Source organism: Pseudomonas sp. B21-019, assembly GCF_024749225.1.
GTDB lineage: Bacteria > Pseudomonadota > Gammaproteobacteria > Pseudomonadales > Pseudomonadaceae > Aquipseudomonas.
This window is the reverse complement of the sequence record NZ_CP087193.1, coordinates 3610023-3665867: the sequence shown is the minus strand read 5'-3', so window position 1 is coordinate 3665867 and position 55845 is coordinate 3610023. Positions and strand designations below refer to the sequence as shown.

Genomic DNA, 55845 nt, shown 5'->3' with positions numbered 1-55845 from the left:
GCGACGCCGCTGTGGGATCTTGATGATCTGGCGAAGCAGCTTAATGTCGGGCAAATCTGCGTGAAAGATGAGTCGGTTCGCTCACCGCTGGGTAGCTTCAAGGCATTGGGCGCGCCGATTGCCCTGGTGCGGTTGATTTTGCGATTGTTCCCGCAAAAGAACTTTAATTCTCAAGCGTTGCTCGTGGGTGAGTACCGGGACCAGCTCGGCATCTTTACGGCGATCAGTGCAACCGACGGTAACCACGGACGAGCACTGGCGGCTGCGGCACAAAGTGTTGGCTGTCGGTGCGTTATCGTCCTTCATGCCAACGTGAGTGTTGAGCGCGAGCAAGCCATTGCCGCTTATGGTGCAGAGATTGTCCGCATTACTGGCAACTACGACGAGTCGGTCGAGCGTGCCGCGACGTTGGCCAGAGAGAACCAGTGGCAGGTTGTCTCCGACACCTCGTATGAAGGCTACGAAGTGATTCCGCGCGATGTCATGCAAGGCTATGGCACGATCGCCGCCGAAGTCATCGAGGCGTCAGAACCGTTCACGCATATCTTTGTGCAAGGCGGAGTAGGGGGCCTGGCGGCAGGTTTGGTCAGTTACTTCTGGGAGCGCTATGGCGCCGATCGCCCGACCCTGGTGATGGTTGAGCCGGTTCAGGCCGATTGCCTTTATCAAAGCGCGCTGAAGGGGCGGGCTGCCCATGCGACCGGCTCCGTGGATTCCGTCATGGCAGGTTTGGCCTGTGGCGAAACGTCACCGCTTGCATGGAAATTCCTGAGTGAGAGCGTTGACCATTTCATGCTCATCAATGACAGCGATGCGGTAGGCGCAATGCGGCTGCTCGCTGCAGGCTCAGGTAATGATGTTCCTGTTGTCGGAGGAGAATCCGGTGTCGCCGGGCTCGCTGGTTTGATCAATCTCGTGGGTGTTCCTGCCGATGCCGAAAAAGTCGGCCTGAACAAGAATTCGAGAGTGCTCATCATCAACACCGAGGGGGCTACCGCGCCAGCTGTCTATGAGGCGCTGGTCGGCGAGTCGGCTGAGTCAGTGCAACAGCGCCAGCAGGCCTGGTTGCGAATCCACGAGTATTGCTAGCTTTTGGTACGGATAAAAAACTCTGCGCTGTTTAGAACGATTATTTCTTTCGGTTCTTTATATAGCGCTGAGTCGAATATCCATAACCGATAAAACCACGCCTTCGCTTTGATTCTGTATGCAATGAAATCCATAGGGGCGCTCTAGCAGACAGCGGCGTCCCCGCCACGGCACTAAAGCGGTTTCAACATCAAATCCTGCTGCTCGGCCATCATCTTGTCGTCCCTTCACCAGTCCTTAGAATCCGCCTCCATCAGCTTCGTCCAACTATCGAATCGCTTAGGGAGTTACACCATGATGAACGCCATGCAGATGCCAATGCCGATGATGAACGCCAACATGCCGATGATGCCAATGATGGGCATGCCGATGATGATGGCGACCATGAGCTGCGAAATGATGGACGACGGCATGATGTGCAAAATGATGCCGGCCGCTGGCATGGACATGGCGATGTTCAAGAACAGCGCTGAAATGATGCAGATGATGATGAACTGCGGCATGCCGATGATGATGCATTGCGGCAACATGAGCATGATGTGCATGTCTCAGGCGAGCATGGCCATGCCAATGATGAACATGATGATGCCAATGATGGGCATGCCGATGCCGTCGATGAAGTGCGTGATGGAATGCACGATGATGGCCGACGGCATGATGTGCAAAATCATGCCGATGGCCGGCATGAACATGGACATGATGAAAAGCTGCTGCGCCCTGATGATGAAAATGATGAACGATTGCAGCATGCCGATGATGATGAGCTGCAACGGCATGCCAATGATGTGCTGCACCTGCTGATCCCTGGCAGCAGACATTAAAAAGCCCCCGCGACCTGACGGTTGCGGGGGCTTTTTCATTCTGGCGACACCACAGATCCCACAAGGGATCTCGGTTCGGCGCGATGGAATTCAGTCCAGGCGTTCCGGGTAGGTCACCACCAGATAAGCCACCGCCTCACTGTCGGCGGGGTTGCGATAGCGGTGGGGCTGGTCGGCGTAGAACAGGATCGAGTCGCCGGTGGACAGCAGGTAGCGTTCATCGTTGACGCTGATTTCCAGTACGCCCTGCGACACCACCAGGTTCTCCTGCACACCCGGGCCATGCCCCTCGGAGTGGTCTTCGCCCAACGGGCTCAAACGCAGTTCGTAGAATTCCGATTGGCGTGCCACGTCGAACGGAAACAACGCGCGGCTGACGAAGGCGCCACTGGCGCTGACCAGGCGCTTGCTCTGGTTCGCCGACAGCACGGCCACACCTTCGAAAGCCCGATGCTCGAGAAACGCCGCCACCGAAACCTTCAAGCCCTTGGCAATTTTGCACAGCACTTTGATCGACGGCACGCTGCGTCCGGATTCGATCTGCGCCAGCATCGCCCGACTCACGCCGCACTGCCGGGCCAGGGCGTCGAGGGATAGATGACGCTTGCCCCGCAGCCGTTGCAGGTTCTGCGCGACCCGCTCGCAGATCGGGTCTTCTTCCAGTTGTTCGAGGTTATTCAAGTCCGTCACGGGTTCGCCTGCGCTCACCAGAAAGCGCGAGGGTTGCTGCGCGTTCATGCGTGACGGGTCTCGGTCGACTGGGCGGCCTGGATCCACTGAAAGGCCTGTAGACCCGCGTTGCGTGCGTACATTTCCCACATGGCCCGTGCCCGTTGCTGAGCCTGTTTGCGTTTGCGGTAGCTGGCGAAGTCGATGAGGTTGTCAGTCGGATTCATGGGGCACTTCACTGTGGTGATGAATGACGGGATGAGCTGAGAGTACGTGGATATTTTTATAACTATAAATATTGATTTTGTATTTATTAATTCTATTTGGTTCTTATGAGTGGCCGCGTCAAAGCCCCCGACTGCTCCTGATCAACTCATAGGCCCGACGCACCAGCGGGTTCACGGTGTTGGGCCGAATCCACAAGTGGTAGGTCACGTCCGGCAGCCGTGGCAGGCCATCGTTTTCGCCGAGCACGCGCATGTCCGGGCCGAGCATTTCCATGCTTCTGGGCGTGACGCCCAACCCGGCACGCGTTGCGGCCTTGATCCCGATCAGGTTCGACGCCAGGTACGCCTGGCGCCATGGAATATTGGCGCGTTCCAGCGCCTCCAGGGCGTAGCGACGATAGATACTCGGCTCATCCACCAGAATCAGCGGCAAGGGCTCTTCCGGCGTATGAATGTACTGCGCCGAGCAAATCCACCACACCGGCGAGGTGCGCAAGGCGAAGCCTTCGAGGCTCGGGTCTTCGCGGGTGGAGATCACCATGTCGACCTTGCCCCGATGCAGGTCATCCATCAGAAACGGGCTGCGGCCGACATCGATCTCCAGGCGCAAGCGCGGGGCCGAGCGGGCGATGTGGCTGAGGATCGGCGGCAGGATGGTGTCGGCGATGTCATGCGGCGAGCCGATCCGCAGCACACCGCTCAAGTTGCTTTCGCGCAGGGAATTCAGCGCATCGTCGTTGAGCGAGAGCATCTGCCGCGCATGACGCAACAACTGCAAACCGGCTTCGGTCAGTTGCTTCTGACGCCCGCGCTTCTCGAACAGATTCACCCCCACTTGTTGTTCCAGGCGTTGCATGTGCTGGGTGACCGACGATTGTGTGCGCGCCAGTTGCGCGCCGGCCTCGGCAAAACTGTGGTGATCGACCACGGCAATGAAGGTGCGCAGCAATTCGAGATCGAGGGTAGGTGAGGTCGACATGGCCATTTCCGGGCTGTTTTTATATCAGGGCTGCAAACATAAACATTACATTTGTTTATGTATTTTTGGCGATATTTTAGTGCTAATGCGGTAACTACGGGCACTGTGAGGATTTTCGCTTAGCAGCAATACGGCAAGTTATAACGATATTAGATATTTGAATTTCCGTTACTTCAGGACTGTACCTAGGATGCCGCCTCATCAGGTCGGGGAACGCCGATCATCCATGAGGGGAAATCCATGTTGCTTGAGCGCTCACCTGTAAAACGATGGTTGCCTGTGATGCTGGGCGCCTTGATCTCATTGGCCGCCAGTGCCGGGGCTCAGGCTGATGCCACCCTGGACAAGATCCAGCAACGGCATGTGCTGACGGTGGGGGTCGTACTGTCCGGCGGCCCTTTCGGCAGTATCGATCCGGGTACTCAGAAACCGCGGGGCTTGAACGTCGACCTCGCTCAGGAACTGGGCCGGCAGTTGGGCGCCGAGGTGCAACTGGTGCCGGTATTGCCCGCCAACCGCGTGCAGTTTTTGCAGCAGGGCAAAGTGGATTTGTTGATTGCCAACATGGAATGGACCGCCGAGCGCGGTGAGATCCTCGGTTTTGTGCCGACGCCGTTCTACCGTGTCGGCGGTACCGCGGCGCTGCTCAAGGACAGCAAGATCAGCCGTTGGGAAGACCTCAAGGGCCAGCCCGTCTGCACCTCCCAGGGCAGCAGCTACATCAAGCCGCTCACCGAATTGGGCGTCGAGATCAAGGCCTTCAAGAGCTCGTCCGAATCCTTGCTTGCGCTGCGTGGCAACAACTGCGTCGCGGCAGTGCATGACGCCACGCTGATCAACCCGTTGATCGCCGACAACGCCGAATGGCAGGGCTATCGCGCGCTGAGTCCGGAGCTCAACCCGGCCCCTTCGGTGATCTGGACCCGACCTGGCGAACGCGATACCCAGGCTCGGCTCGACCCCATCGTCAAGGAACTGCACCGCAGCGGCTGGCTGATCGACGCCCAGACCCGCAACCGCATCACCCCCGCGTCACCGGCCTTGGTGGAATTGCAGAAACAGTTCCAGGCCAACGGCGCCTGAGCGGTTCACCTCATCGTTTTCAATAGACCGCCGACGGATTCGGCGGTCGTTCAAGGTAGTCGTGCATGAACCGATATTTTTCCGCTAGAAGCCTGGCCACGCTGTGCCTGGCAGGATGCGCCGTGCTCGGCGCCAGCCTCGCTCAGGCCGATGCCACGCTGGACAAGATCGAACAACGCCACGCGATCAGCGTCGGGGTGATGCTCAGTGGTCCGCCGTTCGGCACCCTCGACCCCAAGACCGGCGAACACCTGGGGTACAACGTCGAACTGGCCAGGGGCATCGCCAAGGCGCTGGGTGTCGAGGCCCAGACTGTTTCGGTGCTGGCACCCAACCGGGTGCAGTTCCTGCAGCAGGGCAAGGTCGACATCCTGATCGCCAATATGCAGTTCACCGAAGAACGCGCCGAGATTCTCGATTACGTGCCCACGCCCTATGAAGAAGTCGGTGGCGCCGCGTTGATTCGCAAGGGTGCGGGTATCACCCAGTGGAGCGACTTGAAGGACAAACCGGTGTGCGTGTCCCAGGGCAGCAACTTCATCAAGCCATTACAGGAAACCTACGGCGCGCAGATCAAGGCGTTTCGCAGCCAGTCCGAATCGCTGTTGTCGTTGCGCGGCAATGGCTGCGTGGCGGCGGTGCATGTCAGCCCGACCATGCATACCTTATTGAGCGATGCCGAGTGGGCCGGGTATGAAATTCCGCTGCCGGGTGACTTGATCCCGTCGAACTCGGTGATCTGGATACGCAAGGGCGAGCACGATACCCAGGCGAAGCTGGATGCCATCGTGCGCGACTGGCACCGCAGCGGCTGGCTGATCGAATTGGGCGAACGCACGGGCATGGCACCGTCGCAAGCCTTGCGTGACCTGCACGAGCAATACCGCAACGCGGCACCGCTGGCAGTGCGGTCATGAGTCGACCGTTGTTCGTGGCCTTGCAGCAACTGCTCGGCGCCCGTCATGTGCAGACCAGCGAAGAGGCCGCGCCGTACCTGACCGACAAACAGGGCCGTTACGTGGGGCAGGTGATTGCCGCCGTGCACCCGGCAAGCACCGAAGAAGTTGCGGCGGTGGTGCGCGCGTGCGTGGCCTGCGATACGCCGGTGGTGGTGCAGGGCGGCAACACCGGGCTGATGGGCGGCGCGACTCCGGACGCCAGTGGCCGCGCGGTGTTGTTGCTGCTCGACCGGATGAATCGCGTTCGGGCAGTGGACACCGACAACGACACCCTGACCGTCGAGGCGGGCTGCATTCTGCACACCATTCAGGGCGTCGCCCGCGATGCCGGGCGCCTGTTCCCGCTGAGTCTGGGCGCCGAAGGCAGCTGCACCATTGGCGGCAATCTGGGCACCAATGCCGGTGGCACGGCGGTGCTGCGCTATGGCAATACCCGCGAATTGACCCTTGGTCTGGAAGTGGTCACCGCCCAGGGCGACATCTGGAATGGCCTGCGCGGTTTGCGCAAGGACAACACCGGCTACGACTTGCGCGACCTGTTCATCGGCAGCGAAGGCACCCTCGGCATCATCACCGCCGCCACCCTGAAACTGTTCCCGTTGCCCAAGGCCCAGGCCACAGCGCTGTTGGCCTTCGACTCGCTGGCCCAGACGGTGACGTTCCTGTCCCATGCCCGCGCCGGTTTCGGTGCCAGCCTGACCGCGTTCGAACTGCTCAGTGCCGGGTGCCTTGCGTTGCTGCGCGAGCAATTTCCCGAAGGCCCACAACCCTTTTCCGGTGCGCGTCAGCCTTGGTTCGCGTTGTTGGAATTGTCCGATAACCACAGCGAAAGCCATGCCCGCGAAGCGTTTGAACAGGTACTGGGCGAGGCCTACGAGCAGAGCCTGCTGGCCGATGCGCTGATCGCCGAAAGCCTCGCCCAGAGCCAGGCGTTTTGGCTGTTACGCGAGAACATGAGCGAGGCGCAGAAGCGTGCCGGTCGCAACATGAAGCACGACATCTCGGTGCCGATTTCCCAGGTCGTGGCATTTGTCGCCCATACCGATGCGCTGTTGCAGCGCCATTTCCCTGGTGTGCGGCATTACACCTTCGGCCATCTGGGCGACGGTAACCTGCATTACAACGTCGCCCATCCGCACAACTCAACGGTCGAGGCGCACATGGCCCATTACGCAGCACTCAGCCAACTGGTGCACGACAGCGCCCACGCTCACGGCGGCTCCATTAGCGCCGAGCACGGTGTCGGCCAGCGCAAACGGGACATGCTCGGGCGCTACAAAAGCCCGGTGGAACTCGACCTGATGCGCCGGATCAAGCAAGCGCTGGACCCGAACAATCTGCTGAACCCCGGCAAGGTTTTGAAGGGGAGTCAGTCATGACGCTTCGTCTGTCCAAACGCGTACAGCACGTCTCGCTGTCGGCCAATGCCGCCGCGAAATCTCAAGCCACGGCATTGCGCGAGGCTGGTCGCGACATCCTCGACCTGACCACCGGCGAGCCGGATTTTGACACCCCGGAGCACATCAAGCAGGCCGCTTATGCCGCCATCGCCGCCGGTGCCACCAAGTACACGCCGACACCGGGCGTGAAGGCCTTGCGCATCGCGGTGCAACGCAAACTCCAGCAGGAAAACCAGCTGGACTATCCGCTGGAATCGATCGTGATTGCCAACGGTGCCAAACAGATCATCTTCAATGCCTTTGCCGCCACCCTCGACGACGGCGATCAGGTGCTGGTGCCAACGCCGTACTGGCCGTCGTTCCCGGACAGCGTGCGCTTCAACGGCGGCGAACCGGTGTTTATCGAATGTGGACTGGCGCAGGGCTGCAAACTGACGGCCGAACAATTGGAGCAACGGATTGGCGAACGGACTCGCTGGCTGATCCTCAACGGCCCCGGCAACCCCAGCGGCGCGGTGTATAGCGCGGCCGAACTGCGCGCCCTGGCCGAGGTGCTGCGGCGCCATCCCCACGTGCTGATTCTGCTGGATGAACTCTACGAACATATCCGTTTCGACGGTTTGCCTGCCCAGAGCCTGCTCAACGTTGCGCCGGATTTGCAGGCGCGCTGCCTGCTGGTGGGCGGCGTGTCCAAGACCTATGCCATGACCGGTTGGCGCATCGGTTTCGGCGCCGGGCCGCAAGCGCTGACTCTTGCGATGACGGTGGTGCAATCGCAATCCACCTCGGGTGCTTCCTCGGTCGGACAAGCCGCCGCTTTGGCCGCATTCGAAGGTGGACTGGATTTCTTGCGGTCGCAAGTCGCGGCCTATCAACAACGCCGGGATTCACTGGTCAGCGCCTTACGCGAAGTGGACGGTCTTGAAGTGCTCGAACCTCAAGGTGGTTTCTTTGTGTTTGTGCGCTGCGCCGGGTTGTTGGGGCGCTATCGCCCGGACGGTCAACGTCTGCAAAGCGATGCCGACGTCGTCGCGTATTTGCTGGAAGAGGGCGTGGCCGGCGTGGCGGGCAGCGCTTATGGCTTGTCGCCGTGGTTTCGCCTGTCCATTGCCACGGCGACCGACACCGTAGTCGAAGCCGGATGCCGCATCGCTCAAGCCTGCAGGCAATTGCGGGGCGAACCATGAGTCATTTGTTGGAGCTATTCGTCCACTGGGCCGCCGGATTCGGCCTGAACTACGGCTTTCTGCTGGACGCTTATCAACGCGGAACCCTGGAGCAGGGCGCGCTGACCACGGTGTTGCTGTGCCTCTTCACTATCGTCGGCAGCCTGTTGGCGGGCGTCGGTTTGGCGGCGATGTTGACCTCGGGCAAACCCTGGCTGGCAAAACCTGCGCGGGTGTTTGTCGAAGTCACCCGCAACACGCCGACCCTGGTGCAGCTGTATTGCGCATTTCTGGTCCTGAACATGCTGCTGACCCAGGCCGTCGGCGCGGCCAACCCGCTGACGCCGTTCGCCTGGGTGGTGATCGTGATTTCGCTGCACAAAGGCGCGTTTCATGCCGAAGCCTTGCGCGCCGGGATCGAAGCGGTGCCGGCGGTAACAATCGAGGCGGCCAGTTCACTGGCATTCAGTAGCCGCCAGTTGCTGTGGAATGTGCAACTGCCGCTGGCCTTGCGCTTCGCCTTGCCGTCGCTGATCAACAACCTGATCGACCTGGTAAAAATGACCGCTGTCGCCTCGGCCATTGCCGTCGGCGACATCACCTACGCGGCGATCATGATCTGGACCCAGAGCGATAACGTGTTGGAGCTGATGATTCTGATCCTGACGTTTTTCGGCCTGCTGAGTTTTACCGTCAATTGTGTGGGTCGCCTGCTCGAAGCGCGCCTGAGGATGCCCGGCTATGGCCATTGAATCGTCCGTCACCGCGCCGTTGGCCTGGCCGCGTCGGCATGGAGGCAAGTTGCTGCTGTTGGTGGGTAGCATGCTCTGGTTGGTGTATTTCGTGCCGCACAGTCCGGTACTCAAGGCTTTGTTGCAGTGGTCGCCGGCCTTGGTCGCCGGGTTTGGCCAGAACATTCTGATCAGTCTGGTGGCAATCGGGCTGGGCTCGTTGCTGGGGTTGTTGGTCGGTGCCCTGACGTTGTCGCCGTTGTGGCTGTTGCGCTTGCCGGCGCGGATCTGGGTGCAGATTTTTCGCAATGCGCCGTGGCTGGTGCTGATCTATTTCACCACCTATGTGTTCCCGTTCGAGATCCACATCGGCAGCACTTATGTCTCGTTCCCGGATTGGGTCAAGGTCACGATTGGCCTGGCGTTGCCGGCGAGCGCCAACGTTGCGGAGATCTTCCGTGGCGCCGTCGCCTCGATCCCCAGTACCCAATGGGAAGCGGCGCGATCCCTGGCCTTCACTCGCGGGCAGATTTTTCGTTCGATCATCCTGCCGCAGTGCTTCAAGCGCATGTTGCCGCCGTGGATGAACCTCTACGCGGTGATCACCATGGGCACTGCACTGGCGTCGCTGGTGGGCGTGCATGATGTGATCGACACCGCGCAAATCGCCAGCAACACGGTGAACCTCACCGGCTTCACCGTGGTGATTTACCTGAGCCTGCTGGTGCTGTTCTTTGCTTATTGCTACCCGATTTCCCGACTCACCCAACGCCTGGAGCGACGTTATGCCTTCTACTGAAACCGTCGCCGAGCCTCTGGTCAGCCTGCGCGACCTGCACCTGTCGTTTGGCAGTAACCCGGTGCTCAAGGGCATCGACCTTGACGTGCATCGCGGCCAGGCCGTGTCGATCATCGGCCCGTCCGGCTCCGGCAAGTCGACGATCCTGCGCTGCATCACCGGTTTGTTGCAGCCCCAACGCGGCACCATCCGCGTCGGCAGCACTGAGGTTCACACCCTGGCCCAGGAAACCCAGCGCATCGAGTTACGCAAGCGTGTGGGGTTTGTGTTCCAGCAGTACAACCTGTTCCCGCATTTGTCGGTGCTGGAGAACCTGATGATCGCCCCGCGCAAAGTGCTGGGGCGCAATCGCGCCGAGGCCGAGAAAGACGCCCGCGCCTTGCTGGCCAAGGTGCGCATGGAGCACAAGGCCGATGCTTATCCGGGGCAACTCTCCGGCGGTCAGCAACAGCGGGTGGCGATTGCCCGGGCGTTGGCCATGCGTCCGGAATTGATCCTGTTCGATGAGGTGACTTCTGCCCTCGATCCGGAAACTGTTGGCGAGGTGCTGACGGTGATTCGCGAGCTGACCGAAGAGGGCATGACCTGTGTGTTGGTGACCCATGAAATGCGTTTCGCCGAAGAGATCAGCGACATCGTCTACTTCACCGAAAACGGCGTGATTGTCGAATGCGGCAGTGCCGAGCAGATCTTCCAGTACCCCACCAGTGAGCGGACCCAGGAGTTTCTGCGTCACGCCCTGGTCGATCCGGGACGCCGTCCCCGTGTCGCCAACGATCCGTATCTGTTGAGTAACCTGAGCCGCTACAGCCTGTCCGTCTAATACCGAGGAGTCTGTTCATGAGTACCGATAACCGTGCCGCCGTCATCGAGGATTTCCTCAAGAAAATCCGCGTCATCCATCAGCGTGGCGTCGACCGTGCCGCGTTGACGGAGATCGTCGCCTTGCTCGAAACCCTGGCCGAGCGCCGCGATCTGTTCAATTTCGACGTGTTCCCGGCGCCAGTGCCGGGGCAGGGCAGCACCGCGTTTCGCTACCGTCTGAACGACGATGGCGACACGCCGACGTTGTACCTCAACTCATTGTTGCCGGGTAAAAGTACGATCCCGCACAACCACGAAACCTGGGCAATCATCAGCGCCGTCGAAGGCCAGGAAATCAACTACGTCTACACCCGTGATGACGAGGGCCGCGAGCCCGGGTTCACCACGTTGCACCTGGAAAAAGAAGTGATCGTGCAACCCGGCACGTCGATCTCGTTTCTCGGTGAAGACCTGCATGGCATCCGTGTCGAAGGCGAGCAGCCGACCCTGCATTTCCACCTGTATGGCTTGCCGCTGGAATCGCTCAACGGCCGCTACGGGGTCGAGGCCGACGGGCGCATTCTCAATTACAACGCCTCGCAAATGGCGCCGTCGATCAAGGCCTACACATGAATCGGACCGTAACCCCAGGGCAACTGCAGCAATGGCTGTTCGACGGGCAGGAAATTGCCCTGTTTGATGTGCGTGAGCATGGCCAATATGGCGAAGCCCACCTGTTTCACGGGGTGAACCTGCCCTACAGTCGCCTGGAGCTGGAGGTCCGACGCCTGGCGCCGAATCCTCAGGTGCGGCTGGTGATTTATGACCAGAACGGCGGGGACATCGCGGTGCGCTCTGCTCGGCGTTTGCAGGCGCTGGGGTACAGCCGCGTGCATGTTCTCGACGGCGGTGCCGATGCCTGGCAGGCGGCAGGCCTGCAACTGTTCGCGGGTGTGCATGTGCCGTCCAAAGCCTTTGGCGAGTTGGTGGAAGAGGCCAGTGATACGCCGCATGTCACCGCCAGGCAGCTGGCCGAATGGCAAGCCCGGGGCGAGCCGCTGGTGGTGCTGGACGGTCGGCCGTTCGACGAGTACCGCAAGATGACCATTCCCGGTTCTGTCTGCTGCCCGAATGGCGAACTGGGCTATCGCGTACAGGATCTGGTGCCGGACGACAGCACGCCGATCGTGGTCAATTGCGCCGGTCGAACCCGCAGCATTATCGGCGCCCAGACCTTGATCAATCTGGGGTTGAAGAACCCGGTCTACGCCTTGGAAAACGGTACGCAGGGCTGGTACCTGGAAGATTTCCGGCTGGAGCATGGCAGCACTCGCCGCTATGCCGATGAGGTGTCATCGAAGACCTTGCCGCAACAACGCCTCGCCGCGGCACAACTGGCCGAGCGGGCCGGGGTAAAAACCGTTGCGGCGGCGCAGGTCGAGCAGTGGGCAGGGGAGGCCGCACGCAGTTTGTTTCTGTGCGATGTGCGCACTGCCGAGGAGTTTGTCGCCGGCAGTCTGTCGGGTGCGCAACACACGCCGGGTGGGCAGTTGATTCAGTCTACCGACCTGTACATCGGCGTGCGTCAGGCGCGGTTGGTGCTGATCGACAGCGATGGTATACGGGCACCGATCGTTGCCAGTTGGCTTCGGCAGTTGGGGCATGAAGCTTATGTGCTGGAAGGTGGGGTGAGTAGCGGTCTGGCGTTGCCGACGCATGAGACGCCCGCACACGAAGCGTTGCCGGTCATCACGGCGCAAGCCCTGGCCGATGCGTTGAAGGACAGAGCGGTGGCATTGATTGACCTGCGTCCGAGCATGACCTTCCGCAAAGGTCATATCGCCGGCTCACGCTGGTCGATCCGTTCGTTGCTGGCAAGTGAAGTGGCCGGTGAACAGCGACCTCTGGTGTTGCTGGCCGATGACCCGCAACTGGCCGCTTTCGCGGTGCTGGAATTGCCCGATGTTCAACGTGCGCAAACCCGGTTGTTGAGCGGCGGTGTCGACGCCTGGCGCGCGGCGGGTTTTGCGTTGCAAGAGGATGCCAACACGCCGCCCGATCTGCAGTGCATCGATTTTCTGTTCTTTACCCATGATCGCCACGCCGGCAACAAAGACGCGGCGCGTCAGTATTTGGCTTGGGAAATCGGCCTGTTGGCGCAAATGAGCGCAGACGAAATCGCCAGCCTGAAACCGCTGCGTGCGCCGTCTCAAGCGACTCGTGATGCGCGGGTGCGTACCCGTCTGGTGCAGGCGGCGCGTACCGAAAAGGGCAGTGGCAGTCGAGGTGTCAACGTGCCCGTCACTCGTTTGAGCACGGTGCTGTTCGACAACCTGGCGCAGATGCGCGATGCCCGTGCTCGCCGTGACCGGGAGCGGGTGCTGAGCTATGGCGCTCGGGGCAATCCGACCGCTTTTGCCTTGGAAGACCTGGTGACGGAACTGGAGGGCGGTTACCGCACCCGCCTGTTCGGCACCGGACTGGCGGCGGTGGCGCAGACGTTCCTGGCCTACCTGCGGCCCGGCGATCATGTACTGATCACCGACGCGGTGTATGCGCCCGTGCGGCGTCTGGCCCGCGAACTGCTTGAGCCGTTCGGTATCCAGGTCAGCTACTTCGCGCCTGACGGCAACGGCCTGCAAGCGCAACTGCAAGCCAACACCAAAATGGTCTACACCGAAGTGCCCGGCTCGCTGCTGTATGAACTCAGCGACCTGCCGGCCATCGCCGCGCTGTGCAAACCACGAGGCATTCTGCTGGCCGTCGATAACACCTGGGGCTCGGGCTACCTGTACCGGCCGCTGACGCTGGGCGCGGACATCTCGATCATGGCGTTGACCAAGTACCTGTGCGGCCACAGCGATGTGGTCATGGGCAGCGTCTGTACCCGGCAAGAAGTCTGGCAGCCGCTGGCGTCCATGAGCGACACCTTTGGCATCGCCGTCAGCCCCGACGACGCCTGGCTGGTGCTGCGCGGCGCCCGAACCCTGGCGCCACGCCTGGAGGTGCACGAACGCCAGGCCCTGGAAATCGCTCATTGGCTACAGGCGCAACCGCAGGTGAAACGGGTGTTCCATCCGGCGTTGCCCGATCATCCCCATCATGCACTGTGGCGGCGGGACTACACGGGCAGTAACGGACTGCTGTCCTTCGAACTGCGCGATGCCGACGCCACGTACGTAGAGCGCTTCATCGATGCGTTGCAGGTGTTTGGTCTGGGCGCGTCCTGGGGCGGCTATGAAAGCCTGATCACCGTCGCCGACACCCAGGATCGCAACAGTGCGGCAGATCGCGCATTGAACCCGGTGCTGCGGTTGCACATTGGCCTGGAAGATGTCGATGCGTTGACCGAGGATTTGCAACGCGGGTTCGCCGCTATCGCGGACTAGGGCTTGCGCAGCGATCCGTAGCAGCTGTCGAGCTTGCGAGGCTGCGTTCGGCTGCGCAGCAGTCGTGAATCCGGCTAACGCGACTCGCCTGACACACCGCAAGCTCTGGTTTGACGACTGCTTCGCAGCCGAACGCAGCCTCGCAAGCTCGACAGCTGCTACAAAGAGTGCGCTGCGGCTTAATTTGCCGGCATTAGGACTTGCGCAACAGGAGCAACGCCAGCGCCGCAGCCGCCAGCACCGCACCGGCAATGAAGGTGCTGGCGGAACCCGAGGTTTCCCACAGTGCGCCGGCCAGTACGCTGGCGATCAACAGGCACACGCCGCTGATCAGATTGAACAGGCCGAACGCAGTGCCCCTGAGATGTTCGGGGGCGGTGTCGGCGATCAGCGTCGCGAGAATGCCCTGGCTGAACCCCATGTGCAGGCCCCACAGGGCCACGCCTGCCAGCATGGTCATGATTGAGTCCGCTTGCGCCAGCAGCAGGTCCGCCAGGATCAGTAATCCCATGCCGACACACAGCAACTTGGTGCGGCTGATCCGGTCGGACAACCAGCCGGCAGGGTAGGCCGACACCGCATACAGCAGCGACATGACCACCATCACCATCGGCACCCAAGTGGCCGTCAGGCCTGTTTGCTGGGCTTTCAAGACCAGAAAGGCCTCGCTGAAACGGGCCAGCGTGAAGAGCCCGCCGACGATCACCACCCACCAATAGCCGCGGGAAAACTCCCGTAAAACTTTCCAGTGGATAGGCGAGCGAAAGGTGTGCTTCCCGGTGACATCGGTAGGTTCTTTGACGCCACCGACAATCAGCGCCACCGATATCACCGCAGGGATCACCGCAAACCACAACACCAGATGGATCTGCCCGAGCCAGAGCATCAGCATGATCGCCAGAACCGGACCCAGAATCGCCCCCACGGTGTCCATCGACTGGCGCAAGCCAAAGCAGGCGCCACGGATTTCGGCGGGGGCGACATCGGCGACCAGCGCATCGCGCGGCGCGCCACGAATGCCTTTGCCGATGCGGTCCAGAAAACGCGCGGTGAACACCAGGTCTACCGACTGCGCGAGAGGGAAGAGCGGTTTCGACAACGCCGCCAGACCGTAGCCCATCAACAGCAGGCCTTTACGCCGGCCGATAAAGTCGCTGATGGCGCCGGAGAATATCTTGACCACCATCGCCGTCGCCTCGGCAATGCCTTCGATCACCCCGACGGTCAGTGCGCTGGCGCCCAAGGTGGTGACCAGAAACACCGGCAGCAGGCTGTGCACCAGCTCGGAAGACAGGTCCATGAACAGGCTGACAAAGCCCAGGGCCCAGACTGTTCGTGGGATGCGCAGTGGCGTGGATTGGGCGTTGGCGAGGTTTTTGTTCACATCGAGTCCTCATCTGAACACCGGTCGTTGGTGGGCTGTCGCAGCCTGCGTGTGTTTGATTGTGGGCCAAAAGTCTGTCGATGTATCGCGAGGCCGTGCTTGCACCGTGCGATATGTTTTTCACCCAGCTGTCATTGTAAGCAACGATTCCTCTGGCTAGACTTCGGCCCATGAAACGTTATTTGCGGTGTTGCCTCATTTTCCTGATGTGCTTCGCGCTTCCGCTGAGTGGAATGGCGGGCATTCAGGCGCCCACGGAGCCTTGCCCGATGAAAACCACGGGCATGGCGATGATGGGCGACATGGACCAAGACTGCTGCCAGGACATGAGCACCCCGGCCGAGCACGGCAAAGCCTGTAAGCCCGGCCAGGAGTGCAAGACCGGCGGCATGCTGCAAGTCAGCATCGCCAAACCTCCAGTCACCTTGTTCAACCCCGTCGTAACCACGTTTTTTGTAGACGCACTGCCTGTCCAGACCCCGTCCGGGGTATGGCGACCCCCTCGCGCCTGATTCCTGTTCCACGCTGAGCCCCATTCCGCCTTCACGGGATGGCGTTGCTGTGCGCCTTTGAAAGCGCGCAGTGGATCATCACAGGAATTGTGAACATGAACTCCATGTGCTTTCGCACAGGGTGGCCGCTGGCGGCTGCCCTGGCGGCAAGCGTGCTGGCCTTGCCGTGCGCTGCTGCCCCATTGACTCTCGACGAAGCCCTGCGGCTGGCTGACGACAACGCGCCGTCCCTCACAGCCCAGGCCGAAAAACTCCAGGCGGCCAGAAGCGCTGCCATTCCTGCCGGCGAGTTGCCCGACCCCAAGCTGGTGCTGGGGGTGCAGAACTTTCCGGTGGGCGGTCCCGATCGCGGGACGCTGGATCACGATTTCATGACCATGCAAACGGTCGGTGTGATGCAGGAAGTGCCCAATGGTGACAAGCGTCGGGCGCGTACTGAAGTTGCCGAGGCCGCGGTTGAGCTGGCCGCTGCGCAAGGGCGTGTCGAACGCCTGAATGTACGGCAGGCCACGGCGCTGGCCTGGATCGGCAGTTATTCGGTGGAGCTGAAACAGACGCTGTTCCAGGCGTTTTACCGCGAGAATCGGTTGTTGGCCGACACCGTTCGTGCACAGATCGCCAGCGGTCGGGCTCAGCCTGCCGATGCGGTGACACCGAAACAGGAAGCGGCGCAACTGGAAGAGCAACAAGACCAATTACTGCTGCAACGTGCGCAAGCCCGCGCGGCACTCAAGCGCTGGATTGGTTCTGCCGCCAACGAACAACCGGTCGGAAACTGGCCGCAATGGCCCATCGATACGTCGGGTTACGTCCACAAGCTTGAGCATCACCCCTCATTGGCGGCGTTTGCGCCAATGACCCGTGAGGCGCAGGCCAAAGTTCGTGAGGCCGAGGCTGACAAACGGTCCGACTGGAGTTGGGAGGTCGATTATCAGCGGCGCGGTCGGGAATTTGGCGACATGGTCAGCGTGCAATTCACCTTCGATCTGCCGCTGTTCCCCGACACCCGGCAGAACCCGAAGATCGCGGCAAAGCGTGCTGAGCTGAATCAACTGGAGGCCGAACGCGAAGCCCTGACCCGTGAGCACACCCAGCAACTGGAAGAACAACTGGCCGACTATCAACGGCTCGACCGTGCTGTGCGGCGTTATCAGGAAAGCCTGTTGCCGCTGGCCAAAGAAAAGGTCGAGTTGCTCATGGCCAGTTACCGAGCGGGTAAAGCTGATTTGTCGGCCGTCGTCGCCGCCCGGCGTGAATTGATCGACGCCCGCCTGAAACAGATCGATGTCAACGAACAGAAAGCGCTGACCAGTGCTCGGCTGTATTTTGCGTATGGGGAGGCGGGTCAATGAGCATTCAGCGTTTCAAAGGTGTTCTGTGGGTTGGTGGCGCACTGGCGCTGGGCGGTGTCTGCGGTTACTGGCTTGCCCATAAAGCTGAGCCCGTCGTTCAAGGCACCATGACCCAGGACGAGCGCAAGGCCTTGTACTGGTACGACCCGATGTACCCGCAGCAAAAGTTCGACAAGCCCGGCAAGTCGCCTTTCATGGACATGGAACTGGTGCCGCGCTACGCCGACGGCGCCCGGGACACAGCCGCGGTGCAGATCGACGCGAGCGTGACGCAGAACCTGGGCGTTCGTCTGGCTACCGTAACCCGTGGCGCTCAGGCTTCCAGCCTCGAAGCGGCAGGCGTGCTGACCTACAACGAACGGGATGTCGCGGTGATCCAGGCACGCACGCCGGGTTTTGTCGAACGGGTGTATGCCCGTGCACCGGGCGATGTACTCAAGGCTGGCGCGCCATTGGCGGACATTCTGGTGCCTGAATGGGCCGCGGCCCAGGAAGAGTTCCTGGCACTCAAAAACGTGGGCGATGCCGGCCTGTTGGCGGCGGCCCGTCAACGCCTGCGTCTGACCGGAATGCCGGCGGCGTTGATCGCTCAAGTTGAGCGCAGCGGCAAGGTGCAGGCAAACCAGACCATCACCACTCCCACTGCCGGCGTGTTGCAGGAGTTGAATGTACGTGCCGGCATGACCCTGGCCGTCGGCGAGACGCTGGCCAGGGTCAACGGCCTTGATCGTGTGTGGCTGGCGGTGGCCGTGCCGGAGTCGGCAGCCGGGGGAGTCGAGGTCGGCCAGACGGTAGAGGCCAGGCTGGCGGCGTTCCCTGACGCAATCCTTCACGGTACGGTCAGTGCGATCCTGCCGCAAACCAGCGCGGACAGCCGAACCGTCAGCGTGCGGGTTGAATTGCCCAATCCTGACGGCCGCTTGCGCCCGGGCCTCACGGTGCAGGTGCGGTTGAATCGGTCGACTGAGCAAAGCGTGTTGTGGGTGCCGAGTGAGGCATTGATTCGCACCGGGCGACGCGTGTTGGTGATGCTTGCCGAAGACGGCGGGCGCTATCGCCCGGTAGAGGTGCGGGCAGGTCAGGAAAACGATGGGCAAACAGCGGTTCTGAACGGTCTGGAGGAGGGGCAACAGGTGGTGAGTTCGGGCCAGTTCTTGCTCGACTCGGAAGCCAGTCTCAAAGGGCTGACTGTTCAGCCCCTGGAACAAACCGGAGCCCAGCCATGATTGCCGCGCTGATTCGCTGGTCCGTGGCTAATCGTTTCCTGGTGCTGCTGGCGACCTTGTTTGTCACGGCCTGGGGCGTCTGGTCAGTCCAAAGTACCCCCATCGATGCACTGCCGGATCTCTCTGATGTTCAAGTGATCATCCGTACACCCTATGCAGGCCAGGCGCCGCAGATTGTCGAGAACCAGGTGACCTATCCCCTGGCAACCACCATGTTGTCGGTACCCGGTGCGAAGACCGTTCGCGGCTATTCCTTTTTCGGTGACAGCTTTGTCTACGTGTTGTTCGAGGATGGAACCGATATGTATTGGGCGCGCTCGCGGGTGCTGGAGTACCTGAGCCAGGTCCAGAGTCGCCTGCCGGCCAGCGCCAAACCGGCATTGGGGCCGGATGCCACCGGGGTTGGCTGGATCTATCAGTACGCCCTGGTGGATCGCAGCGGCGGGCATGACCTCGCACAACTGCGCGCCCTGCAGGACTGGTTCCTCAAGTTCGAACTCAAGACGCTGCCCAACGTTGCCGAAGTGGCCACCGTGGGCGGGATGGTCAAGCAATATCAGGTTCAGCTCGACCCGCTGAGAATGGCCAGCCTGGGGATCACACAGGCCCAGGTCACCGAGGCGATCGGCAAGGCCAATCAGGAAACCGGCGGAGCTGTGCTGGAGATGGCTGAAACCGAGTTTATCGTGCGCGCTTCGGGCTATCTGAAGACCCTTGATGACTTCCGTGCCATCCCCCTCAAGCTCGGCGTGGGCAGCGTGCCTGTCACCCTCGGCGATGTGGCGACGATTCAACTGGGGCCGGAGATGCGTCGTGGTATCACTGAACTCGACGGCAAAGGCGAGACCGTGGGCGGCGTGGTTATTTTGCGCAGTGGCAAGAATGCCCGCGAAACCATTGCGGCGGTTAAAACGAAGCTCGATGAATTGAAACGCAGCTTGCCGACCGGTGTGGAGATTGTCACCACCTACGACCGCAGCAAGTTGATCGATCGAGCCGTGGAGAACCTCACCCACAAGTTGATCGAGGAGTTCATCGTCGTCGCGCTGGTCTGCGGGATTTTCTTGTGGCATCTACGCTCGGCGCTGGTGGCAATCATCTCTTTGCCGATTGGGGTGCTGATTGCTTTTATCGTCATGCGTCATCAAGGGATAAACGCCAACATCATGTCCCTGGGCGGGATCGCGATTGCCATCGGTGCGATGGTCGATGCCGCGGTGGTGATGATCGAGAACGCCCACAAGAAGATCGAGGCCTGGCACATCGCTCATCCGTCGGAAGCACTCAAAGGTGAACGTCACTGGCAAGTGATGATCGACGCGGCGGTGGAGGTAGGGCCGGCGCTGTTCTTTTGTCTGTTGATCATCACGCTGTCGTTTATTCCGGTGTTTACTCTGGAGGCTCAGGAAGGGCGCTTGTTCGGACCCCTGGCGTTCACCAAAACCTACGCCATGGCCGCCGCGGCAGGGCTGTCGGTGACTCTGGTGCCGGTGTTGATGGGCTACTGGATTCGCGGGCGGATCCCTGACGAACGACAGAACCCGCTGAATCGCTGGTTGATCAGGCTCTATCAACCGTTGCTGGACGCAGTGCTGCGCCGACCGAAAATCACCCTGTTGGCTGCGTTGCTGATCTTTTTCAGCGCGTTGTGGCCGTTGTCTCGCTTAGGGGGCGAGTTCCTGCCGCCGCTGGATGAAGGTGATCTGCTGTACATGCCCTCGGCGTTGCCGGGATTGTCTGCACAGAAAGCGGCGCAGTTGCTCCAGCAGACGGACCGGCTGATCAAAACCGTGCCGGAAGTCGAACACGTTTTCGGCAAGGCCGGTCGTGCCGAAACCGCCACCGACCCGGCACCGCTGGAGATGTTCGAAACCACCATCCAGTTCAAGCCACATGAACAATGGCGCCCAGGTATGACCCAGGAAAAACTGGTGGAAGAACTGGATCGAGTGGTGCGTGTCCCGGGGCTGACCAATATCTGGATTCCGCCGATCCGCAACCGCATCGATATGCTCGCCACCGGTATCAAAAGCCCGATCGGAATCAAGGTTTCCGGTAGCGATCTGGCACAAATCGACGTGGCCACGCAGGGTGTCGAGCGCGCTGCCAAAGGCGTACCGGGCGTCAGTTCCGCGCTGGCCGAGCGTTTGACCGGCGGGCGCTATATCGATGTGGACATTGACCGTAAGGCTGCCGCTCGTTACGGACTGAATATTGCCGATGTGCAATCGATCGTGGCCGGTGCCATCGGCGGTGAAAACGTTGGGGAAACCATCGAGGGGCGTGCGCGTTTTCCGATCAATGTGCGTTATCCCCGCGAGTGGCGTGATTCTCTCGGCGCTCTGGAGCAACTGCCGATCTACACGCCGCTGGGAAGCCAGATCACTCTCGGCACGGTGGCCAAGGTCAAGGTGACCGACGGGCCACCGATGCTCAAGAGTGAAAACGCCCGACCTTCCGGCTGGGTGTATATCGACGTGCGTGGGCGGGACATCGCCTCAGTGGTCGCCGACCTGCGTCGGGTGGTCAATGAGCAGGTCAAATTGCAGCCCGGCATGAGCCTCAGCTATTCCGGGCAGTTCGAGTTCCTCGAACGGGCCAACGCGCGACTCAAGCTGGTAGTGCCGGCCACGCTGCTGATCATTTTTGTGCTGCTTTACCTGACGTTCGCGCGTTTCGACGAAGCCTTGCTGATTATGGCAACACTGCCTTTTGCCCTTGCGGGCGGTGTGTGGTTTCTCTATTGGCTCGGCTTCAATCTGTCGGTGGCCACGGGTGTCGGCTTCATTGCGCTGGCCGGTGTGTCCGCCGAGTTTGGCGTGATCATGCTGCTCTATCTGAAGAACGCCTGGGCCGAGCGTGAAGACGCTGGCGATTGCACTGAGCGCGGGCTGGTCGCCGCGATTCGTGAGGGGGCGGTGCAACGCGTCCGACCCAAGGCCATGACGGTGGCGGTGATCATTGCCGGTCTGTTACCGATCCTGCTGGGCGGCGGCACCGGCAGTGAGGTCATGAGTCGCATCGCCGCGCCGATGGTCGGCGGAATGATCACTGCGCCCTTGCTTTCTCTGTTCGTCATCCCGGCGGCGTATCGCTTGATGCGCCGCCGTCAGCTCCTGCTTGAACCCAACCACACTCAAGGAAAAATCCAATGAAACTGACTCTGATCGCAACGGCAAGCACCTTGGTCGCGCTTGCTTTTCCTGCCCACGCAGCGCAGATGCCGGGTATGAAGATGGACGATATGAACATGGACGGCACACCGACGAAGCAGCAGGCAGCGCAGGCGCCAGTGGCTAAAGCGACGGGAACGGTCAAAGCCATCGACAGTACGAAACACACACTGACCATTGCTCACGGTGCTGTGCCGGCAGTGCAATGGCCGCCGATGACCATGGGGTTTCGGGCCACAGAGGAGCAACTGGCCTCGGTGAAGGTCGGGGATAAGGTGAACTTCGAATTTCAGCTTGAGGGTGCGACCGCTACGATCACATCGATTGAAATCGTGAAATAGCGCTCAGCGCTCCCGGCGGCACGAATGCGATTCGGCCGCCGGGCCCTCTGGTTCAAAGGTTCTGGCTGAGAAACAGCAACGTATTGCCATGCGCCTCGACCGCCGCCCGCTGGTTGTAGCTGTCACGGTGCGAGCAGTTGAAGCCATGTTCGGCACCCGGATAGACCTCGATATCGACATCGTCGTTGAACTCGAAACGCTCGGCGATTTGCTTCACGGCATCGATGGGGATGTGGCTGTCCTGTTCGCCGAAGTGCATCAGCAGCGGCACCTTGATTTCACTGGCTCGATCCAGCTGGTTCTGAATGCCGCCGCCGTAATAGGCGATCGCCACGTCGACGAAACCGTTGGCCGCGGTGTTGTACGACAGCATGCCACCGAAGCAGAAACCAATGGAGGCGATCCTGCCGTCCAGCCCGGTATGTGTCTTCAGAGTGTCGATGGCCAGTTTGATGTCGGCCTGGGCCTTGGTGATGTCGGTGGCGTTCATCAATTCGACAGCGCGTTTCCAGCCGGCTTCGTCGTAGCCCAGTTCGATACGGTGGCCGTGGCGCCAGAACAGATCCGGCGCCAGCACCAGATAACCGTCGGCGGCGTATTGCTCGGCGACCGAGCGGATGTGCTCGTTGACCCCGAAGATTTCCTGAATCAGCACGATCCCCGGCCCTTTACGAGTGTGGGGGATAGCCAGGTAAGCGCCGAAGGTGCCTTCGGGGCTACTGATTTCGATCCATTGGCTGGTTACGCTCATGATGGCTCCTTTAAACAAGTTGGATGGGGTATCGAGACGCTGGCGTATCAGCGGTGACTGCGCCGCCAGAAGAGTCGAACCAACAGCGCGTCCATGCTGAGTTTGCCGGCCCCCGAGAACAACAACGGCATGAGGGCTACGAGGTAGATCAACGGCAGTTTGAAGTTGCCGTGGCCCTTGTTGCTGATGGCATAACCCTGGGCAAGTTCACTCAATGTAGACCAATCGGCCGGCCAATGGACGGCAGCGGTCGCGACAACCGTGACCACCACCAGAATAATCGCCGAGAGCCGTGTCCCGAGGCCTGCCAGCAGGGTGAGGGCACAGATCAGCTCGGCCCACATCGCCAGTTCCCAGTTCAGCGAGGCGGGAACGTGGTTGAAGGGAAACGGGAAGCGGTCCTGGATGTCGGCGAACCAGTTCTGGCCGTTCCATTTTTCCAGGCCTGACTCGAAAAACTCCCAGGCCAGAAACAGCCGCAGGGTGAGGGGCGCGATCCAGTTGCCGACGCGGTCGAGGTTCAGGTGCAGGCCTTGGATGGCCGACGAAAGTGAAGTGTTCATGGGTTTGATCTCCGTGAGTTTGATCGTTGGCAGGCAATAACTCGTAGCCGCTGTAGCAGCTGCCGAGCAGCGCGAGGCTGCGTTCGGCTGCGAAGCAGTCGTAAAACCTGAAGTTGCGGTGCGTCAGGCAGACCGCGTCAGTCGGATTCACGACTGCTTCGCAGCCGAACGCAGCCTCGCGCTGCTCGGCAGCTGCTACGGGGTGTTGTTGGTCAGGGGATAGGCGCGGGGCAGGCTACGTTTGTACTTCTGCGCAATCTTGCCCAGCAGCCGAATGACAATCGCCGAAAACATCACGCCGAACGGCAGGACGTACCAGGCGCTGAGGGGTATGCGTTTGAAGTTGGAAAAGGCGAACACCGCCGCGATCACCCACATGCCGCTGGTGTGCAGGGTTTTCCAGGCTTTGGGGCCGATCAGGCGCGCCGTGGTTTTGAATGAGGTCAACGCCATCAACAGAATGAACAGGTAACCGACCGAACCCGGAATATTGCCGACCGTGGTGCGCCCGGGCCAGAACTCGGGGTTCAATTGGCCGTAGCTGTAGATCAGAATGGCGTGGACCAGATGGGAAAACGCGAAGGCCAGGCCGATGAAGCGTCGTTCACGCACCAGCGAGCGGCTGAAAGGCGAGGGCACCAGCACCGCCAGGGCCGATGCAGTGAACGCAGCAAGAAACAGCGCAAACGAAGTGCGTGCGGTGGCGCGAATGGCGCTGCGGGTGGCTTCCACCAGATCGGGGTTGAGCAGCAGAATCAGGCCGGTCATCAACAGCACCAGCATGGCCAGCAGGCCAAACAGCGACCAGCCATGGTAACGGGGGACTTGGGTCATCATGACAACACTCCTGAGCAAGGGCCGACCCGGTTTACCGGTGGTCAGCGGACGACAGAAGTGTTGCAATCAGCTGTATTGGCGATATGTCTGAAAGACCGCCCGGTGCAAGTTGGTGTATCCCGGACCGCGACAGATACATTCCCATACAAAACTGTGATTCAACGCCGCTCAGCGGCGTCTAGCGACAGTGTCCCCGCAATCCCATGGGGCGAGACTTCGGAACCCGGCATGCAAGCGCTGTTGAACGAGATCCTTGACGCAGTCCGACCGTTGATCGGTCAGGGCAAAGTGGCTGACTACATTCCCGCCCTCGGCGAGGTACCGGGCAATCAATTGGGCATTGCCGTCTATGGCAATGACGGCGAGTTGTTTTGCGCGGGGGACGCCGACACGCCGTTCTCGGTGCAGAGTATCTCCAAGGTGTTCAGCCTGGTGCAGGCCATCGAACACTCCGGCGAAGCGATTTGGGAACGCCTGGGCCACGAGCCGTCCGGCCAGCCGTTCAACTCGCTGGTGCAGCTGGAATTCGAGCGCGGGCGCCCACGCAATCCCTTCATCAACGCCGGCGCATTGGTTATCTGCGACATCAATCAATCGCGCTTTGCCGCTCCGGCGTTGTCGATGCGCGATTTTGTCCGGCGCTTGTCCGGCAACCCGAACATCATGGTGGACGGCAAGGTCGCCGAATCCGAATACCAGCACCGCGCGCGCAACGCGGCCATGGCTTACCTGATGCAGTCGTTCGGCAACTTTCATAACGATGTCGAAGCGGTGCTGCGTAGCTACTTCAGCCATTGCGCGCTGCGCATGAGTTGCGTGGACCTGGCCCGGGCGTTCTGCTTCCTGGCCAACGACGGTTTCTGCAAACACAGCGGCGCACAGATCCTCAGCGCCCGCCAGACCCAACAAGTCAACTCGATCATGGCCACCAGCGGGCTGTACGACGAAGCGGGCAACTTTGCCTATCGCGTCGGTCTGCCGGGCAAGAGCGGCGTGGGCGGGGGCATCGTCGCGGTGGTGCCGGGGCAATTCACGGTGTGCGTCTGGTCCCCGGAATTGAACGCCGCCGGCAACTCGCTCGCTGGCATGGCGGCGCTGGAGTTGTTGAGTCAGCGGATTGGCTGGTCGGTGTTCTAGAGCGGTGTAGGCGGGGGGCGATAATGACGCTACGGGAAATTTGCTATACATTTTCCGACCGCCCCCTGCATGGTGAAACCGCTTCATGTCTCTTGCGCTCGAACGTCTAGTCGCTGGCACGCCGATCCCTTTTGCCGGTAATCGTGTCACTGTCGTCAGCCCCGAACTGGCGGCGCGCTTCCAGCCCGGCGACCATCTGCTGGTGGAGCAGGTCAGCGGCGAGTTGTTGCTGATCCCGGTGGTGGATCAGCAAGCGGCTGTGGTCGCCATCGAGCGCGCCGAATCAGCGTTCACCGCGATGTCCAGTGTTTCGGATCACGCCATCAGCGAGTTCTTCGATCGCTTCGCGCAACGCCTGGAAACCCCGGAATGCTGGGCCTTGATTGCGGCCGCCAACCTGGCCGACATCGAGCGGGCCAAGGCGCGCGGGCGTTCCACCACGCGATTGCTGGCCGATGAGCGCATGCGCCGCGACATGATCGCAGGCCTGCGGGCCTGGCGCGATGCAGCGGCCACCCGCGGTCAAGTCGTGAGCTGCGTCGAGCACGACGGCTGGAAAGTCGAACAGGTGGTTTCGCCGCTGGGCATCGTCGCTTTTGTGTTCGAAGGCCGGCCGAATGTCTTCGCCGACGCCGCCGGTGTATTGCGCACCGGTAACACTGCGGTGCTGCGCATTGGCAGCGACGCGTTGGGCACCGCCCAAGCCATCGTCACCCATGCGTTGAATCCGGCACTGGCCGATGCCGGGTTGCCGAGCGGTGCAGTGTCGCTGGTCGAAAGTGTCAATCACGCCGCCGGCTGGGCAATGTTCGCCGACCGGCGCCTGTCGCTGGCCGTGGCCCGTGGTTCGGGGCGTGCGGTTAGCCAGTTGGGCAGCATCGCGCAACAGGCCGGCACCGCCGTCAGCCTGCACGGCACCGGTGGCGCCTGGCTGATCGCGAATAAAGATGCCGATGCCCAGCGCTTCGCCGCCGTGGTGCGCAATTCGCTGGACCGCAAAGTCTGCAACACCTTGAACGTTTGCCTGATCCACCGCGACCGAGCAGCCGAACTGGTACCGCTGTTTCTCGATGCACTGCAACAGGCCGGCACCGCTCGGGGCCAGGGCTGCAAACTGCACATCGTCGAGGGCAGCGAGCAGCATTTGCCGAGCGATTGGCGCACCGCGAGCGTCGAGGTGTACCGCGCCGAAGGCTATCAGACCGAAGCACAGGCCGAACCGCTGCCTGAGGACCAATTGGGCCGCGAGTGGGAATGGGAAGAAACCCCGGAAGTCAGCCTGAAGATCGTCGACGACCTGGATCAGGCCATCGCCTTGTTCAACCGCTACAGCCCGCAATTCACCGTGTCGCTGATCAGTGAAGATGCCCAGGCGCAGGCGCGTTTCTACAACGCGGTCAACGCGCCTTTTGTCGGCAACGGGATCACCCGCTGGGTCGACGGACAGTACGCACTGAACAAGCCGGAGCTGGGGCTTTCGAACTGGGAAAGTGGCCGCCTGTTTGCGCGCAGCGCGATTCTCTCGGGCGATGGCGTGTTCACGATCCGCAGCCGCATGACCCAGGTGGATCTGTCGGTCAAACGCTGAGAGCGGTTAGTTAAGCTACGCTCCCACGGATTTTCGTCGCTCATCAGGAGCCCCCGGCCGCAGGCAACGGTACGCACTATACTTATTGTGTGTCCGTGCCTGCGCGGGGACGGACAGCGCATCTGATTACGTGTGAGAGGATTGCGCCATGAAACTTCATGACTTCCAACATTACTCCCATGGTCTGGAAACGGTCGTTCACGACACGTGGATTACCACCCGGGTGAAGTCGGCCCTGGCATTGGCCGATACCACCCTTGGCCTGAATGTCCATGTCAGAACCCATGCGGGTGCGGTGGCATTGAGCGGGCGCGTCAATACCCATAGACAGTGCGAGCAGGCTGTTGCTTTGGCCCGCACAGTTCCAGGTATCGTCAACATCGATGCCAGCGAATTGCTCACTCATGTGTTCACCCCAGGCAGTTTTCCAGAAGCGCCCAACGCTGAAGACACACCTGAACGTCGGCCACAATCGTCAGCCAAGACGGACGACAAATAACAAGGGCGATCGTGTGAGTGTCACATTCCCGGCCGGGAAACGAGGACGGGCGCAGTAGCGCGCCTGTCCACTTTGTAACGCCGCGCCAAGCCAGGCGCAGCTTGTGCGGTCGACACCTTCAGGCGGCTTCGACCGTTTTGCCGTGCACGGCGCAAGCACCCGGATGTTCGGCCAGCGACACGAAGCTGTGACTGCCGGCATCCAGGGCATCGACCGAGCCGGTTTCGATGTCATAGACCCAGCCATGCAGGTTCAACAGGCCTTTTTCCAGGGCCAGGCGCACGCTCGGGTGGGTCTGGATATTCGCCAGTTGGGCGATCACGTTTTCCCGCACCATCGAACTGACCTTGGCGGCGTCGCTGGCATGAGGGCGGGATTCGTTGATCACCTTGGCCGACTCGGCGTGCTGCAACCAGCCGCTGACGGCGGGCAGGTGATCCATGCATTTGCACTGGGCGATGGCGGTCATGGCGCCACAGTCCGAATGCCCGCAGATCACGATGTCCGTCACGCCCAATACCGCGACCGCATATTCCACCGTAGCTGACACACCTCCTGGATGCGGGCTGTAAGAGGGCACGATATTGCCGGCATTGCGCACCACGAACAGTTCGCCGGGCTCTTGCTGGGTCAGCAGTTCCGGTACCACGCGGCTGTCGGAACAGGTGATGAACAACGTGCCGGGATGCTGGGTGGTGGCCAGGTGTTTGAACAGGTCGGTACGCTGCGGGAACGCTTCTTTCTGGAATTTCAATAAACCTTCGATGAGCGCTTTCATGGCGGACTTCCTTGCAATGAATGAGGGGGCGTAGCAGCTGCCGAGCCTGCGAGGCTGCGTTCGGCGGTGGAGCCGTCGTAAACCCGGTGCACACGGTCTACCTGAAAGACCGCGCTGCTTGATTTCACGACTGCTTCGCAGCCGAACGCAGCCTCGCAGGCTCGGCAGCTGCTACATGGGGGGGCTGAGCGGTTGTTTTAGAAAGGACGCAGCGGCAGGAACTTGCCGTCCAGGGTAATCACGGCGCGGGAGCCGCCTTCCGGGTCTTCGACCTTTTTCAGGTCCAGCTTGAAGTTGATTGCGCTGATGATGCCGTCGCCGAATTGCTCGTGAACCAGGGCTTTGAGCGTGGTGCCGTAGATCTGGATCATTTCGTAGAAGCGGTAGATGGTCGGGTCGGTTGGAATACCCGACAGGCTGCCGCGCAGCGGAATGATTTGCAGGCGGGCCACGGTGTCGGCGTCCAGCTCGAGTTTTTCGCCGATCACTCTGGCGGCGGCTTCTGGCAGAGGATGCTGGCCGAGCAGGGCGGCGGTGACGTAGGCCAGACCCAGGCCGGTGCCGTCGGTCAGATCCTGCCAGGACAGATTCTTGCGCGCCTTGGCATCGAGGATCGAAGTGGTCAGGGCCAGACTAGTGTCCTGGTAAGCGTGGGACTGTTGCATGGTGTGACTCCTATCGGTTGTGGCTGAAATGTGGAGCCATCTTCGGTTGATTGATCCATAGCGTCCAAGATCGATATACAATGCTTTGCATAAGTCCTGCCTATAGATGATGAGCCCCATGCTGCTCCGACATTTGCGCTACCTGCTGGCGGTCGCCGACCACGGCGGCTTCACCCGCGCCGCCGAGGCGTTGCACGTCTCCCAACCAACGTTGTCCCAGCAGATCCGGCAATTGGAGGAAACCCTGGGTGTCAGCCTGTTCGACCGCACCTCGCGCACGGTCAGAGCGACCGACGCGGGGCAGGCCTATATCGAATGTGCCCGGCGGGTGCTGGTGGAACTGGAAGCGGGCAAACGCGCGCTGCATGACGTGAAGGACTTGTCTCGCGGCACCTTGCGACTGGCCATGACGCCAACGTTCATGGCGTATCTGGTGGGGCCGTTGGTGCGCGATTACGTGGCGAAGTTTCCGAACATCCATCTGCAGATTTTCGAGTTGTCGATGGATGACATCGAGGCGGGGTTGCTCGATGACTCGCTGGACATTGCCATTGCCTTTACCCCGGTTAGGAGCCCGGATATCGAGTGCGTGCCGGCGTTTGTCGAGACTTTGGGGGTGATGGTCGGGCAGCATCATCCGTTGTACGAGCGGCAGAACCCGCTATCACCCAAGGAGATGGCGCAACTGGAATTCGCGTTGCTGACGCCGGACTTCATCACCCGATCCTCAGTCGACGAGTATTTTCGGCAGCAGAACATCACGCCCAAGGTGGCGATCGAGGTGAATTCGGTGAGTACGTTGCTGGAGGTCATTCGCCACACGCCGATGGCCACCATCCTCCCGGAGCCCATCGCCACTGCGGAACGGGCATTGCGCCGAATTGAATTACAGGGCGAGGCACCCCGGCGCGACGCGGCATTGCTGCGCAGGAAGAACAACTATCACAGTGCCGCGTCTGTGGCGTTCGCGAACCTGGTGATGGCCGGCAGCGCCAGCGTGTGAATCAATCATCCACCGACTGGCAGATGCCATTGCCGCCTTTCTTACTGGTATAGGTCACGGCTACCGTGTCGTCATCCGCGATGCTGATCGAGATCGTCACGTCCGGTCCCTTGGCCTCGAAAAGGCGATCATTGATCATTTTGGTCTGGGCTTCTTTGCTGTTGATCATCACCGGACCATCCTGGTCGGCGTGGACCATGATTTTCCCGGGGCAGTCCACATCGAAGGCGGGAACGCCGGGAACACTGTTTCCATAAGCTGCACTTGCCAATGCCAATAGCATGAATGTCAGGGTTGTTTTCATCGCAGACCTCCAGCGGATAAACCGATGTCCAGCGCACTGTTAACCATAGCCCTGTTCTTTTGACCCGGTGCGAAGTTAGAGGTGCAGGCACGACAAACAAAAAAAAGGCCCCGCTCGATAAAACGAGCGGGGCCTTCTTGTATTTGGGAGAGATCAGTACAAGCGATCAATCACCCGGACTTCATTCTGGTTCTGCAGCGAGGCCCACGCCTGTTTCAGCGTTTGCAGCACGTTGCCGATGAAGTCCTTGTCGGCCGCGGCTTTCTTGCCGACATAGCCCTGGCCGCGACGGTACATCTTCATGCGGGCCAGCAGGTTCTGGTTGTTCTTGTCGAACTCTTCTTCGTGGGCATGGGGCGACAGGCAGTCGATATGGACCTGGCCCGATTTGCTGATCCACAGAATATGGCTGTCATGGCTGTCTTTTTGCGCAGCGAACAAGCGAGCCAGTTCATCGATAGTAGGTTGATTGTTCAGATTCATTGTAAGCCCCTTGACCATTTGGTGATCTTTCAAAGTTGATTCGCTAATACAGGTAGCCCATCGGTTAGTTGATCCCTGGCACCGAAACCAGGACGTCAGCGGTCGACCGTCAATACGACGGGGTCGCGCATCTGTTGCATGTAGTCGTGTTGAATAACTGCTACGCAATAGCGTCACAACGAAGAGAAGCAGCGAAAACCTGGAGGCCACTGCCGACGTTTTCAGGGTCGGCCACAAGCTTCATGAGGATTGATCGCCAGCGCTTCTCGCCCTTGTACTGGACGTTCAGGCCAGGTCAGCTTCTTCAATCTGCCTTGTGGGCAGCGTGTATCCGGGAAAAACAGCTCGGCGGTCAGACGAACTTGCTCAAACGTGTTGCCTGTACTCCCGATCGGGGAGACGTCTGCATCATGCAAGGGCAAATCGGAGGCGTCAACGGTTTTGTAGTGAATATTTTTGTTCACTACATATTGTCGGACAAAGTGGTTTTGGAATTAGAAAGTCAGCGTGGCTAGCGCTTAAAGGGGTGTGCCGTCGTTGAAGTCGCCAAGATCGCAGCCTTCGGCAGCTCCTACGGTGCCGGGGTAGGGGCTGCTGAAGGCTGCGATCTTGTAAAGCGGTAAACGGTGCATGGATAACCGTCAATCGGCAGCTGATGCACGGTGAACGCTCCGCCCGTGAGATCGGGCATCACCCTGGCCCAGAACAGCCGAGCAGGCTGGTTGGCATCGATGTGGAAAATCTGCCATTGACCGGGGAAACGGCTCAAGAGGGCAGAGACGACAAACTTCGCGACACCTTGGCCACGAAAGCCTCGACTGACAAAAAAGTAGCCGATGTTGTACTCGGCGCCGACGATATGGGTTTCGTTATCCACGGTCACGAACCCCGCCAGCTCGCCGTCGACCCTGATCAGAAACGGCCGGGTAGCCGGGTTGCGCCAGTAGTCCAGTTTGGGCTGGATGTTGAAGAAGCCATGCTCCCCAAGCTTCAGCGGCAGCCATTCGCTGAAATCGTACATGTAGAACTGCATCAGGTTTTCGATGGTTTCCAGTTCGTCGCGCTGAGCGGCGTGCAGTTCTATCGAGGGCTGACTCCTGATTGTCGTCATGGTCGTGCCTTCCGTCTCTTAACTGACATTGAAGAACACTAGACTATTTCGATTCGCAGACCTCAAACCTTGCCCGTCGGTTTCGCCGCGCGCTTGGTGCCGGCCGAAGGCTTGCGTTTGGCGGGTTTGCGTTTGTTTTTCCATGGCGTAGCGCCACGCCCAGCCGGGCTTGCCGGCCCGCTGATGGTCAGGTTCAGGCCGGCGCAGCGCGCCACTTGCTTGCTCATCCACGCGGCCTGTTTGGTGACGAATTCTTCCAGGCTCATTTCACCGCTCTGCACCATGTCCAGCGCTTGTTCCCAGATTGCCGTGGTGCCGGGGTCGGCAATCGCGCGCGGCACCGCATCGATCAGGCTGAAAGCCGCCGGCGTTGCGGCCAGGGCCTTGCCGTTCTTGATCAGATAACCGCGGTCGAGCAGGCCCTGGATGATCGAGGCGCGTGTGGCTTCGGTGCCGATGCCGGTGGTGTCCTTGAGCTTTTGCTTGAGCAGCGGATCTTCCACCAGTTTGGCAACGTTCTTCATTGCCTTGATCAGATCGCCTTCGGTGAATGGTTTGGGCGGCTGGGTCCAGAGGTCCTTGAGCTTCACGTCGGCCACCGCGCAGTCACGCCCTTCGGCGAGTGTCGGCAGTGTTTGCGGTGCCGGTGCTTCGCGGCCCTTGGCAGGCGCGAGGGCTTCGGGCAGGGCGCGTTTCCAGCCGGGCTCGACAATCTGCTTGCCCACGGCGCGCAAGGCTTCACCGGCACAGTCGAAGTCGGCCTGGGTCCGGTCGTATTCATGATTGGGCAGGAACTGCGCCAGGTAACGCGCACGAATCAGGGTGTAGACCGCCCGTTGCTTACCCACCAGTCGGTCGAGATTCTTCGCCGCGGCGGTCGGAATGATGCCGTGGTGCGCGCTGACCTTGGCATCGTTCCAGGCCCGCGAGCGGCGTTGCGGCTCCAGATAATCGTGCAACGCGTTCAGGGCCGGGTCGGCTTGCCTGAGCGCGGCAAGAATACCCGGCGCTTCGCTGTGTTGACTCAGGGGCAGGTAGCCGCAGTCGCTGCGCGGGTAGGTGATGACTTTATGGGTTTCATACAGGGCCTGGGCGATATCGAGGGTTTCCTGGGCGCCGAGCCCGAGTTTTTTCGAGCAGACTTCCTGCAAGGTGCCGAGGTCGAACGGCAGCGGCGCGACTTCGCGCATGCGCTCGGTACGTAGCTTGATCACCCGAGCGCTCGCCGCGTTGCCAATGGCCGCGGCCGCCTGCTGGGCCAGCGCCTGGTTCAGGCAGCGATCCTGATCGTCACAAGCATCGGACGCCGCGCGCCACTGGGCAGTGAACGCAGTGCCATCGTGCAGCAGTTGCACGTCGATGGCCCAGTAGGCCACCGGGACGAAATCGGCAATGCTGCGGTCGCGATCCACCACCAGGCGCAAAGTCGGCGTCTGCACCCGACCGACCGGCAACACGCCCTGATAGCCGGACTGACGCCCCAGCAGGGTGAACAACCGACTCATGTTCATCCCGATCAACCAGTCGGCCCGGGAGCGCCCCAGCGCTGAATGATAGAGGCTGAACGTCTCGGCCCCCGGCTTGAGCGCCGCCAGCGCTTTGCGGATCGACGCATCGTCCAGCGCCGACAACCACAGCCGCTGGATCGGCCCGCGATAACGGCAATGCTCCACCAGTTCCCGGGCGATCATCTCGCCCTCACGGTCGGCGTCGGTGGCAATCACCAGTTCACTCGCTTCGCCGAGCAGGCGCTTGACCGCCTTGTACTGACTGGCCGTGCGCGGCTTGACGGTCATTTTCCATTTTTCGGGAATGATCGGCAGATCCGCCAGCACCCAACGCTTGTAACGCGCGTCGTAGGCATCTGGCGGCGCGGTTTCCAGCAGGTGGCCGATGCACCAGGTCACCGTGACGTCCGTTCCCAGCCAGCAGCCGTCGCCCCGGCGCTTGGCACCAAGTACGGCCGCGATGTCTTTGGCCTGGGAAGGTTTTTCACAGAGGTACAGCCGCATAACCACCATCGTCGATCAGTGTTCGAGAGGTGCACAGAATGGCTGTTGACGAGCGATGGAGCAATCTTTATCTGTATGGATGTACAGCTTAAGCTGTTGCCGTTGATGACAGCGGTCAATCCTGCGACTGAAGCACACTCCGTTCGGCTGCGAAGTGCTCGCGATGCCGAAACATGGGGTATACCTGATGGGTCACGGATACAGCGCAACAGCAACAGAGGAACCTATCCATGAAAGCCCCTGGTCCCGGTAAACCCATCACCATCGAGCCCCAACCCGGCTGCGTGGTGGTGAAGTTCCATGGCATTCAAGTGGCGTCGTCCACTCGGGCGCTGGTCATGCATGAGACCAATTATCCTCCGGTGTACTACATCCCGCGGGAGGATATCGCCGAACAGTATTTCGCCCGCACCGACCACACCAGCTATTGCCCGTACAAGGGCGATGCCAGCTATTACAGCCTACAGATCCCCGGGCATGAAAGTGCCAATGCGGTATGGAGTTATGAGCACCCCAAGGTGTCGGTTGCGCAGATTGGCGGGTATGTGGCGTTCTACCCTGACGAAGTGACTTTTGAGGTGCTCAAGACCTGATGTGCAAAAAGCATTTTGTGGCGAGGGGGCTTGTCGGAACGCCGCATCGCCCCGTTCGGCTGCGCAGCAGTCGCAGAACCTGCAATCGCGGCGTACCTGACACACCGAATAAGGTTTCAGGGCCGCTTCGCGACCCAACGGGGGCAAGCCCCCTCGCCACAGGTAAGACTTCGCTAGAGGTTTGTGTCGTCAGTTTTTATCGAGGTCCACGTTCTTCGTCTCCCGCAAACACATCATCCCCACCACCAGGCTCACCCCGGTAATCACCACCGGGTACCACAGCCCGTAGAAAATATCCCCGGTGTACACCACCAGGGCAAACGACACCGTCGGCAGGAACCCACCAAACCAGCCGTTACCGATGTGATAGGGCAGGGACATCGAGGTATAGCGAATACGGGTTGGGAACAGTTCAACCATCAGCGCCGCCAGAGGGCCGTAGCACATGGCGGAGATGATGATCAGCGCGACGATCAACGCCACGATCATCGGTTTATTGATCAGCTGGATGTCGGCTTTAGACGGATACCCGGCCAGGGTTACTGCACCGCGCAGGGCCGCTTCGTCAAAGCCGTCGAGCTTCACGTCACCGACGCTCACCTGCACACCGCTGCCGGTCGGGGCCGCTTCGCTGTTGTACGGCAGGCCCTGTTTGACCAGGAAGGTTTTGACCTTGTCGCACGGGCTATCAAATTTCGCCTTGCCCACCGGGTCGAACTGGAAGGTGCAGGTGGCCGGGTCGGCCAGTACGGTGATCGGTGCCTGACGGCTGGCCTGGTCGATGGCCGGGTTGGCGTAGTGGGCGATGGACTTGAAGATCGGAAAGTACAGTGCAGTCGCCAGCAGCAGGCCGATCATCAGCACCGGTTTGCGCCCGACTTTATCCGACAGCCAGCCGAAGAAAATGAAGAACGGTGCGCCAATGATCACGCTGACAATCAGCAGACTGTTGGCCAGGGCCGGGTCCATTTTCAGGAACTGCGTGAGGAAGAACAGCACGTAGAACTGCGCGGCATAGAAGGTCACCGCTTGCCCGGCGTTGATGCTGAACAGGGCGATCAGCACCACTTTAAGGTTTTCCCATTTGCCGAAGGAATCGCGCAGCGGCGACTTGCAGAGTTTGCCTTCCTCTTTCATTTTCACGAACGCAGGCGACTCGTGCAGGCTCAGGCGAATCCAGGTGGAAATGCCCAGCAGCACGATCGAAAACAGAAACGGAATACGCCAGCCCCAGACTTCGAACTGGTCGCCGGTGAAGTAACGGCAGCCCAGCACCACCAGCAGCGACAGCAGCAAGCCGAGGGTGGCGGTGGATTGAATCCAGCTGGTGTGGAAGCCGCGCTTGCCGATCGGTGCGTGTTCGGCGACGTAAGTGGCAGCGCCGCCGTACTCACCGCCCAGCGCCAGGCCCTGGAGCATGCGCAGCACCACGAGGATTATCGGCGCGGCGATACCGATGCTCGCGTAGGTCGGCAGCAAGCCGACGCAGAAGGTCGCCAGGCCCATGAGGACGATGGTCGCGAGGAACGTGTATTTACGCCCGATCATGTCCCCCAAGCGTCCGAACACCAACGCACCGAACGGGCGCACGATGAAGCCGGCGGCGAAGGCCATCAGCGCGAAGATGAACGCCGTGGTGTCGTTGACCCCGGCAAAGAACTGTTTGCTGATGACCGCCGCGAGGGCGCCGTAGAGGAAAAAGTCGTACCACTCGAACACCGTCCCCAGGGACGAGGCGAAGATGACTTTCTGGGTTTCCTGACTGGTGCCCGCGCTGCGGACGGCTTCCAGGGGCTGAACATGTTCTGACATATCGGTATCCCTCACAGTGATTGTTTTTGTTGTTCCACTGTCGGCGCCAGCCTTGTGGGCGGGTGCCGCTACTGTCAATTCGACGCTACCTGCATCGATTTCTTTTCCGTAACACGCTCACTACTGTAGGAGCTGGCGAAGGCTGCGATCTTTTGATCTTTCAGCGCTTTAAAGGGCGCCAAAAGATCGCAGCCTTCGGCAGCTCCTACAGGGATTGCGTGTTGCTTCAGGCCGGTGTGACCTGTTGTTTTTCGGGGGGCACGCTCCTTGTGTTGGGGTTGAGGATCAGCTGCGCCGCTTTCTCGGCGATCATCAATGTCGGCGAGCAGGTGTTGCCCGAGGTGATACGCGGCATGATCGAAGCGTCGGCGATGCGCAGGCCGGGGATGCCATGCACGCGCAGTTCAGCGTCGACTACTGCGTCCGCGTCGTTGCCCATCCGGCAGGTGCCCACCGGGTGGAAAATGGTGGTGCCGATGCGGGCGGCGGCTTCGTGCAGTTGTTCTTCGCTCTGCAAGCTGTCGCCGGGCAGGTATTCCACCGGTTTGAACGCTTGCAGGGCGGGGGCGGAAACGATGCGGCGAGTCAGGCGGATCGCGTCGGCTGCCACACGCAAGTCTTCCGGGTGGCTCAGGTAATTGGGCTGGATCAGTGGCGCTTCCCGCGGGTCGGCGGAGCGAATGTCTATGCGGCCACGGCTTTGCGGGCGCAGATCGCAGACCGACGCGGTGAAGGCGGGGAAGGCGTGCAGCGGTTCGCCAAAGCGCTCCAGCGACAGGGGTTGCACGTGGTATTCGAGGTTCGCCGAGGTCTGCTCGGGTCCCGAACGGGCGAAGGCGCCGAGTTGGCTTGGCGCCATGGACAGCGGACCGCTGCGGTCATACAGATAACGCAGGCCCATGCCCATCTTGCCCCACAGCGTGCCGGCGATCTGGTTCAGGGTGCGGGCGTTTTCCAGTTTGTAGATCAGCCGCAGTTGCAAGTGGTCCTGCAGGTTGCCGCCCACGCCGGGCAGTTCATGGGCAACACCGATGCCGAGTTTTTGCAGCAACGGACGAGGGCCGATGCCTGAACGCTGCAGGATGCCCGGTGAACCGACGGAGCCGGCACACAGAATGATTTCCTTGCGTGCCTTGAAGGTTTTCGCCTTATCTTGCCAACGGGCGCTGACCGCCGAGGCACGGCCGTTTTCCAGCAGCACGCGGTCGACTTCAACGTCGGTCAGCACCGTGAGATTGGCGCGGTGGCGGACCGGTTTGAGAAACGCCTTGGCCGCGTTCCAGCGCACCCCGGCTTTCTGGTTGACCTGGAAATAGCCGCAGCCTTCGTTGTCGCCCTGGTTGAAGTCATCGATGCTGGCAATGCCGCTTTGTTCGGCAGCAGTGCGGAAGGCATCGAGAATCGGCCACGACAGACGTTGCCGCTCGATCCGCCATTCGCCAGCGGCGCCGTGAAACTCCGAATCGCCGGCAAAATGGTTTTCGCTCTGTTTGAACAGCGGCAGCACGTCTTGCCAGCCCCACCCAGGATTACCCTCGGCCGCCCAGCCATCGTAGTCGCCAGCCTGGCCGCGCATGTAGATCATGCCGTTGATCGAGGAACAGCCGCCGAGTACCTTGCCGCGCGGGTAGCTCAGGGCGCGGCCTTGCAGGCCCGGTTGCGACTCGGTCTTGAAACACCAGTCGGTGCGCGGGTTGCCGATGCAGAACAGGTAACCCACGGGGATGTGAATCCACGGATAGTTGTCGCGGCCGCCGGCTTCGAGCAGCAACACGCGGTGTTGCGGGTTGGCTGACAGTCGATTGGCCAGCAAACACCCGGCCGGCCCGGCGCCGACCACGATGTAGTCGTATTCATCAAGGGAAGTCTGCATCCCTGACCTCGTATTGTTGTTCTTGTTGTCGGTCATCCTAGTTGTTAGCTTTCGTTAAAAGAATGTTAGTTTTTGCGCAGCTGCTGTGCGTTTTTAAACAGCGTTATTAACGGCATAACGTCAAGGATGGTTCATGTTCGACTGGAATGACCTGCGGTTTTTTCTCGAATTGCAGCGCAGCGGCCGTTTGCTGACCGCCGCCCGCCGCTTGAACACCACCCACGCCACCGTGGCCCGGCACATCGAGGCCATCGAAAAAAGCCTCGGCACCGCACTGTTCGTCCAGCATGCCCAGGGCTACGAATTGACCCCGGCCGGCGAAGCGCTGCTCAAGCACGCCGAGGCCATGGAAAACGTCGCGTTGCTGGCTCAGGAAGAAATCACCCAATCCACCGCGCCGCTGGGCAAGATCCGCGTCGGGGTGACGGAGGGGCTGGGCATCATGTTCCTCGCCAGCCGCATGAACGGCTTGTTCGAACGCTATCCTGGGCTGGAAGTGGAACTGGTGGCGGTGCCGCGCTTCGTCAGCATCCTCAACCGTGAAGCGGAGATCAGCATTCACCTCGAACGCCCGGCCGCCGACATGCTGGTCACCCGCAAACTCACCGACTATCGACTGGCGCTCTACGCCAGCCAGGCCTATCTGGACCGCTCGCCACCACTGCGCAGCCGCGAAGACCTCGGCCGCCATGCGTGGATCGGTTACGTCGACGACTTGCTGTTCAGCCAGGAACTGATGTTCCTCAACAGCTTCTGCCGCAACCCCCAGGTGGTGTTTCACAGCACCAGCGTCATCGCCCAGCAACAGGCCGCGCGCTCGGGCCTCGGCATCGCGGTGCTGCCGTGCTACATGGCCAGCGCCGATCCTGAACTGGTGCCGTTGCTGCCGGACGAAAGCATCCAGCGCAGTTATTGGATCAGCACCCGGCGCGAGCTGCACAAGTCGGTGCGGCTGCGGGTGTTGTGGGATTACGTGGTGGAGTTGTGTGAGCGTGAGCAGGCTCTGCTGCGAGGCTCCATTCCCTTGTAGGAGCTGCCGAAGGCTGCGATCTTTTGATCTAGGAAGAGTGACAGATTCACTTTTCCATATGTTCACTCACGCCTCAGAACGTGCCGACACTTGTTGTTTTGAAACTCACCTTCACTATGTTGTTGGGATTGCTCTGCCACTTCCGCACGTCGGTCGGTATGGTCTCGTTGCGCACGACACACTTCCACTCCACATCTTTGCCATCGTCCGTGCCTGGGAAAAGTACCTTGCCGGTCCATGTTGGGTAGGCAGTAGGGGCGAGTTTTACGGCGTTGGTCGGATCCCAACTCCCTAACTCTGGACGGTTGCCGACAACATAAACACTGTAGCCCAGCGTCGTGACGCCGTTGTCGCATTGGAAGTTCACTTCGGATTGTAAGGGCGTCCACTGGCCGCCTTGGACATCGCGGAACACCGGCAGCGTCGCCAACAAGAGAACGCCCAGCGGCAACAGGTAACGATTGCGAGACATGATGAACACCTCAACTCATTCCAGTGGACGCAGCTTAGCCCCGGCCAAACTGAAAGTGACCTGTTAGAACTGACAGTTCATTAGATCTCTTCGCAATAGTTCTAATCGTTGCTTGTTAACGGCGAGCTTTCTTGCGCTTAAACAAGAACAATCGCGATCGTTTAAATGAAGCTTGCCGTTACCATCCAAAGGCTACAACGCCTTGCGCCACCCCCTACACGTAAGACAGAATCCGCCGGCTTGTCCGCCTTGGGCCCGCTCGGTAACTTGATTCCCGTCACTGCCCATCAGTGATCGGGTTTAGTCGCTCGGGGTTATAAGCAAGGTGTACAAGCTCTTGTCAGTCAGGCATTCCCATGCCTGCACTTGATGGTGGTTGTGCGCAGGGCGCCTTCGGGCGCGCCGGCTTTGCTAGCTTCCCCGGTCGACTAACCTGCGTACAGCTGCCTCCCTCTCGTTTAGTCGCAGGAGGGTGGCACCCAATCAGAGAAGCCAGCTTATGTTGAAGGTTACGCCCAATCCGCCGGACGCCGATCCGGTCTCCCCGTACGAACCCGATTCAAAGAAGCTCAACGAGGCCGCCGAGCGGGCTCTGAACTTCCACTTTCCGTCGAATGCCGACATCAAAGCCACCGCGCGTAAACCCAGCAGGCTGTTTGCTGTGGCCCCAGAGGCCACGACCGAAACCCTGGCGATTTTTTTGGTCGAGACACTGGCCTCGGTCGATGTGATGGTCCATCAGTTGGTGGATCATCTGGAGGGTGAGTCGCGCTACGCCCTGCTGGGTATTTCAAACAGCATCATGGTGGCGGAGATCACCGCGAACCGGGTGCTGGATAAAATTGATCTGCCCAAGTAGGTGCGCTCTGCTGTGGTGAGTGGGTAGCTGACGTTGATCTGCTGCAAGACGCCGCTCCCCCGTAGGAGCTGCCGCAGGCTGCGATCTTTTGATCTTGATGTTCAGCGGTCTTGCAGCCGCCAAAAGATCGCAGGCTGCGCCAGCTCCTACGGGACCGTATTTCACGTCACGCGAGAATTTCGAATGCGGTGCTGGCCAGCCGTTCGCCGTTGACCAGAATGTGCACGGCGTGCAGGCCAAGGTAATGCTTTCGGGTGGTGAGTTCTTTGATGTGCTGACTGCGCGCAATGGACTCGGTAGCCTCGCCGGGAAGCGTCAGGGCCTTGAGTTTGAACACCTTCGCCGAGGTGCTGCCGTTGGCTTTGACGTAATCGATGGCGTAGTCGATCACCAATCGCTGACTGTCCTGGACCGTGGATTTCACTGCGAAGGACAAAGTGATTTTTTCACCCAGGCGAATGACCGCTGGCTCGACCTTCACCTTGATGATTTCAACCTCAGGCTTGCCGCCCGCGCCGATGATCGCCAGCGCCCGTGGGTTGCCCTGTTTGATCAAGCTACGCAGGGCGTGCCTGGCGATCCACGTCGTGTGTTTGTTGTCCAGCGACCAGCCTTCGATCAGGTCCAGCACCCACTCGGGATGATCCTTGGTGATGTCGTTGAGGTGGTTGGCCACGGATTTGCGCACGTACAGGCTGTCGTCGGCCTTGAGGTTGTCGAGGATCGCGGCCGCCAGTGTCGGGTCGGCCTGGACCGGCTCCAGGCGAAACGACCATGGCAGGCGCGGTCGGCTGCCTTCGCTGGCCAGGCGCCGGACGTGTTCGTTGTCGTCCAGCGACCAGTCGTGCATCAGCGCCAACGAGCGCTCGAAATCACGGCGCAGAAAGTGCCGGATGGCGAATTCCGATGAGCCGAAGGTCGTGAAGTATTTGAGCGCATCCATCGACAGATCGAACGCGTGAGCGCCGTAGGTCGCGACATAGTGCGGCAAAAACATGCTGACGAAGGCACTGTTCAGGCGCGGGGCGAGGGCGCGCAATACGTCGAGGGAGTCTTCATAACCGAGCGGCAACACCGCGTGCAGGCATTCACTGACGCGGGCCATGCGTTGCATGACAGAGAGGTCCGCCAGACCGGTTTTGGCCAGCTTCAGGAAGGCCTTGGCATCGAACCCGGGATAGACCGCCGTCATCTCGGTGGCGATGTGCGCGAGGCGTTCGGCGTTGAAGATTTCCTTCAGGGCGGGGGCGGGTTGCTCAGACATTGTGGATTCCTTGGTTGTTGTTATTTATCCAATGCACCGCGTTATCGTTCTTCGCGGGCAAGCCTCGCTCCTATGGGGGAGTGTGTTTGCCGCAACAAACTCCGTAGGAGCGAGGCTTGCCCGCGAAGAGGCCCTCACAATCAACTCAAACCTTGCCCGCTTGCTCTTCCAGCTGATCCGACTCAAACAACTTCGCCAGTTCCGCCCGCGCTTCCTGCGCCGTTTGCATCACCTTGGCCGCATCGTCATACACCGCGTGCTGAGCCTCCAGCACCTGTTCGTCGTGATGAGTAAAGCGTTTGATCCGTGCATCCGCCTGGGCTTGGGTCAGCCCCAGTCCTACCAAGGTGCGCCGGGTCATTTCCAGGCTGGAGTAATAGGTTTCCCGCACTGCCTGCGCCCCGACATCCACCAAGCGGTGCACATGCTGACGGTTACGGGCGCGGGCGATGATCTTGATGTGCGGATAAAGCTTGTGCACCACCTCGGCCGTCTTGATGTTGGTGTCCGGATCATCGGTGGCGATCACAAAGAACTCCGCTTGCTCGACCTTGGCCGCGCTGAGGATTTCCGGGCGCATCGGGTCGCCGTAGAACACTGGCACACCGCCGAAGCTGCGGGACAGTTCGATGGTTTCCACCGAGGTGTCGAGGGCGATGAACTTGATGTTCTGCGCCCGCAGAATCCGCGCCACGATCTGACCCATGCGGCCCATGCCCGCGATGACCACGCGGGGCGTGTCGGCGTCGATTTCGCGGAACTTCTGCGGCACCTCCACCGGTTGCACCTTGGGTTTGACCAGTCTTGCGCAGGCCAGCAGCAACAGCGGCGTCAGCGCCATCGACAGGGTGATGGTCAGCACCAGCAAGTCGTACAGGCGCGGTTCGAACAAGCCCTGGTCCCGACCGATCTTGAACACCACAAAGGCAAACTCACCACCGGCCGCCAGCACGATCCCCAAACGAATCGCATTAACCTTGCCCAACCCCCCGGCCAGTCGACCGACCACAAACAGCAGCGGCAGCTTGATGGCGATCAGCAGCACGGTCAGCCCCAGCACCACGACCGGCGCACTGAGCAGCAGACTCAAATTGGCGCCCATGCCGACGCTGATGAAAAACAGCCCCAGCAGCAGACCCTTGAACGGTTCGATCTGCGCTTCCAGTTCGTGACGGTATTCGGAATCCGCCAGCAGCAAACCGGCGAGGAACGCGCCGAGTGCCATGGACACGCCGACCAGGTCCATCAGCCACGCCGTGCCGATCACCACCAGCAACGCGGTGGCAGTGGACACCTCCGGCAGACCGGTCTTGGCCACTACGCGAAACACCGGGCGCAACAGATAACGCCCGCCGATCACCACCACCGCGATGCTGCCCAGCACCCGCAAGCCATGGTTCAAATCTTCGGCCGCGCTGCTGGTGTGATCACCGCCGGCCAACAACGGCACCATCGCGATCAAAGGGATCGCGGCGATGTCCTGGAACAGCAAAATCGCGAACGCCAACCGCCCATGGGGGCTGGTCAGCTCCTTGCGCTCGGCCAGGCTTTGCAAGCCAAACGCGGTGGACGACAACGCCAGGCCCAAGCCCAACACGATGGCACTGTTCAGGGACTGGCCGAACACGAACAACGCCAGCACGCCAATCACCGAACCGGTCAACAGCACCTGCGCCAGGCCCACGCCGAACACCGATTTGCGCATCACCCACAAACGACGCGGCGACAGCTCGAGGCCAATGATGAACAGCAGCAACACCACTCCGAGTTCGGAGATGTGGCTGACGCTTTGCGGGTTGCCGATCAAGCCCAAAACCGACGGACCGATGATCACCCCGGCAAACAGATAGCCGAGCACCGCCCCCAGTTGCAGGCGCTTGGCCAAGGGAACGGTGAGCACCGCCGCGAATAAAAAAACGACAGCGGCTTGTAACAGGTTGCCTTCGTGGGGCATGGGAAACTCCAAAAACTCGATACGGCGGGGGCGCACAGGATAAAGGCTGGAGCCGGATGCGTCAGCCATGAACGAAAATGTTTGGGCCTTGCGATGGCAGTTTTGCAGGCACCCAAGATGTCGTTACATTTAGCATCAATTAGTGACATTCATAGGATAAGCTGATCAAACTGTTCGTTCCCGAGTGCGTACCATGGCCATCAATTTCGACCTTAACGATCTGCAAGCCTTTCGCGCCGTGGTGGAGCAGGGCAGCTTTCGCAAGGCTGCGGACACCGTACGCATCTCCCAACCAGCCCTCAGCCGGCGGATCGAAAAGCTCGAAGACGCTCTGGGCGTCAAATTGTTCGAGCGCACGACTCGCCGGGTCAGCCTGACTCAGGCCGGGCGTGGTTTCATGCCCAGCGTCGAGCGCCTGCTGGATGACCTGGACGTGGCGCTACTGGGCATCAGCGAAGTCGCCTCGACCCGGCTCGGGCATGTCACCGTCGCCTGTGTGCCGTCGGCGGCCTACTACTTCATGCCGCGCGTGATCGCCCACTACCATCGGCAATTTCCGCGGATCAAGGTCAAGGTGCTCGACTCCAGTGCTCACGAGGTATTGAGTGCCGTGGTCAACGGTGAAGCGGACTTTGGCCTGAGCTTCATGGGCACCCTGGAGGCCGAAGTCGATTTCGAGCCGCTGGTGCAGGAAGGTTATGTGGTGGCGTGCAGACGAGATCACCCCCTTGCGGGACGCAGCAGCGTGACATGGGATGAGTTTTATCAGCAGGATTACATCTCGCTGGACAAGACTTCGGGCAATCGCTTTTTGCTGGATCAAGCGCTGGCTGGCGTGGTGCCGCAGCGGCCGAGCATTTGCGAAACCCGTCATGTGACGACCATGATCGGTCTGGTGGAGGCCGGGTTGGGCGTGGCGGCCGTGCCGTTGATGGCGATGCCGGCGGCGGACCACCCGATTCTGACGCGGGTACCGTTGACCGATCCGCAGGTGATGCGCAATGTTGGTTTGATCAAGCGCCGGGGTCGTACGTTAACCCCGGCGGCATTGGCGTTAGAGCGCCTGGTGGTGGAAATGAAAGTCCAGCAACCTTCGGTCAGTGGCTGACTGAGTCCAGCCCCGTCGCTTTTACGTCCGGCTGGGCTGCGCTGGAGGCCAGGTACTCAAGCAGCGCCTTGGCCTCGGCCGGGTGTTGCGCATTGACCGGAATACCGGCGGCGAAACGGGTGACCGATTGCACCGATTCCGGAATTTTCGCCACAAAACTCACCCCAGGCACCGGTAGCAATTCGCTGACCTGCTGGAAGCCCAGTTGATAATCGCCGGTGGCAACCACCGAGCCCACCGGGATTTTCGGGATCATCTTCGATTTGGGTTTGAGCTGGTTTTCGATGCCCAGACGCTTGAACAGTTGATCCTCGATATACACGCCGCTGGCACTGTCGGAGTAGGCGACTGACTTGGCGTCGAGCAGGGTTTTTTTCAGGCCTTCCACCGAGCTGATGTCCGGCTTCGGCGCACCTTCACGCACCACCATGCCGATCCGCGAATCCGCCAGTTCGACCCGTGAAGCGGGATCGACTTTGCCTTGCTTGATCAGGTCGTCGAGGGCATAGCCGACCATGATGACCACGTCGGCTTTCTCACCGCGGGCCAGACGATTGGGAATCGCTTCCGGGGCTTTTCCCATGGATGGACCGAGGGCGGTGTCCAAGGTGTTGCCGCTAGACTCGGCGAATTTCGGACCGAGGATTTTGTAGGCCGCCGTGAAACCACCGGAGGTCATTACACGGATTTCTTCAGCCTGGGCGATCGAACTCAGACCGAGACTGGCCACCAGGGCCAGGGCGGTGAAGTTGAAAAACCTTTTCATCAAATAGCTCTCGCAGTTAGAGGTTGGGTGGTTCACGACACGGCCGGTTGCAGGCGGCCAGAGGCACGGCGATAGAGAAACAGCGTCGCGCACAGGGCACAGAGCGCGGCGAAACTCATCCAGTAACCGGGTGCGGCCTTATCGCCGGTGTACTGGATCAGGAAGGTCGATATGGCCGGTGTGAAACCGCCGAACACCGCCGTCGCCAAGCTATAAGCCAAAGAGAAACCTGCGACCCGAACCTCGACCGGCATGATTTCCGTCAGCGCGGCGATCATCGCGCCGTTGTACAAGCCATAAATGAACGACAGCCACAGCAGCACCAACAGCATGTTGATGAAGCTCGGTGCTTGCACCAGATAAGTCAGCGCTGGGTAGGCCGTGGCCAACGTCAGCAACGCCATGGTGATCAGTACTGGGCGACGACCGATGCGATCCGAAAGCGCACCGCCAATCGGCAACCAGAAAAAATTCGAAACGCCCACCAGCAAGGTCACCAACAGCGCATCGGAGGTATTCAGGTGCAGCACGGTTTTGCCGAAGGTCGGCGCGTACACGGTGATCAGATAGAACGCGGTAGTGGTCAGGGCGACCATCATCATCCCGGCGAACACGATGACCCAGTTCTGTCCCAGGGTGCGGAACACGTCGCCCATGCTTGGCCGATGTTTGCGGGCGGCGAACTCTTCGGTTTCTTCCAGGTTACGGCGCAGGAAGAAGATGAAAGGCACGATCATGCAGCCGACGAAAAACGGAATCCGCCATCCCCAATCGGCAATCATCGTCGGCGCCATCCATTGGTTCAGACCATAGCCCAAAGCCGCCGCGACGATGATCGCCACTTGCTGGCTCGCTGATTGCCAACTGGTGAAGAAACCTTTGTTGCCGGGAGTGGCGATCTCCGCGAGGTACACCGATACACCGCCCAGTTCCGCACCGGCCGAGAAGCCTTGCAACAATCGGCCGATCAGCACGATGGCCGGGGCGAACAGCCCGATGGTTTCGTATCCGGGCACCAGCACAATCAGAATCGTACCGCTGGCCATGATCGACAGGGTGACGATCAGCCCTTTGCGGCGCCCCACATCATCGATGTAAGCGCCCAGTATCACGGCGCCCAACGGACGCATCAGGAAGCCGGCGCCGAACACCGCGAACGTCATCATCAGGGACGCAAACTCGCTGCTGGCAGGGAAAAATACGGCAGCGATCTGTGTGGCATAGAAGCCGAAAAGGAAGAAATCGAATTGCTCGAGGAAGTTGCCCGAGGTCACTCGGAAAATCGCACTGGTCCGGGAGCGACCGGAATGGATTGATGCTGTCATTGACGTGTACTCCACCGCTTTTATGACGTGCACTGCCTGGACGCGGTGCACGGTTCTTATTGGGGTGGATAGTGGAGCAGGGACATCGATATGTTAATTGCATAGTTGGTATGTATTGATGCATGAAGCGGATCAATTCTGCCGACCCAGAGACGCGGCGTTTACCCAAGGCTATTCGCTGTGAACGCGTATCGGGCTGATGTTCCCCAACCGATACTGATTATTCCCACTGCGCTTGGCCTCATACATCGCCAGGTCGGCAATGTGAATCAACCGGTCCATGCTCGGCGCATGGTCCGGGAACACCGCAACCCCAAGGCTGCTGCCGATGTGGCGCTGGTCGTTGCCGATGGTCACCGGCGGTGCGAGTTCGATGAAGATTTTCTGGCAGATGCTGCGAGCTTCGTCTTGCAGGCTGTTGCCTTGGGGAAGGCCCTGGAGGATGACCACGAATTCGTCGCCGCCGATTCGGGCGACGGTGTCGGTTGAGCGCAGGATTCTCTTCAGGCGTGTCGCGGTGGTGATCAGCACGCGGTCGCCGGCCGCATGGCCATAGTGGTCGTTGATCGCCTTGAACCCATTGAGGTCGACAAACACCAGTGCCACCCGCGTGGTGCTGAGGCGGGCCTGTTCCAGGGCATTGGACAGGCGTTCTTCGAGCACCAGGCGATTGGGCAGGCCGGTCAGCGGGTCATAGTGGGCCAGGTGTTGCAGGTAACTGGCGGAGGCTTTTTCTTCGGTGATGTCGCGTACCACGCCCATCATCTTGATCGTTGCGTCATGCTCATTCTTGACCACATTGCCGGTTTCCCGCAGCCAGCGGATGCTGCCATCCGGCCAGACCACGCGGTATTCCTCGTCGTGGTTTTCGCCGGTTTCAAGGCAACGCAGTTCACCGGCGCGGACCTTGACCCGGTCGTCCGGGTGTACGCAGGAACAGAACAGGGCGTAGGAGGGCGTCACCTCGCCGATCTTGAACCCGAACATCCCGTAGATTGCATCCGACCAATAGAGCTTGTCGGTATCGACCTCCCAGTCCCAGGTGCCGATGCGGGCGAAGTATTGGCTGCGTTTGAAGCGCTCGGCGTCTCCTTCCTGGTGGATGCTTTGTCCCTCGGTGAGGCTGTCGATCAGCGCACGACACTCCGCCAACTGCTTTTGCAACGAACGATCGCGCCAGATCAGCGCGATGATCAGGGCAAGGGTAAGTGAGCCGATGGTGACGTCGGTCCAGAGCTGACTCATTGAGGAATTGCGCTCATGGCGTATCGAACCGTGGGGGAGGTGGCGGGTATATTAAGGCTCTGTACGAAAAACTGCCTGCGTGTCGATCATGCTGCGTTAAAAACAGGCTCGGAATGCTCATTTACAACCCGTAAACTCCGCTTCTTCGCCTGTTTTTGCCTGATCGACACTCGGCGACTTTTCGTACAGACCCTGGCAAGCAGGAGGTGGGTCAGCGCGCCACTGACGGTTGGGTCGCGACCGAGACGGTGAAGGTCACGACAAACAGCACGACGAGTACCCAGAACATCACCATGACTGTCAGCATGACGACCTTCAGGCTTTGATAAAGCCTACGCAACCAATGGCCTTCGGGTTTTGCTTCTGAGCGGGTTTTGAGTACGCCTTTCAGATAGAAGCCGAGGAGGGCCAGCAGTGCGCCATCAATCAACAGCGCAGGCAGGCCGGCTTCGGGGAAAATGCTTCCCCACCGATAGAATGACGACCGGCTCAGGAACACCACATAACAAATGAGGCTGCCGTAGGGGATGGCTCTCCACCATTTACCGGCCAGCGCTCCGACCATCAGGCACATAATCACCATGAACGGGTTGAGGAGAATATTGATCATCCACTCCAGTACGTTGGGGAAGTAGCCCGGGGAATGGATGCTGCGCCAGATGTGTTCAAACATTGTTCAGGCTCCTGCCTTCTATGGAGTAAGTGCTGCTTCGGTGCTTCCGTGCCGCTGCACGGTATCGGCGTATTGTCGGGTTACATAAGTCCTGTTGTGTAAATTTGGGTCTGTACGAAAAGTCGCCGAGTGGCGATCAGGCAGTTTTCGTATAGTGCCCAGTTCACGACCACTGCCGGATGCAGAGCGAAATGGTTGCCAATGGCCTGCATTTCTGGGAAAACGGCGCCCATCAAGCCCGCTCGGGCAGGCGCACAGATAGAGTGAAATGTCATGAATGATGAGTTGCAGGTAATCGACCTTGAAGTGGGCGACGGCAAAGCCGCCGTCAAAGGAGCGCTGATCACCACCCAATATCGCGGGTGGCTGGAAGACGGCACTGAGTTCGACTCCTCCTACAGCCGGGGCAAGCCTTTTCAGTGCGTGATTGGTACCGGGCGGGTGATCAAGGGCTGGGACCAGGGAATCATGGGCATGCAGGTCGGCGGTAAGCGCAAGTTGCTGGTGCCGGCGCACCTGGCCTACGGCGAGCGCTCGATGGGGGCGATTACGCCGAATTCGAATCTGATTTTCGAGATTGAATTGCTGGAAGTGCTGACGCGGGATGATTGATGGGCGAGTGAATTGAAATGATTAACCCCGCTGTTTCTGAGAGGAGAGAGCGGGGTTTTTGCTATCTGTGGCGAGGGGGCTTGCCCCCGTTGGGTTGCGCAGCGACCCTGAAACCTGTGCATGCGGCGTTTCAGGGAATCTCCACTCGCCAGTTTTGCGGCTGCTGCGCACCCGAGCGGGAGCAAGCTCCCTCGCCACAATTCAGTGTTCGGTTCGCGGAAAAAATGTTCTTTTGCCTAAACGGCGAATCAGGGAATGCCTCAATATCATCAAGGGTGTCCGCCACAATCCCTTCCAGGGAGGGAAATTTCTCCTTCACCTTCTCAAGGGCCGGGATGACAGCACCCACGTCCAGATCAACATGTCTGCGGGCTATGTGGCCTAGCGCGGTGATGGCAGATGCTGCAACTGATTCGGACTCACTCTCAAGGTACTTCAGACAGGTGTTCTGAGCCCTGGACTTGTCTTGTTCATTCAGGCCAATAGAAATCAATGCGGCGACAACGCTGGTTTCTACGCCGCTAGCTAGAAGTCTCGTCGCTTCCTCGTGGCTCATTGTTGGATCTTGGTAGAGAAGGCTCACTTTTTAACTCCCATCTCAGTTGTACCTACTCTCGCACCCCTATGAAGAGATCCAGTTCGGTCGGTAATTGCTCATTGAGAGCTATTGCGATTTGTTGGATTTGCTCGCCGGTTAGTAACCATTCTCCATCCGCGCTTTCTTCAAGACTTTTCCAGCCAAGAACACCCATTACCGCGACTTCAATCTCAGGTCGAACTGTAAAGTCGTACTTTAGGGAATCATCTTCGTCATCACCTTTTAAAAAACCACTGATCCATAAAAACATAAATAACCTCCTAATTTATTTCGTGGTGGTTCTGCCGGGTTTCGCGGGGTCTATCTGTTCACCTGTTTCGTGGTTGCTGTCGCCCAAACTCGACGGCCACAGCAATGCAACCATTCCGGCCAAGGCTCCAGCTGCAACACCAGCGGGCACTACGCCTGCGCCAGCAGCACCCATCCCGGTGCCAGCAGTGCCAACTCCGCCTGCTGTCGGGCCAACATGTCATCATAGGATTTTTGCCTGGCGTCGCGCTCTGCCAGTTCAGTGGCGGTCATGTAGCGGCTGGTGATGTGGTGCCCGTCGCCTGACGGTGGGTTTTGAACCCGAGGTATGTCTGTTTTTCGAGCCATGAGCGTCCTGGTTTCATCTTTTGAAAGCGATGCGGACGCTATATCAAAGGGCATTTGATAGATGTAGGACGGGTCTGAAACTCTGGCCGCAGTTACAAATGGCGCTTGTCGCTATGCGCTGAGCTCGATTTTACGGGTGTGCCCGGTCGGCGTAGGAGCTGCCGAAGGCTGCGATCTTTTGATCTTTGGCGGCAGTTGAATCATTTAAGATCAAAAGATCGCAGCCTTCGGCAGCTCCTACATTGGGATCGGCGCAGTTTTATGATCGTTCCCACATAGAAGTTGGAACGATCAGCACGTTAAGCCTCCTGCGGATCGATCTTGTCCAGCGCCCGACTCACCGCCAGCTTGCCCAATATGATGACTGCTGAACCCCAGGTACTGTGTTGCGATGCGTACCCAAGCGGGCCTGCTCGCGATGAACGATGACACGCTCTGTCAGGCGTTCGGCAGATCAGTAAACAAAGGAATGCGCCCGTTAAGGGAAGGGCGGTAGTGCCAGGTCAACCGACCCAAAGCAGGTTTCATCGCCAGGATCTCAACCAGCGTCGCGCGGGCGATACTCAAGGCCAGCGCCTGCCCTGGGCATTGATGACGGCCGGCGCCGAAGGTGAAGCTGCGGCGGTTTGGGCGCTCGAGCAGGAACGTATCGGGATCGTCATTAAGCTGCGGATCACGATTGGCCGAGGCCAGCAGCACCAGAATCACGTCGCCGGGGTTCAGGTTCACGCCGTCGATTTCGCAGGGCGCTGCGACGAAGCGGCGGGTGTTTTGCACTGAAGGATCGAAGCGCTGCACTTCGGCGATCAGCTCGCCAATCTGAGTCAAATCGAGCTGCGGGTTGCGATTCAATGCCAGTAGCGCATTGCCGATCAGCCCGGCGGTGGCTTCACAGGTCTGGGAGAACAGGCCGATCAGGTTGGCGATCAAGGTTTCCGGGTCGGTCGAGGTGGCGAAGCGCTGCCGGATACCGGCGAGCAGGGCGCTTCGATTGTTCGGATCAGCCAGAAGCTCGATGAAATATCCCTTCAGCTGTTCTGCCGCAACATGGGCGGTGTCCAGTTGTGCCTGATTGCTGAGGGGCGACAGGCAGGCGACGAAGTCTGCGGTCAGCTCGCTGATGGCCCGGCCCTGAGCCGGAGAAAAGCCCAGCAACGCTGCCACCACGCAGACCGGCCCGCGAAACATCGCCGTGTACAACCCATCGGCGCCAGGGGTAATCAACCGAGCGGCTACCCGTTCGTTGACCTCGTTCACATCAATCAGCGCCAGCCCTGGCTCAATCGCCGTCCTCGGGCAACGCTGCCGCTCGCCCTCATTCATTCGCATCAACTGACCGAACACTTTACCGGCGATGCCCTGAGCAATTGCCTTGGGCACCGGCTCATGCGCCGGCCGCACATGGCAATCCGGATGCGCCAGCACGGCAGCGACCGCTCGGGCGCTGCTGGCCACCCACAGTTTCAGTCCCTGATGAAAAACCAATCCACCCTCGGCACGCAGTTGCGCGTAATAGGGGTAAGGGTCGGCGTGAGTCGCAGCGATGATCGGGTCCATGGGTCGCAGCCTTATCGATGGTTGAAAAGTGTTGCTACTATCTCTAGTCCGAAAGGGCCTTGATTCGTCCGGGAGCGAAATATGAACGCAGAACAACACGACGTCGGCGTCTCTCAAGTGGCCGCAGCGATTGCAGAGCCTGCGCGGACGAAAATCCTCTGCTCGCTGATGGACGGCCACGCCCGTACCAGCACCGAGCTGGCGGCGGTTGCCGAAGTCAGCGCCTCGACCGCCAGCGCACACCTGGCCAAGCTCAAGGAACTGGCGCTGGTGCGTTTGCACGTTCAGGGCCGCCATCGCTATTACAGCCTCGCGGACAAACGCGTGGCCCAGGCACTCGAAGCACTGATGGTGATCGGCCAGAACGCCGCGCCGACGTTCAACCCGCGCACCCCGGACCGCCTGCAATTCGCCCGCACCTGTTACGACCACATGGCCGGCACGTTGGCGGTGGTGCTACATGACCGGATGATCGACGCGGGGTGGTTGCTGCAAACCGATGAGCAGGCTTATCGATTGAGCGACAGTGGTGAAGCGTTGTTCGAAGGATTGGGCATCGACGTCAAAGACCTCGGCACCTTGCGCCGCCGCTTCGCCTGCCCGTGCCTGGACTGGAGCATGCGCCGGCCGCACCTTGGCGGTGCCTTGGGCGCGGCGTTGTTGCAAACGGCGATCAAACGCCAATGGGTGACGCAGGACCTGGACAGTCGGGCGTTGGCGTTGACAGCGGTGGGGCGCAAGGAACTCAGTCGCCGGTTCGCCGTTGAACTGCCGGTTCAGGGAACGATAGCGCCAGTCACGTCCACCGAGAACAGGCGCCGCGCGATCGCCAGTCCTGCGACTTAGCGACTGGTCGAGGCCATGAGTACTCCAAAGCCGGCGAAGGTCACGCCCGAGACTTTCGCGGCCAGCCAGGAACCCTTCGAGCTCGACAACCAGCCTTTGGCGGCGTTGGCGAGCAAGGCATAGCTGCCATGCACCAGGATCACCAGTACGCCGTAGGAGGCGACCAGCTTGATGAACTGGCTGTAGAAGTGCGCCGAAGTGTCGATGAATTGCGGGAACACTGCCAAAAAGAAAAACACCGCCTTGGGGTTCAGAAGCTGCATCGAAGCCGCTTCAAGGAAGCGATAACCCGGGCTTGAGGGGCGCGTTTCAGGTAGCGTGCTGAAACGATCCGAGCGCCAGCTTTTGTAGCCCAGGTACAACAAATAGGCAGCCCCTGCGTATTTCAACGCGGTAAAGGCATTCGCGGAGGTGCTGAGTATCAGGCCAACACTGGTGGCGCTGATGGCAGCGACGACAAACGCCCCCGACGCGATCCCCAGAATGCCCGGCACGGCGCCCCTCCAACCGTGGCGCACCGCGTTGGACAGGGTCAGGACCACACCAGGCCCCGGGCTCAAAATGGTCAGGGTGGCGAAGAGTACAAAGAGTCCGTAACTGTTCATGGCTTGCTCCGTCAGGTGGCATTGGCTGCGTGCTGGCAGATTGGCGTGGCGAGGAGGGTGTGACAAACGCTTTAATTACGGCGCATAGGTGACTAAATTAGACGCATGATGGATCAACTACCGCCTCTTAATGCTGTTCGCGCCTTCGCCGTTGCTGCTCGTCATCAGAGCTTCAGCCTGGCGGCCGAAGAGCTGCATGTCAGCCACAGTGCCGTCAGCCGGCACATCAAATTGCTCGAGGAGTACCTGGGTGTGCTGCTGTTCGAGCGGCGTATCCGTCAATCGGTGCTCACGCCAGCCGGACAGCGCTTCTATGAGCAGGTCAGCGCCGGGCTGTCGCAGATCGCCAATGCCGCCACTGCGCTCAAGCAGCATGCCTCGCTGCCTACGGTGAAGATCAATGTGCGTCCGTCCTTCGCCATGCTTTGGCTGACGCCCAGGCTGGCGGATTTCGTTGCGCAGCACCCCGGCATCAAGCCGCAGGTGATCACCCAGACCCAGGCACCCGATCAGGCACGCGACGGGTTCGATATCGTCATTCGCCGTGGTCGCGATGATTGGGCACCGGCGATTGAGGCGCGAGCGCTGTTCGAAGACGAACTGTTGCTGGTCGCGGCGCCATCGCTGATCGAGCGCCTGCCACTTGAAGACCTCACGTCCCTGAGTCGGCATACATTGCTGACTGCCAAGGCACGCCGCGAAGACTGGCACAATTGGGCCATGCACTTTGGTCAAGGCCAGTCAGCCACTCAGCTAACCCGGCAGTTCGATCACATGCACCTGGTGCTTGAGGCCGCAGTCGACGGACAGGGCATTGCCCTGTGCCCGACCTCTTTGTTGGGCAGCCATATCTCGAGCGGACGCCTGATCTGCCCGCTGCCCGAGTTGCGCATGCCGTTGCCGCGTTATTACTACGGTGTTGCGCCGGACGTGACGGCGCACACGCGGATCTTTGTGGAGTGGTTGTTCGCCCGAATCGCTCAGGATGAGCTGAGTTGGCAAACACCTCGTGCCGTGACCGCTACGCCCTGAAGTCCCAGACAATCTCCACCACCCGCACCGCCAGCACCAGGTAAACCAGAAACAGAATGATCTGAAACGAGGTGTGATACTGCAACCTGGACAGCCGGCGTATTCCGTCGCTGATATTGAGCAACATCAGCAGCGCTGACGTTGCAATCAACCCCCAACCGGCGAGGCTTGAAGCGAACAATCCCATGAACACGTGATGGCCGCCATGCAACGCGTTGGTGCCCGCCGCGAACAGCAGGGCGCACACCAGTAGGTTCTTGATGTTGTCGAACACTTGCGAGGTGAAGTCGGTGTCCAGCAAGGCCAGATACTTTCGCCAGAATTTACCCATGGTTTTGGTGGCACCTGTTGATGGTGGTTGCACGTGGCAAGTCTAGTGACGTTTTGCGCGAAACGCGGGCGAAAAAAAGCCCGGCCTTCAATGTGATGGCCGGGCTTTTGTGTTCAAACGGACAGTCGCCTCAGATCAAACCTTGACGATCCAGCCCGCTGGCGCCTCGATGTCGCCGGTCTGTACACCGGTCAGCTCTTTGTAGAGCTTCTGGGTGACCGGGCCGACTTCGGTTTCGCTGTGGAACACGTGCAGCTTGTCGTTGTAGCTGATGCCGCCGATCGGGGTGATCACCGCGGCAGTACCGCAAGCACCGGCTTCCTTGAAGTCGGACAGCTTGTCGATGAACACGTCACCTTCAACCACTTCCAGGCCCAGACGGGTCTTGGCCAGTTCGATCAACGACAGACGGGTGATGCCCGGCAACACCGAAGGGGAATTCGGGGTGACGAACTTGTTGTCGTGGGTGATCCCGAAGAAGTTGGCCGAGCCGACTTCTTCGATTTTGGTGTGGGTCAGCGGATCCAGGTAGATGCAGTCGGCGAAGTGTGCCTTCTTGGCTTGGGAGCCAGGCATCAGGCTGGCGGCGTAGTTGCCACCGACCTTGGCTGCGCCGGTGCCTTGTGGGGCTGCACGGTCGTAGCTGGAGATCAGGAAGTTGTGCGGGGTCAGGCCGCCCTTGAAGTAGGCGCCGACCGGGATGCAGAAGATCGAGAAGATGAACTCGGGCGCGGTACGCACGCCGATGTTGTCACCCACGCCGATCACGAACGGGCGCAGGTACAGCGCGCCGCCGGTGCCGTAAGGCGGGATGAAACGCTCGTTGGCGCGGACCACGTCCTTGCACGCCTCGATGAA

55 protein-coding genes and 1 pseudogene (2 of these 56 running past the window's edge) are annotated in these 55845 nt (G+C 60.3%); 27 read left to right on the top strand and 29 right to left on the bottom strand.

The annotated features are described in order from the left end of the window. Positions 1-1089, top strand: partial view of a diaminopropionate ammonia-lyase gene (locus LOY36_RS16285; protein ID WP_258668835.1) — the 3' portion only. Its footprint begins 126 nt before the window's first position; 1089 of the gene's 1215 nt are visible here — the last part of the coding sequence; its start codon lies off the left edge, out of view; its stop codon occupies positions 1087-1089. Between the two features lie 294 nt (positions 1090-1383). After that, the gene (locus tag LOY36_RS16280; protein WP_258668834.1) at positions 1384-1890 is read left to right on the top strand and encodes a hypothetical protein; all 507 of its coding nucleotides are present in this window, start codon (positions 1384-1386) and stop codon (positions 1888-1890) included. 110 nt (positions 1891-2000) lie between these two features. Here the strand turns inward: LOY36_RS16280 and LOY36_RS16275 are convergent, their stop codons facing one another. From LOY36_RS16275 to LOY36_RS16265, 3 genes are all read right to left on the bottom strand, one after another. Beyond that, a complete protein-coding gene (locus LOY36_RS16275) occupies positions 2001-2648 on the bottom strand; it encodes a helix-turn-helix domain-containing protein (RefSeq protein WP_258668832.1) in 648 nt (215 codons plus the stop codon). Then, positions 2645-2806, bottom strand: coding sequence for a hypothetical protein (locus LOY36_RS16270; RefSeq protein ID WP_019648689.1), 162 nt, complete (start codon positions 2804-2806; stop codon positions 2645-2647). The genes LOY36_RS16275 and LOY36_RS16270 overlap by 4 nt, the downstream gene beginning before the upstream one ends. A 118-nt stretch (positions 2807-2924) precedes the next feature. Continuing rightward, positions 2925-3785 carry a LysR substrate-binding domain-containing protein gene (locus tag LOY36_RS16265; RefSeq protein WP_007942105.1) on the bottom strand — a complete coding sequence of 287 codons (861 nt, stop codon included), beginning with the start codon at positions 3783-3785 and terminating at the stop codon, positions 2925-2927. A gap of 240 nt (positions 3786-4025) precedes the next feature. On the opposite strand from LOY36_RS16265, the gene LOY36_RS16260 reads away from it, so the two are divergent. The 9 genes from LOY36_RS16260 to metC all read left to right on the top strand — a co-directional run bounded on the left by LOY36_RS16260 (position 4026) and on the right by metC (position 14116). Continuing rightward, positions 4026-4868 (top strand): transporter substrate-binding domain-containing protein, encoded by an 843-nt coding sequence (locus tag LOY36_RS16260; RefSeq protein ID WP_026345767.1) that lies wholly within the window; start codon positions 4026-4028, stop codon positions 4866-4868. Between the two features lie 65 nt (positions 4869-4933). Beyond that, positions 4934-5785 carry a transporter substrate-binding domain-containing protein gene (locus LOY36_RS16255; protein ID WP_258668829.1) on the top strand — a complete coding sequence of 284 codons (852 nt, stop codon included), beginning with the start codon at positions 4934-4936 and terminating at the stop codon, positions 5783-5785. After that, positions 5782-7206, top strand: coding sequence for an FAD-binding oxidoreductase (locus tag LOY36_RS16250; RefSeq protein WP_258668827.1), 1425 nt, complete (start codon positions 5782-5784; stop codon positions 7204-7206). The genes LOY36_RS16255 and LOY36_RS16250 overlap by 4 nt, the downstream gene beginning before the upstream one ends. Next, positions 7203-8414 carry an aminotransferase class I/II-fold pyridoxal phosphate-dependent enzyme gene (locus LOY36_RS16245; protein WP_258668825.1) on the top strand — a complete coding sequence of 404 codons (1212 nt, stop codon included), beginning with the start codon at positions 7203-7205 and terminating at the stop codon, positions 8412-8414. The genes LOY36_RS16250 and LOY36_RS16245 overlap by 4 nt, the downstream gene beginning before the upstream one ends. Further along, positions 8411-9145 carry an amino acid ABC transporter permease gene (locus tag LOY36_RS16240; protein WP_019648695.1) on the top strand — a complete coding sequence of 245 codons (735 nt, stop codon included), beginning with the start codon at positions 8411-8413 and terminating at the stop codon, positions 9143-9145. Before LOY36_RS16245 ends, LOY36_RS16240 begins: the two co-directional genes overlap by 4 nt. Continuing rightward, positions 9135-9923 (top strand): amino acid ABC transporter permease, encoded by a 789-nt coding sequence (locus tag LOY36_RS16235; RefSeq protein ID WP_258668821.1) that lies wholly within the window; start codon positions 9135-9137, stop codon positions 9921-9923. The genes LOY36_RS16240 and LOY36_RS16235 overlap by 11 nt, the downstream gene beginning before the upstream one ends. After that, entirely contained in the window at positions 9910-10746 is an 837-nt protein-coding gene (locus LOY36_RS16230; RefSeq protein WP_258668819.1) for an amino acid ABC transporter ATP-binding protein, read from the top strand. The genes LOY36_RS16235 and LOY36_RS16230 overlap by 14 nt, the downstream gene beginning before the upstream one ends. Positions 10747-10763: 17 nt before the next feature. Then, positions 10764-11360 carry a cysteine dioxygenase gene (locus LOY36_RS16225; RefSeq protein WP_258668818.1) on the top strand — a complete coding sequence of 199 codons (597 nt, stop codon included), beginning with the start codon at positions 10764-10766 and terminating at the stop codon, positions 11358-11360. Next, positions 11357-14116, top strand: coding sequence for a cystathionine beta-lyase (gene metC / locus LOY36_RS16220; RefSeq protein ID WP_258668816.1), 2760 nt, complete (start codon positions 11357-11359; stop codon positions 14114-14116). The genes LOY36_RS16225 and metC overlap by 4 nt, the downstream gene beginning before the upstream one ends. Before the next feature lie 193 nt (positions 14117-14309). Here metC and LOY36_RS16215 read toward each other — a convergent pair whose 3' ends face one another. Then, positions 14310-15500, bottom strand: coding sequence for an MFS transporter (locus LOY36_RS16215; protein WP_258668815.1), 1191 nt, complete (start codon positions 15498-15500; stop codon positions 14310-14312). A gap of 170 nt (positions 15501-15670) precedes the next feature. Here LOY36_RS16215 and LOY36_RS16210 point away from each other — a divergent pair, with 170 nt between their 5' ends. The 5 genes from LOY36_RS16210 to LOY36_RS16190 all read left to right on the top strand — a co-directional run bounded on the left by LOY36_RS16210 (position 15671) and on the right by LOY36_RS16190 (position 22104). Then, positions 15671-16012 carry a hypothetical protein gene (locus LOY36_RS16210; RefSeq protein ID WP_026345769.1) on the top strand — a complete coding sequence of 114 codons (342 nt, stop codon included), beginning with the start codon at positions 15671-15673 and terminating at the stop codon, positions 16010-16012. Positions 16013-16107: 95 nt separating this feature from the next. Beyond that, on the top strand, positions 16108-17364 hold the full coding sequence (locus tag LOY36_RS16205) for a TolC family protein (protein WP_258668814.1): 1257 nt from the start codon (positions 16108-16110) through the stop codon (positions 17362-17364). Beyond that, complete coding sequence (locus tag LOY36_RS16200) at positions 17361-18590, top strand: efflux RND transporter periplasmic adaptor subunit (protein ID WP_258668813.1); 1230 nt, start codon at positions 17361-17363, stop codon at positions 18588-18590. The genes LOY36_RS16205 and LOY36_RS16200 overlap by 4 nt, the downstream gene beginning before the upstream one ends. Beyond that, positions 18587-21745, top strand: a complete 3159-nt coding sequence (locus LOY36_RS16195; protein ID WP_258668812.1) for an efflux RND transporter permease subunit — start codon at positions 18587-18589, stop codon at positions 21743-21745. The genes LOY36_RS16200 and LOY36_RS16195 overlap by 4 nt, the downstream gene beginning before the upstream one ends. Then, positions 21742-22104, top strand: coding sequence for a copper-binding protein (locus LOY36_RS16190; protein ID WP_258668811.1), 363 nt, complete (start codon positions 21742-21744; stop codon positions 22102-22104). The genes LOY36_RS16195 and LOY36_RS16190 overlap by 4 nt, the downstream gene beginning before the upstream one ends. A gap of 52 nt (positions 22105-22156) precedes the next feature. Here the strand turns inward: LOY36_RS16190 and LOY36_RS16185 are convergent, their stop codons facing one another. From LOY36_RS16185 to LOY36_RS16175, 3 genes are all read right to left on the bottom strand, one after another. Continuing rightward, entirely contained in the window at positions 22157-22855 is a 699-nt protein-coding gene (locus LOY36_RS16185) for a dienelactone hydrolase family protein (RefSeq protein WP_258668810.1), read from the bottom strand. 47 nt (positions 22856-22902) lie between these two features. Further along, positions 22903-23418 carry a DoxX family protein gene (locus LOY36_RS16180; RefSeq protein ID WP_258668808.1) on the bottom strand — a complete coding sequence of 172 codons (516 nt, stop codon included), beginning with the start codon at positions 23416-23418 and terminating at the stop codon, positions 22903-22905. Between the two features lie 195 nt (positions 23419-23613). Then, positions 23614-24255 (bottom strand): ferric reductase-like transmembrane domain-containing protein, encoded by a 642-nt coding sequence (locus LOY36_RS16175; protein WP_258668807.1) that lies wholly within the window; start codon positions 24253-24255, stop codon positions 23614-23616. A gap of 228 nt (positions 24256-24483) precedes the next feature. On the opposite strand from LOY36_RS16175, the gene glsB reads away from it, so the two are divergent. From glsB to LOY36_RS16160, 3 genes are all read left to right on the top strand, one after another. Then, complete coding sequence (gene glsB / locus LOY36_RS16170) at positions 24484-25392, top strand: glutaminase B (protein WP_018929762.1); 909 nt, start codon at positions 24484-24486, stop codon at positions 25390-25392. A gap of 85 nt (positions 25393-25477) precedes the next feature. Continuing rightward, on the top strand, positions 25478-26980 hold the full coding sequence (locus LOY36_RS16165; protein WP_258668805.1) for an aldehyde dehydrogenase family protein: 1503 nt from the start codon (positions 25478-25480) through the stop codon (positions 26978-26980). 148 nt (positions 26981-27128) lie between these two features. Then, positions 27129-27479, top strand: a complete 351-nt coding sequence (locus tag LOY36_RS16160; protein WP_258668803.1) for a BON domain-containing protein — start codon at positions 27129-27131, stop codon at positions 27477-27479. Between the two features lie 118 nt (positions 27480-27597). On the opposite strand, the gene LOY36_RS16155 is transcribed toward LOY36_RS16160, so the two are convergent. Together LOY36_RS16155 and cynS are read right to left on the bottom strand one after the other, a co-directional pair. Then, positions 27598-28257, bottom strand: a complete 660-nt coding sequence (locus LOY36_RS16155; protein WP_019648711.1) for a carbonic anhydrase — start codon at positions 28255-28257, stop codon at positions 27598-27600. 197 nt (positions 28258-28454) lie between these two features. Continuing rightward, positions 28455-28922, bottom strand: a complete 468-nt coding sequence (gene cynS / locus LOY36_RS16150) for a cyanase (RefSeq protein WP_019648712.1) — start codon at positions 28920-28922, stop codon at positions 28455-28457. 118 nt (positions 28923-29040) lie between these two features. Here cynS and cynR point away from each other — a divergent pair, with 118 nt between their 5' ends. Then, on the top strand, positions 29041-29925 hold the full coding sequence (cynR, locus tag LOY36_RS16145) for a transcriptional regulator CynR (protein WP_258668802.1): 885 nt from the start codon (positions 29041-29043) through the stop codon (positions 29923-29925). Position 29926: 1 nt separating this feature from the next. Here the strand turns inward: cynR and LOY36_RS16140 are convergent, their stop codons facing one another. The 4 genes from LOY36_RS16140 to LOY36_RS16125 form a co-directional block, all read right to left on the bottom strand. Continuing rightward, positions 29927-30229, bottom strand: a complete 303-nt coding sequence (locus LOY36_RS16140; protein ID WP_019579446.1) for a hypothetical protein — start codon at positions 30227-30229, stop codon at positions 29927-29929. 153 nt (positions 30230-30382) lie between these two features. After that, positions 30383-30712 (bottom strand): hypothetical protein, encoded by a 330-nt coding sequence (locus LOY36_RS16135; protein WP_019648714.1) that lies wholly within the window; start codon positions 30710-30712, stop codon positions 30383-30385. A 571-nt stretch (positions 30713-31283) separates the two neighbouring features. Next, a complete protein-coding gene (locus tag LOY36_RS16130) occupies positions 31284-31823 on the bottom strand; it encodes a GNAT family N-acetyltransferase (RefSeq protein WP_258668801.1) in 540 nt (179 codons plus the stop codon). 62 nt (positions 31824-31885) lie between these two features. Continuing rightward, on the bottom strand, positions 31886-33835 hold the full coding sequence (locus LOY36_RS16125; protein WP_258668800.1) for a DNA topoisomerase III: 1950 nt from the start codon (positions 33833-33835) through the stop codon (positions 31886-31888). Between the two features lie 230 nt (positions 33836-34065). Between LOY36_RS16125 and LOY36_RS16120 the strand changes: the two genes are divergently transcribed. Then, positions 34066-34428 carry a DUF427 domain-containing protein gene (locus tag LOY36_RS16120; protein ID WP_258668798.1) on the top strand — a complete coding sequence of 121 codons (363 nt, stop codon included), beginning with the start codon at positions 34066-34068 and terminating at the stop codon, positions 34426-34428. Between the two features lie 189 nt (positions 34429-34617). Here LOY36_RS16120 and LOY36_RS16115 read toward each other — a convergent pair whose 3' ends face one another. Together LOY36_RS16115 and LOY36_RS16110 are read right to left on the bottom strand one after the other, a co-directional pair. Next, on the bottom strand, positions 34618-36240 hold the full coding sequence (locus LOY36_RS16115) for an MFS transporter (RefSeq protein ID WP_258668796.1): 1623 nt from the start codon (positions 36238-36240) through the stop codon (positions 34618-34620). Positions 36241-36466: 226 nt separating this feature from the next. Continuing rightward, positions 36467-38113, bottom strand: coding sequence for a GMC family oxidoreductase (locus tag LOY36_RS16110; protein WP_258668789.1), 1647 nt, complete (start codon positions 38111-38113; stop codon positions 36467-36469). Between the two features lie 133 nt (positions 38114-38246). Here LOY36_RS16110 and LOY36_RS16105 point away from each other — a divergent pair, with 133 nt between their 5' ends. Beyond that, complete coding sequence (locus LOY36_RS16105; protein ID WP_018929748.1) at positions 38247-39143, top strand: LysR family transcriptional regulator; 897 nt, start codon at positions 38247-38249, stop codon at positions 39141-39143. A 73-nt stretch (positions 39144-39216) separates the two neighbouring features. Here the strand turns inward: LOY36_RS16105 and LOY36_RS16100 are convergent, their stop codons facing one another. Then, complete coding sequence (locus LOY36_RS16100; protein ID WP_258668787.1) at positions 39217-39615, bottom strand: carbohydrate-binding module family 20 domain-containing protein; 399 nt, start codon at positions 39613-39615, stop codon at positions 39217-39219. A gap of 499 nt (positions 39616-40114) precedes the next feature. Between LOY36_RS16100 and LOY36_RS16095 the strand changes: the two genes are divergently transcribed. Then, entirely contained in the window at positions 40115-40474 is a 360-nt protein-coding gene (locus tag LOY36_RS16095) for a DUF6124 family protein (protein WP_019648864.1), read from the top strand. Positions 40475-40640: 166 nt separating this feature from the next. Here the strand turns inward: LOY36_RS16095 and LOY36_RS16090 are convergent, their stop codons facing one another. Together LOY36_RS16090 and LOY36_RS16085 are read right to left on the bottom strand one after the other, a co-directional pair. Beyond that, positions 40641-41738, bottom strand: coding sequence for a DNA alkylation repair protein (locus LOY36_RS16090; RefSeq protein ID WP_019648865.1), 1098 nt, complete (start codon positions 41736-41738; stop codon positions 40641-40643). A 145-nt stretch (positions 41739-41883) separates the two neighbouring features. Then, positions 41884-43692 (bottom strand): monovalent cation:proton antiporter-2 (CPA2) family protein, encoded by a 1809-nt coding sequence (locus tag LOY36_RS16085; protein ID WP_019648866.1) that lies wholly within the window; start codon positions 43690-43692, stop codon positions 41884-41886. 193 nt (positions 43693-43885) lie between these two features. Here LOY36_RS16085 and LOY36_RS16080 point away from each other — a divergent pair, with 193 nt between their 5' ends. After that, positions 43886-44800 carry a LysR family transcriptional regulator gene (locus tag LOY36_RS16080; protein WP_019648867.1) on the top strand — a complete coding sequence of 305 codons (915 nt, stop codon included), beginning with the start codon at positions 43886-43888 and terminating at the stop codon, positions 44798-44800. Here LOY36_RS16080 and LOY36_RS16075 read toward each other — a convergent pair. From LOY36_RS16075 to LOY36_RS16060, 4 genes are all read right to left on the bottom strand, one after another. Then, positions 44790-45566, bottom strand: coding sequence for a substrate-binding domain-containing protein (locus LOY36_RS16075; RefSeq protein ID WP_018929737.1), 777 nt, complete (start codon positions 45564-45566; stop codon positions 44790-44792). The two genes, LOY36_RS16080 and LOY36_RS16075, sit on opposite strands and share 11 nt — an antisense overlap. Positions 45567-45598: 32 nt before the next feature. After that, positions 45599-46891: an MFS transporter gene (locus tag LOY36_RS16070; protein WP_258668783.1), complete on the bottom strand. Its 1293-nt coding sequence runs from the start codon at positions 46889-46891 to the stop codon at positions 45599-45601. A gap of 171 nt (positions 46892-47062) precedes the next feature. Next, positions 47063-48136 carry a sensor domain-containing diguanylate cyclase gene (locus tag LOY36_RS16065; RefSeq protein ID WP_258668782.1) on the bottom strand — a complete coding sequence of 358 codons (1074 nt, stop codon included), beginning with the start codon at positions 48134-48136 and terminating at the stop codon, positions 47063-47065. A 211-nt stretch (positions 48137-48347) separates the two neighbouring features. After that, a complete protein-coding gene (locus LOY36_RS16060) occupies positions 48348-48809 on the bottom strand; it encodes a hypothetical protein (RefSeq protein ID WP_258668779.1) in 462 nt (153 codons plus the stop codon). Positions 48810-49082: 273 nt separating this feature from the next. On the opposite strand from LOY36_RS16060, the gene LOY36_RS16055 reads away from it, so the two are divergent. Next, positions 49083-49421, top strand: coding sequence for an FKBP-type peptidyl-prolyl cis-trans isomerase (locus LOY36_RS16055; protein ID WP_018929733.1), 339 nt, complete (start codon positions 49083-49085; stop codon positions 49419-49421). A gap of 130 nt (positions 49422-49551) precedes the next feature. On the opposite strand, the gene LOY36_RS16050 is transcribed toward LOY36_RS16055, so the two are convergent. The 4 genes and pseudogenes from LOY36_RS16050 to LOY36_RS16035 form a co-directional block, all read right to left on the bottom strand. After that, positions 49552-50004: a hypothetical protein gene (locus LOY36_RS16050; protein WP_309475214.1), complete on the bottom strand. Its 453-nt coding sequence runs from the start codon at positions 50002-50004 to the stop codon at positions 49552-49554. Positions 50005-50029: 25 nt separating this feature from the next. Beyond that, positions 50030-50269, bottom strand: a complete 240-nt coding sequence (locus LOY36_RS16045; RefSeq protein WP_258668776.1) for a pyocin S6 family toxin immunity protein — start codon at positions 50267-50269, stop codon at positions 50030-50032. Positions 50270-50466: 197 nt separating this feature from the next. After that, positions 50467-50616: pseudogene (locus LOY36_RS16040) on the bottom strand (S-type Pyocin); the annotation flags it as partial. Positions 50617-51054: 438 nt separating this feature from the next. Then, positions 51055-52173: a cytochrome P450 gene (locus tag LOY36_RS16035; RefSeq protein ID WP_258668775.1), complete on the bottom strand. Its 1119-nt coding sequence runs from the start codon at positions 52171-52173 to the stop codon at positions 51055-51057. Positions 52174-52254: 81 nt separating this feature from the next. Here LOY36_RS16035 and LOY36_RS16030 point away from each other — a divergent pair, with 81 nt between their 5' ends. After that, positions 52255-53019, top strand: a complete 765-nt coding sequence (locus LOY36_RS16030) for a helix-turn-helix transcriptional regulator (RefSeq protein ID WP_258668774.1) — start codon at positions 52255-52257, stop codon at positions 53017-53019. Here the strand turns inward: LOY36_RS16030 and LOY36_RS16025 are convergent. Further along, the gene (locus LOY36_RS16025; RefSeq protein ID WP_258668773.1) at positions 53016-53624 is read right to left on the bottom strand and encodes a LysE family translocator; all 609 of its coding nucleotides are present in this window, start codon (positions 53622-53624) and stop codon (positions 53016-53018) included. The two genes, LOY36_RS16030 and LOY36_RS16025, sit on opposite strands and share 4 nt — an antisense overlap. A 105-nt stretch (positions 53625-53729) precedes the next feature. Between LOY36_RS16025 and LOY36_RS16020 the strand changes: the two genes are divergently transcribed. Further along, positions 53730-54656, top strand: coding sequence for a LysR substrate-binding domain-containing protein (locus LOY36_RS16020; RefSeq protein ID WP_258668772.1), 927 nt, complete (start codon positions 53730-53732; stop codon positions 54654-54656). Here LOY36_RS16020 and LOY36_RS16015 read toward each other — a convergent pair. Beyond that, complete coding sequence (locus LOY36_RS16015; protein ID WP_019648879.1) at positions 54646-54987, bottom strand: hypothetical protein; 342 nt, start codon at positions 54985-54987, stop codon at positions 54646-54648. The genes LOY36_RS16020 and LOY36_RS16015 overlap by 11 nt on opposite strands. Before the next feature lie 135 nt (positions 54988-55122). After that, positions 55123-55845, bottom strand: the 3' portion of a protein-coding gene (locus tag LOY36_RS16010) for a branched-chain amino acid aminotransferase (protein WP_258668770.1). It continues 297 nt past the right edge of the window; 723 of the gene's 1020 nt are visible here — the last part of the coding sequence; the start codon falls outside the window, past its right edge; it ends in the stop codon at positions 55123-55125.

Excerpts from the sequence above, each read along its gene's own strand:
- LOY36_RS16280 (WP_258668834.1), top strand. The coding sequence starts at position 1,384 with ATGATGAACGCCATGCAGATGCCAATGCCGATGATGAACGCCAACATG.
- LOY36_RS16275 (WP_258668832.1), bottom strand. The coding sequence starts at position 2,648 with ATGAACGCGCAGCAACCCTCGCGCTTTCTGGTGAGCGCAGGCGAACCC.
- LOY36_RS16270 (WP_019648689.1), bottom strand. The coding sequence starts at position 2,806 with ATGAATCCGACTGACAACCTCATCGACTTCGCCAGCTACCGCAAACGC.
- LOY36_RS16265 (WP_007942105.1), bottom strand. The coding sequence starts at position 3,785 with ATGTCGACCTCACCTACCCTCGATCTCGAATTGCTGCGCACCTTCATT.
- LOY36_RS16260 (WP_026345767.1), top strand. The coding sequence starts at position 4,026 with ATGTTGCTTGAGCGCTCACCTGTAAAACGATGGTTGCCTGTGATGCTG.
- LOY36_RS16255 (WP_258668829.1), top strand. The coding sequence starts at position 4,934 with ATGAACCGATATTTTTCCGCTAGAAGCCTGGCCACGCTGTGCCTGGCA.
- LOY36_RS16250 (WP_258668827.1), top strand. The coding sequence starts at position 5,782 with ATGAGTCGACCGTTGTTCGTGGCCTTGCAGCAACTGCTCGGCGCCCGT.
- LOY36_RS16245 (WP_258668825.1), top strand. The coding sequence starts at position 7,203 with ATGACGCTTCGTCTGTCCAAACGCGTACAGCACGTCTCGCTGTCGGCC.
- LOY36_RS16240 (WP_019648695.1), top strand. The coding sequence starts at position 8,411 with ATGAGTCATTTGTTGGAGCTATTCGTCCACTGGGCCGCCGGATTCGGC.
- LOY36_RS16235 (WP_258668821.1), top strand. The coding sequence starts at position 9,135 with ATGGCCATTGAATCGTCCGTCACCGCGCCGTTGGCCTGGCCGCGTCGG.
- LOY36_RS16230 (WP_258668819.1), top strand. The coding sequence starts at position 9,910 with ATGCCTTCTACTGAAACCGTCGCCGAGCCTCTGGTCAGCCTGCGCGAC.
- LOY36_RS16225 (WP_258668818.1), top strand. The coding sequence starts at position 10,764 with ATGAGTACCGATAACCGTGCCGCCGTCATCGAGGATTTCCTCAAGAAA.
- metC (WP_258668816.1), top strand. The coding sequence starts at position 11,357 with ATGAATCGGACCGTAACCCCAGGGCAACTGCAGCAATGGCTGTTCGAC.
- LOY36_RS16210 (WP_026345769.1), top strand. The coding sequence starts at position 15,671 with ATGAAACGTTATTTGCGGTGTTGCCTCATTTTCCTGATGTGCTTCGCG.
- LOY36_RS16205 (WP_258668814.1), top strand. The coding sequence starts at position 16,108 with ATGAACTCCATGTGCTTTCGCACAGGGTGGCCGCTGGCGGCTGCCCTG.
- LOY36_RS16200 (WP_258668813.1), top strand. The coding sequence starts at position 17,361 with ATGAGCATTCAGCGTTTCAAAGGTGTTCTGTGGGTTGGTGGCGCACTG.
- LOY36_RS16195 (WP_258668812.1), top strand. The coding sequence starts at position 18,587 with ATGATTGCCGCGCTGATTCGCTGGTCCGTGGCTAATCGTTTCCTGGTG.
- LOY36_RS16190 (WP_258668811.1), top strand. The coding sequence starts at position 21,742 with ATGAAACTGACTCTGATCGCAACGGCAAGCACCTTGGTCGCGCTTGCT.
- LOY36_RS16185 (WP_258668810.1), bottom strand. The coding sequence starts at position 22,855 with ATGAGCGTAACCAGCCAATGGATCGAAATCAGTAGCCCCGAAGGCACC.
- LOY36_RS16180 (WP_258668808.1), bottom strand. The coding sequence starts at position 23,418 with ATGAACACTTCACTTTCGTCGGCCATCCAAGGCCTGCACCTGAACCTC.
- LOY36_RS16175 (WP_258668807.1), bottom strand. The coding sequence starts at position 24,255 with ATGATGACCCAAGTCCCCCGTTACCATGGCTGGTCGCTGTTTGGCCTG.
- glsB (WP_018929762.1), top strand. The coding sequence starts at position 24,484 with ATGCAAGCGCTGTTGAACGAGATCCTTGACGCAGTCCGACCGTTGATC.
- LOY36_RS16165 (WP_258668805.1), top strand. The coding sequence starts at position 25,478 with ATGTCTCTTGCGCTCGAACGTCTAGTCGCTGGCACGCCGATCCCTTTT.
- LOY36_RS16160 (WP_258668803.1), top strand. The coding sequence starts at position 27,129 with ATGAAACTTCATGACTTCCAACATTACTCCCATGGTCTGGAAACGGTC.
- LOY36_RS16155 (WP_019648711.1), bottom strand. The coding sequence starts at position 28,257 with ATGAAAGCGCTCATCGAAGGTTTATTGAAATTCCAGAAAGAAGCGTTC.
- cynS (WP_019648712.1), bottom strand. The coding sequence starts at position 28,922 with ATGCAACAGTCCCACGCTTACCAGGACACTAGTCTGGCCCTGACCACT.
- cynR (WP_258668802.1), top strand. The coding sequence starts at position 29,041 with ATGCTGCTCCGACATTTGCGCTACCTGCTGGCGGTCGCCGACCACGGC.
- LOY36_RS16140 (WP_019579446.1), bottom strand. The coding sequence starts at position 30,229 with ATGAAAACAACCCTGACATTCATGCTATTGGCATTGGCAAGTGCAGCT.
- LOY36_RS16135 (WP_019648714.1), bottom strand. The coding sequence starts at position 30,712 with ATGAATCTGAACAATCAACCTACTATCGATGAACTGGCTCGCTTGTTC.
- LOY36_RS16130 (WP_258668801.1), bottom strand. The coding sequence starts at position 31,823 with ATGACGACAATCAGGAGTCAGCCCTCGATAGAACTGCACGCCGCTCAG.
- LOY36_RS16125 (WP_258668800.1), bottom strand. The coding sequence starts at position 33,835 with ATGCGGCTGTACCTCTGTGAAAAACCTTCCCAGGCCAAAGACATCGCG.
- LOY36_RS16120 (WP_258668798.1), top strand. The coding sequence starts at position 34,066 with ATGAAAGCCCCTGGTCCCGGTAAACCCATCACCATCGAGCCCCAACCC.
- LOY36_RS16115 (WP_258668796.1), bottom strand. The coding sequence starts at position 36,240 with ATGTCAGAACATGTTCAGCCCCTGGAAGCCGTCCGCAGCGCGGGCACC.
- LOY36_RS16110 (WP_258668789.1), bottom strand. The coding sequence starts at position 38,113 with ATGCAGACTTCCCTTGATGAATACGACTACATCGTGGTCGGCGCCGGG.
- LOY36_RS16105 (WP_018929748.1), top strand. The coding sequence starts at position 38,247 with ATGTTCGACTGGAATGACCTGCGGTTTTTTCTCGAATTGCAGCGCAGC.
- LOY36_RS16100 (WP_258668787.1), bottom strand. The coding sequence starts at position 39,615 with ATGTCTCGCAATCGTTACCTGTTGCCGCTGGGCGTTCTCTTGTTGGCG.
- LOY36_RS16095 (WP_019648864.1), top strand. The coding sequence starts at position 40,115 with ATGTTGAAGGTTACGCCCAATCCGCCGGACGCCGATCCGGTCTCCCCG.
- LOY36_RS16090 (WP_019648865.1), bottom strand. The coding sequence starts at position 41,738 with ATGTCTGAGCAACCCGCCCCCGCCCTGAAGGAAATCTTCAACGCCGAA.
- LOY36_RS16085 (WP_019648866.1), bottom strand. The coding sequence starts at position 43,692 with ATGCCCCACGAAGGCAACCTGTTACAAGCCGCTGTCGTTTTTTTATTC.
- LOY36_RS16080 (WP_019648867.1), top strand. The coding sequence starts at position 43,886 with ATGGCCATCAATTTCGACCTTAACGATCTGCAAGCCTTTCGCGCCGTG.
- LOY36_RS16075 (WP_018929737.1), bottom strand. The coding sequence starts at position 45,566 with ATGAAAAGGTTTTTCAACTTCACCGCCCTGGCCCTGGTGGCCAGTCTC.
- LOY36_RS16070 (WP_258668783.1), bottom strand. The coding sequence starts at position 46,891 with ATGACAGCATCAATCCATTCCGGTCGCTCCCGGACCAGTGCGATTTTC.
- LOY36_RS16065 (WP_258668782.1), bottom strand. The coding sequence starts at position 48,136 with ATGAGTCAGCTCTGGACCGACGTCACCATCGGCTCACTTACCCTTGCC.
- LOY36_RS16060 (WP_258668779.1), bottom strand. The coding sequence starts at position 48,809 with ATGTTTGAACACATCTGGCGCAGCATCCATTCCCCGGGCTACTTCCCC.
- LOY36_RS16055 (WP_018929733.1), top strand. The coding sequence starts at position 49,083 with ATGAATGATGAGTTGCAGGTAATCGACCTTGAAGTGGGCGACGGCAAA.
- LOY36_RS16045 (WP_258668776.1), bottom strand. The coding sequence starts at position 50,269 with ATGTTTTTATGGATCAGTGGTTTTTTAAAAGGTGATGACGAAGATGAT.
- LOY36_RS16035 (WP_258668775.1), bottom strand. The coding sequence starts at position 52,173 with ATGGACCCGATCATCGCTGCGACTCACGCCGACCCTTACCCCTATTAC.
- LOY36_RS16030 (WP_258668774.1), top strand. The coding sequence starts at position 52,255 with ATGAACGCAGAACAACACGACGTCGGCGTCTCTCAAGTGGCCGCAGCG.
- LOY36_RS16025 (WP_258668773.1), bottom strand. The coding sequence starts at position 53,624 with ATGAACAGTTACGGACTCTTTGTACTCTTCGCCACCCTGACCATTTTG.
- LOY36_RS16020 (WP_258668772.1), top strand. The coding sequence starts at position 53,730 with ATGATGGATCAACTACCGCCTCTTAATGCTGTTCGCGCCTTCGCCGTT.
- LOY36_RS16015 (WP_019648879.1), bottom strand. The coding sequence starts at position 54,987 with ATGGGTAAATTCTGGCGAAAGTATCTGGCCTTGCTGGACACCGACTTC.